General features: G+C 50.1%; 55 protein-coding genes, 2 tRNA genes and 1 other RNA gene (2 of these 58 cut by a window edge). 30 read left to right on the top strand and 28 right to left on the bottom strand.

Features of this window, described 5'->3' with window-relative positions:
- On the bottom strand, positions 1–467 hold the 5' portion of the coding sequence (gene anmK, locus ATB02_RS04110; protein ID WP_105271118.1) for an anhydro-N-acetylmuramic acid kinase. It extends 643 nt beyond the left edge of the window; 467 of the gene's 1,110 nt are visible here — the first part of the coding sequence; the start codon lies at positions 465–467; the stop codon falls past the left edge of the window.
- Between the two features lie 273 nt (positions 468–740).
- On the opposite strand from anmK, the gene slyB reads away from it, so the two are divergent.
- Positions 741–1,208, top strand: coding sequence for an outer membrane lipoprotein SlyB (gene slyB, locus ATB02_RS04105; RefSeq protein WP_000597196.1), 468 nt, complete (start codon positions 741–743; stop codon positions 1,206–1,208).
- Positions 1,209–1,254: 46 nt separating this feature from the next.
- Here the strand turns inward: slyB and slyA are convergent, their stop codons facing one another.
- Complete coding sequence (gene slyA, locus ATB02_RS04100; RefSeq protein ID WP_000445640.1) at positions 1,255–1,689, bottom strand: transcriptional regulator SlyA; 435 nt, start codon at positions 1,687–1,689, stop codon at positions 1,255–1,257.
- Positions 1,690–1,889: 200 nt separating this feature from the next.
- Between slyA and ATB02_RS04095 the strand changes: the two genes are divergently transcribed.
- The 3 genes from ATB02_RS04095 to ATB02_RS04085 are packed head-to-tail and all read left to right on the top strand — an operon-like array spanning position 1,890 to position 4,998.
- Positions 1,890–2,126 (top strand): DUF1656 domain-containing protein, encoded by a 237-nt coding sequence (locus ATB02_RS04095; protein ID WP_000670998.1) that lies wholly within the window; start codon positions 1,890–1,892, stop codon positions 2,124–2,126.
- Positions 2,127–2,128: 2 nt separating this feature from the next.
- Entirely contained in the window at positions 2,129–2,986 is an 858-nt protein-coding gene (locus ATB02_RS04090; protein ID WP_024212231.1) for an efflux RND transporter periplasmic adaptor subunit, read from the top strand.
- Positions 2,986–4,998 carry an FUSC family protein gene (locus tag ATB02_RS04085; RefSeq protein WP_105271117.1) on the top strand — a complete coding sequence of 671 codons (2,013 nt, stop codon included), beginning with the start codon at positions 2,986–2,988 and terminating at the stop codon, positions 4,996–4,998. Before ATB02_RS04090 ends, ATB02_RS04085 begins: the two co-directional genes overlap by 1 nt.
- On the opposite strand, the gene sodC is transcribed toward ATB02_RS04085, so the two are convergent.
- The 3 genes from sodC to ATB02_RS04070 all read right to left on the bottom strand — a co-directional run bounded on the left by sodC (position 4,999) and on the right by ATB02_RS04070 (position 6,785).
- Positions 4,999–5,520 (bottom strand): superoxide dismutase [Cu-Zn] SodC, encoded by a 522-nt coding sequence (gene sodC, locus ATB02_RS04080; RefSeq protein ID WP_001353183.1) that lies wholly within the window; start codon positions 5,518–5,520, stop codon positions 4,999–5,001.
- Positions 5,521–5,600: 80 nt separating this feature from the next.
- A complete protein-coding gene (locus ATB02_RS04075) occupies positions 5,601–6,497 on the bottom strand; it encodes an aldo/keto reductase (protein ID WP_000250656.1) in 897 nt (298 codons plus the stop codon).
- A 48-nt stretch (positions 6,498–6,545) separates the two neighbouring features.
- A complete protein-coding gene (locus ATB02_RS04070; RefSeq protein ID WP_000840481.1) occupies positions 6,546–6,785 on the bottom strand; it encodes a DUF1289 domain-containing protein in 240 nt (79 codons plus the stop codon).
- A gap of 102 nt (positions 6,786–6,887) precedes the next feature.
- Between ATB02_RS04070 and nemR the strand changes: the two genes are divergently transcribed.
- The 5 genes from nemR (at position 6,888) to ATB02_RS04045 (ending at position 14,568) form a co-directional block, all read left to right on the top strand.
- Positions 6,888–7,487, top strand: a complete 600-nt coding sequence (nemR, locus tag ATB02_RS04065) for a DNA-binding transcriptional regulator NemR (RefSeq protein ID WP_105271116.1) — start codon at positions 6,888–6,890, stop codon at positions 7,485–7,487.
- 36 nt (positions 7,488–7,523) lie between these two features.
- Complete coding sequence (gene nemA / locus ATB02_RS04060; RefSeq protein ID WP_105271115.1) at positions 7,524–8,621, top strand: N-ethylmaleimide reductase; 1,098 nt, start codon at positions 7,524–7,526, stop codon at positions 8,619–8,621.
- An 80-nt stretch (positions 8,622–8,701) separates the two neighbouring features.
- Positions 8,702–9,109, top strand: coding sequence for a lactoylglutathione lyase (gene gloA, locus ATB02_RS04055; protein WP_001237796.1), 408 nt, complete (start codon positions 8,702–8,704; stop codon positions 9,107–9,109).
- 102 nt (positions 9,110–9,211) lie between these two features.
- Positions 9,212–9,859 (top strand): ribonuclease T, encoded by a 648-nt coding sequence (rnt, locus tag ATB02_RS04050; protein ID WP_001282281.1) that lies wholly within the window; start codon positions 9,212–9,214, stop codon positions 9,857–9,859.
- Positions 9,860–9,951: 92 nt separating this feature from the next.
- A complete protein-coding gene (locus tag ATB02_RS04045; protein ID WP_105271114.1) occupies positions 9,952–14,568 on the top strand; it encodes an ATP-dependent helicase in 4,617 nt (1,538 codons plus the stop codon).
- A 50-nt stretch (positions 14,569–14,618) separates the two neighbouring features.
- Here the strand turns inward: ATB02_RS04045 and grxD are convergent, their stop codons facing one another.
- The gene (grxD, locus tag ATB02_RS04040; protein WP_000108172.1) at positions 14,619–14,966 is read right to left on the bottom strand and encodes a monothiol glutaredoxin 4; all 348 of its coding nucleotides are present in this window, start codon (positions 14,964–14,966) and stop codon (positions 14,619–14,621) included.
- A gap of 334 nt (positions 14,967–15,300) precedes the next feature.
- On the opposite strand from grxD, the gene mepH reads away from it, so the two are divergent.
- Positions 15,301–16,128, top strand: a complete 828-nt coding sequence (gene mepH, locus ATB02_RS04035) for a peptidoglycan DD-endopeptidase MepH (RefSeq protein ID WP_105271113.1) — start codon at positions 15,301–15,303, stop codon at positions 16,126–16,128.
- A gap of 127 nt (positions 16,129–16,255) precedes the next feature.
- On the top strand, positions 16,256–16,837 hold the full coding sequence (gene sodB / locus ATB02_RS04030) for a superoxide dismutase [Fe] (protein ID WP_000007283.1): 582 nt from the start codon (positions 16,256–16,258) through the stop codon (positions 16,835–16,837).
- A 145-nt stretch (positions 16,838–16,982) separates the two neighbouring features.
- Here the strand turns inward: sodB and ATB02_RS04025 are convergent, their stop codons facing one another.
- Together ATB02_RS04025 and cydH are read right to left on the bottom strand one after the other, a co-directional pair.
- Positions 16,983–18,152, bottom strand: a complete 1,170-nt coding sequence (locus ATB02_RS04025; RefSeq protein ID WP_000701039.1) for an MFS transporter — start codon at positions 18,150–18,152, stop codon at positions 16,983–16,985.
- Between the two features lie 165 nt (positions 18,153–18,317).
- Entirely contained in the window at positions 18,318–18,407 is a 90-nt protein-coding gene (gene cydH, locus ATB02_RS04020; protein ID WP_000102278.1) for a cytochrome bd-I accessory subunit CydH, read from the bottom strand.
- 298 nt (positions 18,408–18,705) lie between these two features.
- On the opposite strand from cydH, the gene purR reads away from it, so the two are divergent.
- Entirely contained in the window at positions 18,706–19,731 is a 1,026-nt protein-coding gene (purR, locus tag ATB02_RS04010) for an HTH-type transcriptional repressor PurR (RefSeq protein WP_000190982.1), read from the top strand.
- On the opposite strand, the gene punR is transcribed toward purR, so the two are convergent.
- Entirely contained in the window at positions 19,728–20,660 is a 933-nt protein-coding gene (gene punR / locus ATB02_RS04005) for a DNA-binding transcriptional activator PunR (RefSeq protein ID WP_105271112.1), read from the bottom strand. The genes purR and punR overlap by 4 nt on opposite strands.
- A gap of 112 nt (positions 20,661–20,772) precedes the next feature.
- Between punR and punC the strand changes: the two genes are divergently transcribed.
- A complete protein-coding gene (gene punC / locus ATB02_RS04000) occupies positions 20,773–21,984 on the top strand; it encodes a purine nucleoside transporter PunC (protein ID WP_032303133.1) in 1,212 nt (403 codons plus the stop codon).
- 290 nt (positions 21,985–22,274) lie between these two features.
- Positions 22,275–23,423: a cyclopropane fatty acyl phospholipid synthase gene (cfa, locus tag ATB02_RS03995; protein ID WP_000098911.1), complete on the top strand. Its 1,149-nt coding sequence runs from the start codon at positions 22,275–22,277 to the stop codon at positions 23,421–23,423.
- A gap of 39 nt (positions 23,424–23,462) precedes the next feature.
- Here the strand turns inward: cfa and ATB02_RS03990 are convergent, their stop codons facing one another.
- Positions 23,463–24,104: a riboflavin synthase subunit alpha gene (locus ATB02_RS03990; protein ID WP_105271111.1), complete on the bottom strand. Its 642-nt coding sequence runs from the start codon at positions 24,102–24,104 to the stop codon at positions 23,463–23,465.
- Between the two features lie 214 nt (positions 24,105–24,318).
- On the opposite strand from ATB02_RS03990, the gene mdtK reads away from it, so the two are divergent.
- A complete protein-coding gene (mdtK, locus tag ATB02_RS03985) occupies positions 24,319–25,692 on the top strand; it encodes a multidrug efflux MATE transporter MdtK (protein WP_001174941.1) in 1,374 nt (457 codons plus the stop codon).
- A 40-nt stretch (positions 25,693–25,732) separates the two neighbouring features.
- Here mdtK and ATB02_RS03980 read toward each other — a convergent pair whose 3' ends face one another.
- Positions 25,733–26,989: an AIDA repeat-containing protein gene (locus ATB02_RS03980; protein ID WP_105271110.1), complete on the bottom strand. Its 1,257-nt coding sequence runs from the start codon at positions 26,987–26,989 to the stop codon at positions 25,733–25,735.
- 308 nt (positions 26,990–27,297) lie between these two features.
- Between ATB02_RS03980 and ATB02_RS03975 the strand changes: the two genes are divergently transcribed.
- From ATB02_RS03975 to ATB02_RS03960, 4 genes are all read left to right on the top strand, one after another.
- Positions 27,298–27,374 (top strand) — tRNA-Val (locus ATB02_RS03975).
- Between the two features lie 4 nt (positions 27,375–27,378).
- Positions 27,379–27,455: transfer RNA gene (locus ATB02_RS03970), tRNA-Val, on the top strand.
- A gap of 107 nt (positions 27,456–27,562) precedes the next feature.
- Positions 27,563–27,868, top strand: a complete 306-nt coding sequence (locus tag ATB02_RS03965) for a monooxygenase (RefSeq protein ID WP_000212657.1) — start codon at positions 27,563–27,565, stop codon at positions 27,866–27,868.
- Between the two features lie 125 nt (positions 27,869–27,993).
- The gene (locus tag ATB02_RS03960; protein ID WP_105271109.1) at positions 27,994–29,604 is read left to right on the top strand and encodes an FAD-NAD(P)-binding protein; all 1,611 of its coding nucleotides are present in this window, start codon (positions 27,994–27,996) and stop codon (positions 29,602–29,604) included.
- Between the two features lie 5 nt (positions 29,605–29,609).
- Here ATB02_RS03960 and ydhT read toward each other — a convergent pair whose 3' ends face one another.
- The 7 genes from ydhT to fumD all read right to left on the bottom strand — a co-directional run bounded on the left by ydhT (position 29,610) and on the right by fumD (position 36,017).
- The gene (gene ydhT, locus ATB02_RS03955; RefSeq protein WP_000587571.1) at positions 29,610–30,422 is read right to left on the bottom strand and encodes a protein YdhT; all 813 of its coding nucleotides are present in this window, start codon (positions 30,420–30,422) and stop codon (positions 29,610–29,612) included.
- 3 nt (positions 30,423–30,425) lie between these two features.
- Positions 30,426–31,211, bottom strand: coding sequence for a thiosulfate reductase cytochrome B subunit (gene phsC, locus ATB02_RS03950; protein ID WP_105271108.1), 786 nt, complete (start codon positions 31,209–31,211; stop codon positions 30,426–30,428).
- Complete coding sequence (locus ATB02_RS03945; protein WP_050486602.1) at positions 31,208–31,876, bottom strand: 4Fe-4S dicluster domain-containing protein; 669 nt, start codon at positions 31,874–31,876, stop codon at positions 31,208–31,210. The genes phsC and ATB02_RS03945 overlap by 4 nt, the downstream gene beginning before the upstream one ends.
- A gap of 63 nt (positions 31,877–31,939) precedes the next feature.
- Positions 31,940–32,590 carry a YdhW family putative oxidoreductase system protein gene (locus ATB02_RS03940; protein ID WP_198600574.1) on the bottom strand — a complete coding sequence of 217 codons (651 nt, stop codon included), beginning with the start codon at positions 32,588–32,590 and terminating at the stop codon, positions 31,940–31,942.
- Between the two features lie 12 nt (positions 32,591–32,602).
- Positions 32,603–34,705 carry an aldehyde ferredoxin oxidoreductase gene (locus ATB02_RS03935; RefSeq protein ID WP_105271106.1) on the bottom strand — a complete coding sequence of 701 codons (2,103 nt, stop codon included), beginning with the start codon at positions 34,703–34,705 and terminating at the stop codon, positions 32,603–32,605.
- 20 nt (positions 34,706–34,725) lie between these two features.
- Entirely contained in the window at positions 34,726–35,352 is a 627-nt protein-coding gene (locus tag ATB02_RS03930; RefSeq protein ID WP_001070227.1) for a ferredoxin-like protein, read from the bottom strand.
- A 455-nt stretch (positions 35,353–35,807) separates the two neighbouring features.
- Positions 35,808–36,017: a fumarate hydratase FumD gene (gene fumD, locus ATB02_RS03925; RefSeq protein WP_000528342.1), complete on the bottom strand. Its 210-nt coding sequence runs from the start codon at positions 36,015–36,017 to the stop codon at positions 35,808–35,810.
- A gap of 354 nt (positions 36,018–36,371) precedes the next feature.
- Here fumD and ynhH point away from each other — a divergent pair, with 354 nt between their 5' ends.
- From ynhH to lpp, 3 genes are all read left to right on the top strand, one after another.
- Positions 36,372–36,566 carry a protein YnhH gene (gene ynhH, locus ATB02_RS26870; RefSeq protein WP_240806354.1) on the top strand — a complete coding sequence of 65 codons (195 nt, stop codon included), beginning with the start codon at positions 36,372–36,374 and terminating at the stop codon, positions 36,564–36,566.
- A 7-nt stretch (positions 36,567–36,573) separates the two neighbouring features.
- Positions 36,574–37,986 (top strand): pyruvate kinase PykF, encoded by a 1,413-nt coding sequence (gene pykF / locus ATB02_RS03920; RefSeq protein WP_000751442.1) that lies wholly within the window; start codon positions 36,574–36,576, stop codon positions 37,984–37,986.
- Between the two features lie 310 nt (positions 37,987–38,296).
- Positions 38,297–38,533 (top strand): murein lipoprotein Lpp, encoded by a 237-nt coding sequence (gene lpp, locus ATB02_RS03915; RefSeq protein ID WP_000648420.1) that lies wholly within the window; start codon positions 38,297–38,299, stop codon positions 38,531–38,533.
- Positions 38,534–38,596: 63 nt separating this feature from the next.
- Here lpp and ldtE read toward each other — a convergent pair whose 3' ends face one another.
- The 10 genes from ldtE to ydiJ all read right to left on the bottom strand — a co-directional run bounded on the left by ldtE (position 38,597) and on the right by ydiJ (position 49,562).
- On the bottom strand, positions 38,597–39,601 hold the full coding sequence (gene ldtE / locus ATB02_RS03910) for a L,D-transpeptidase LdtE (RefSeq protein ID WP_032184332.1): 1,005 nt from the start codon (positions 39,599–39,601) through the stop codon (positions 38,597–38,599).
- Positions 39,602–39,749: 148 nt separating this feature from the next.
- Entirely contained in the window at positions 39,750–40,166 is a 417-nt protein-coding gene (gene sufE, locus ATB02_RS03905) for a cysteine desulfuration protein SufE (protein WP_001196530.1), read from the bottom strand.
- 12 nt (positions 40,167–40,178) lie between these two features.
- Entirely contained in the window at positions 40,179–41,399 is a 1,221-nt protein-coding gene (gene sufS / locus ATB02_RS03900; protein ID WP_105271105.1) for a cysteine desulfurase SufS, read from the bottom strand.
- On the bottom strand, positions 41,396–42,667 hold the full coding sequence (gene sufD, locus ATB02_RS03895) for a Fe-S cluster assembly protein SufD (protein ID WP_105271104.1): 1,272 nt from the start codon (positions 42,665–42,667) through the stop codon (positions 41,396–41,398). Before sufD ends, sufS begins: the two co-directional genes overlap by 4 nt.
- Positions 42,642–43,388, bottom strand: a complete 747-nt coding sequence (sufC, locus tag ATB02_RS03890) for a Fe-S cluster assembly ATPase SufC (RefSeq protein WP_000948872.1) — start codon at positions 43,386–43,388, stop codon at positions 42,642–42,644. Before sufC ends, sufD begins: the two co-directional genes overlap by 26 nt.
- Positions 43,389–43,397: 9 nt before the next feature.
- Positions 43,398–44,885, bottom strand: coding sequence for a Fe-S cluster assembly protein SufB (gene sufB, locus ATB02_RS03885; RefSeq protein ID WP_105271103.1), 1,488 nt, complete (start codon positions 44,883–44,885; stop codon positions 43,398–43,400).
- An 8-nt stretch (positions 44,886–44,893) separates the two neighbouring features.
- Entirely contained in the window at positions 44,894–45,262 is a 369-nt protein-coding gene (gene sufA, locus ATB02_RS03880; RefSeq protein ID WP_000367171.1) for a Fe-S cluster assembly scaffold SufA, read from the bottom strand.
- 548 nt (positions 45,263–45,810) lie between these two features.
- Positions 45,811–45,999, bottom strand: a complete 189-nt coding sequence (locus ATB02_RS03875) for a YdiH family protein (protein WP_001296104.1) — start codon at positions 45,997–45,999, stop codon at positions 45,811–45,813.
- Between the two features lie 99 nt (positions 46,000–46,098).
- Positions 46,099–46,509 (bottom strand): 1,4-dihydroxy-2-naphthoyl-CoA hydrolase, encoded by a 411-nt coding sequence (gene menI / locus ATB02_RS03870; RefSeq protein ID WP_032184335.1) that lies wholly within the window; start codon positions 46,507–46,509, stop codon positions 46,099–46,101.
- Positions 46,506–49,562, bottom strand: a complete 3,057-nt coding sequence (ydiJ, locus tag ATB02_RS03865) for a D-2-hydroxyglutarate dehydrogenase YdiJ (protein WP_105271102.1) — start codon at positions 49,560–49,562, stop codon at positions 46,506–46,508. Before ydiJ ends, menI begins: the two co-directional genes overlap by 4 nt.
- Before the next feature lie 387 nt (positions 49,563–49,949).
- Between ydiJ and ydiK the strand changes: the two genes are divergently transcribed.
- The 8 genes from ydiK to ATB02_RS03825 form a co-directional block, all read left to right on the top strand.
- The gene (ydiK, locus tag ATB02_RS03860) at positions 49,950–51,062 is read left to right on the top strand and encodes an AI-2E family transporter YdiK (protein ID WP_000248647.1); all 1,113 of its coding nucleotides are present in this window, start codon (positions 49,950–49,952) and stop codon (positions 51,060–51,062) included.
- 185 nt (positions 51,063–51,247) lie between these two features.
- Positions 51,248–51,355, top strand: an RNA gene (gene rprA, locus ATB02_RS03855) — antisense sRNA RprA.
- Between the two features lie 136 nt (positions 51,356–51,491).
- Positions 51,492–51,848: a YdiL family protein gene (locus ATB02_RS03850; protein WP_088541852.1), complete on the top strand. Its 357-nt coding sequence runs from the start codon at positions 51,492–51,494 to the stop codon at positions 51,846–51,848.
- Positions 51,849–51,947: 99 nt separating this feature from the next.
- Positions 51,948–53,162: an MFS transporter gene (locus ATB02_RS03845; RefSeq protein ID WP_105271101.1), complete on the top strand. Its 1,215-nt coding sequence runs from the start codon at positions 51,948–51,950 to the stop codon at positions 53,160–53,162.
- 226 nt (positions 53,163–53,388) lie between these two features.
- Complete coding sequence (locus ATB02_RS03840; RefSeq protein ID WP_032184339.1) at positions 53,389–54,654, top strand: MFS transporter; 1,266 nt, start codon at positions 53,389–53,391, stop codon at positions 54,652–54,654.
- A gap of 11 nt (positions 54,655–54,665) precedes the next feature.
- Entirely contained in the window at positions 54,666–55,532 is an 867-nt protein-coding gene (ydiB, locus tag ATB02_RS03835; RefSeq protein WP_000383469.1) for a quinate/shikimate dehydrogenase, read from the top strand.
- A 30-nt stretch (positions 55,533–55,562) separates the two neighbouring features.
- On the top strand, positions 55,563–56,321 hold the full coding sequence (gene aroD / locus ATB02_RS03830) for a type I 3-dehydroquinate dehydratase (protein ID WP_000860201.1): 759 nt from the start codon (positions 55,563–55,565) through the stop codon (positions 56,319–56,321).
- Between the two features lie 144 nt (positions 56,322–56,465).
- A protein-coding gene (locus ATB02_RS03825) for an acyl CoA:acetate/3-ketoacid CoA transferase (protein ID WP_105271100.1) crosses the window boundary here: on the top strand, positions 56,466–57,671 show its 5' portion. The gene runs 390 nt beyond the window's last position; only the first 1,206 of its 1,596 coding nucleotides appear in the window; the start codon lies at positions 56,466–56,468; its stop codon lies off the right edge, out of view.

Raw genomic sequence — 57,671 nt, 5'->3', positions numbered from 1 at the left:
AGCAGCGCATGATGGAACGCAGGTACCAGCGGTGCGCCTTGTCCTCCCAAGGCAATATCGCGACGGCGAAAATCACCGACAACCGTAATTCCGGTGCGTGCCACAATTTGATTGTTATCGCCAATCTGTAAAGTGTGTGGTGCCACGCCCGTCGGTTCATGCCAGACGGTTTGGCCGTGACAGCCGATCGCAACGATATCTTTCGCCTGCAGGTTTTGTTCCTTAAGCAAGGCATTGACCGCATCAGCAAAAAGTCGCCCGAGTTGAGTATCAAGCTGTCCAAACTGCGAAAGTGTAAGCTGCTGGCCCTGGCAAATATCCAGTACAGCCTGTTTCAGAGACACCGGGATCGGCCAGCTCAAACTTGCCAGCTGTGCGACCCGATGTTCATCAATTGTCGCCAACACAACATCAACACCATCAAGGCTGGTGCCTGACATAACGCCAATAAAGCGGCCCGATTTCATAGTTCATCCTTTTTCAATCTGACGTTTGCGCACCACTCAAACATAAACTTTTCGTGAATACTATGCGGAATGACCGATTTTTACCGTTGGTAGTAAAACATTATCTTCAAATCAATAATCATCATGAATGTTTTGTTTATAATTGGTTGATCCTACTTTCATTATGATTTGCTCATATTTGGTAGAACATGTAACCATGGATTCACATATGCCATATACTTTGACCATGAGGGATGCTTGCGTGGCGTTTCATGGTGAACAGGAGATTTTTCAATGATTAAACGCGTATTGGTTGTTTCAATGGTAGGTCTGTCTCTTGTCGGTTGTGTTAATAACGACACCCTGTCAGGGGATGTTTATACCGCTTCTGAAGCGAAACAAGTACAGAATGTCAGCTATGGCACCATCGTTAACGTACGTCCGGTACAGATTCAGGGCGGTGATGATTCCAACGTTATCGGCGCAATTGGCGGTGCTGTTCTTGGTGGTTTCCTGGGGAATACTGTTGGTGGCGGAACCGGGCGTTCTCTGGCTACTGCTGCAGGCGCTGTTGCAGGTGGCGTAGCCGGTCAGGGCGTACAGAGTGCAATGAACAAAACGCAGGGTGTCGAGCTGGAAATTCGTAAAGACGATGGTAATACCATCATGGTGGTACAGAAACAAGGCAACACTCGTTTCTCTCCGGGCCAACGTGTCGTACTGGCCAGCAATGGCAGTCAGGTGACCGTTTCCCCGCGCTAAATAAGTTTGCGTGTGGTCAGGTTACTGACCACACGCCCCCTTTATTTCACCCTTTGGCCTGTAACTCAATGATATTATGCTCAAGTTTTGCGATGAGCTTAATCAGTTGTTCCAGTTCCTCTGCGGAGATGCCATGTAAAATTTCCGCGCGGGTTTTGTTAATAACAGCTTCCATTTCGCTGATCAGCGGCTCTGCCTTTTCCGTCAGTTTAATACGTTTAGCCCGACGATCGCTGGCACAAGTTTGACGCGAAATTAACCCTTTTTCTTCCAGTTGGTCCAGAGTACGGACCAGTGATGGCTGCTCGATGCCAATCGCTTTTGCCAGTTGAATTTGCGACTGGTCTGGAGGTAACTGATGGATATTGTGTAACGTAACCCAATGGGTTTGTGTTAACTCCAGCGGTTTCAGGCGATGGTCTATCAGAGCACGCCATATGCGCACCAACCGTGCCAGATCAGAACCTAGTGGCGATTCCAATTTCATCTCCTTATAATTAGCTTGCTAAGATATTATGCGGCTTTTAGAATAGTGTGCAGCAATTGTATTGCTAAAACAAATGTATTGCTGCATTTGGTTACCGTCAGACATATTTTTCAGAAATTGCGCGTAAATTTTTCGCACTTAAAGAATATTTATTAATCTAACGCAATATATTCGGTCGTAAAGGAATCTACTTTGTGAAGTTTATGCTCAATGCAACAGGATTGCCCTTACAAGATCTGGTGTTCGGTGCGTCCGTCTACTTTCCTCCGTTTTTCAAAGCCTTCGCGTTTGGATTCGTCATCTGGCTTGTCGTACACCGCCTGCTTCGTGGCTGGATCTACGCCGGTGACATCTGGCATCCCTTGTTAATGGATTTATCGCTGTTTGCGATTTGCGTTTGCCTTGCCCTGGCAATACTGATTGCGTGGTAACTATGTCAATTAAAACAATTAAGTATTTCTCAACAATCATTGTAGCGGTAGTTGCGGTTCTTGCCGGATGGTGGCTGTGGAATTATTACATGCAATCTCCGTGGACACGCGACGGGAAAATACGCGCAGAACAGGTTTCTATCACCCCTCAGGTGTCGGGACGTATTGTTGAGCTGAATATAAAAGACAACCAGCTGGTTAACGCGGGGGATCTTCTGCTCACGATCGATAAAACGCCCTTTCAGATCGCCGAGCTGAACGCACAGGCTCAGCTGGCGAAAGCGCAATCTGACCTCGCAAAAGCCAATAACGAAGCGAATCGTCGTCGTCATCTCTCACAAAATTTTATTTCTGCCGAAGAACTCGATACCGCTAACCTCAATGTTAAAGCGATGCAGGCCAGTGTTGATGCCGCACAGGCGACGTTGAAACAGGCACAATGGCAACTGGCGCAAACGGAAATTCGCGCCCCGGTGAGCGGATGGGTGACTAATCTTACTACCCGCATCGGCGATTACGCTGACACCGGGAAACCGCTGTTTGCTCTTGTCGATAGCCACTCGTTTTACGTCATTGGTTATTTTGAAGAAACCAAGTTGCGCCATATCCGCGAAGGTGCACCAGCACAAATTACCCTCTATAGTGATAACAAAACGTTACAGGGTCACGTTTCCAGTATCGGTCGGGCGATTTATGATCAGAGCGTTGAAAGTGACTCAAGCCTTATTCCGGATGTGAAACCTAACGTCCCCTGGGTTCGCCTCGCCCAACGTGTTCCGGTCCGCTTTGCGCTGGATAAAGTCCCAGGCGATGTCACGCTGGTGTCGGGCACCACCTGTAGCATTGCCGTAGGTGAATAATGAACGCATCGTCATGGTCCTTGCGCAATTTGCCCTGGTTCAGGGCAACGCTGGCGCAATGGCGTTATGCGTTACGTAATACCCTTGCCATGTGTCTGGCGCTGACAGTTGCCTATTATTTAAATCTCGATGAGCCCTATTGGGCGATGACCTCGGCAGCGGTGGTTAGCTTCCCCACCGTTGGCGGTGTGATCAGCAAAAGCCTCGGACGCATCGCGGGTAGTTTGCTGGGAGCCATCGCAGCACTGATTCTTGCCGGACATACGCTCAACGAACCTTGGTTTTTTCTATTGAGTATGTCGGCGTGGCTTGGCTTTTGTACCTGGGCCTGTGCGCACTTCACGAATAACGTCGCCTATGCATTTCAACTGGCGGGCTATACGGCTGCCATCATCGCCTTTCCGATGGTTAATATTACTGAGGCCAGCCAGCTGTGGGATATCGCTCAGGCGCGCGTTTGCGAGGTGATAGTCGGTATTTTGTGCGGCGGCATGATGATGATGATCCTGCCGAGCAGTTCCGATGCTACGGCCCTTTTAACCGCATTGAAAAACATGCATGCCCGATTACTGGAACATGCCAGTTTGCTCTGGCAACCTGAAACAACCGATGCCATTCGTGCAGCACATGAAGGGGTGATTGGGCAGATACTGACCATGAATTTGCTCCGTATCCAGGCTTTCTGGAGCCACTATCGTTTTCGCCAGCAAAACGCGCGCCTTAATGCGCTGCTCCACCAGCAATTACGTATGACCAGCGTCATTTCCAGCCTGCGACGTATGTTGCTCAACTGGCCCTCACCGCCAGGTGCCACACGAGAAATTCTCGACCAGTTGCTGACCGCGCTCGCCAGTTCGCAAACAGATTTTTACACCGTCGCACGTATTATTGCCCCGCTACGCCCGACCAACGTCGCCGACTACCGGCACGTCGCCTTCTGGCAGCGACTACGCTATTTTTGCCATCTTTATCTGCAAAGCAGTCAGGAATTACATCGTCTGCAAAGCGGCGTAGATGATCATGCCAAACTCCCACGGACATCCGGCCTGGCACGTCATACCGATAACGCCGAAGCTATGTGGAGCGGACTACGAACATTTTGTACATTGATGATAATTGGCGCATGGAGTATCGCTTCACAATGGGATGCCGGTGCCAATGCATTAACGCTGGCCGCAATTAGCTGCGTACTCTACTCCGCCGTCGCGGCACCGTTTAAGTCCTTGTCACTGCTAATGCGCACGCTAGTGTTACTTTCGCTATTTAGCTTTGTGGTCAAATTTGGCCTGATGGTTCAGATTAGCGATCTGTGGCAATTTTTACTGTTTCTCTTCCCACTACTGGCGACAATGCAGCTTCTTAAATTGCAGATGCCCAAATTTGCCGCGCTTTGGGGACAACTGATTGTATTTATGGGGTCGTTTATCGCTGTCACTAATCCTCCGGTGTATGATTTCGCTGATTTTCTTAATGATAATCTGGCAAAAATTGTTGGCGTAGCGCTGGCGTGGCTAGCGTTCGCCATTCTGCGACCTGGGTCTGACGCTCGTAAAAGCCGTCGTCATATTCGCGCACTGCGCCGGGATTTTGTCGATCAGCTAAGCCGCCATCCAACACTGAGTGAAAGCGATTTTGAATCACTCACTTATCATCACGTCAGTCAGTTAAGTAACAGCCAGGATGCGCTGGCTCGCCGTTGGTTATTACGCTGGGGGGTGGTGTTGTTGAACTGTTCTCATGTTGTCTGGCAATTGCGCGAATGGGAATCGCGTTCCGATCCGTTATCGCGAGTACGGGATAACTGTATTTCATTGTTACGTGGAGTGATGAGTGAGCGTGGCGTTCAGCAAAAATCACTGGCGGCCACACTTGCAGAATTACAGCGGATTTGCGACAGCCTTGCCCGTCATCATCAACCTGCCGCCCAGGAGCTGGCGGCAATTGTCTGGCGGCTGTACTGCTCGCTTTCGCAACTTGAGCAAGCTCCGCCGCAAGGTACGCTGGCCTCTTAATTACTTAATTACACCGCAGGCATAGCGTTCACCGCCACCGCCCAGCGGTTTAGGTTGATCGGACATATTATCGCCACCAACGTGGATCATCAGCGCTTTATCTTTGACTTGATCCAGTGATTTCAGACGAGGCGCGATGACGGCATCGGTTGCTTTGCCGTCATTATTGACAACCAGCGCAGGCAGATCGCCTAAGTGCCCAGCACCTTCTGGCCCTTCATGTTTACCGGTATTTTGTGGATCAAGATGCCCGCCTGCGGATTCCGCCGCTGTGGCTTTGCCATCTTTGGTAGCTGGCTGGCAGCTTCCTTTGGCATGAATATGGAAGCCATGTTCACCGGGGGGTAATGCTTTCAGATCGGGCGAAAACTCCAGACCTTTATCGGTTTCAGTAATGGTGACGCTACCAATTGACTGCCCAACCCCTTGCGACGTGACGAGGTTCATCTCGACTTTTTCACTGGCAGCTTGCGCGCCGGTAGCAACAACCAGCGCCAGAATAGCCAGACTAAAACGTTTCATAGGACCTCCGTTCATTGTGCATTCCTGAATAAGTGTAAACCAGTGACACATTTTTGAACGGCGGCTATTCCTAAAAGTGCTTACGGTACGTCGTAACCCAGTGCCGCTTTACGGATACGGAACCATTGTTGGCGAGTCATTTTCAGGGTTTCTGCTTCAACAGCTGCTCGCACGCGCTCAATTTTACCGGAGCCGATTATCGGCAGCGGCTGCGACGGTAAACGTAAAACCCAGGCGTAAACCACCTGTTCAATAGAGCCCGCGTTTAACTCCTCCGCCACCACAGCCAGTTCATCACGCAGAGGCTGGAAATAATCATCATTAAACAGACGACCACCACCAAGGCAAGACCACGCCATCGGACGAACACGCAGTTGTTGCAGTTGGTCGAGCGTGCCATCCAGCAGTAACGGCTGATGCACCGGGGATATTTCCACCTGATTAGTGGCAAGGGTAAACGGCAGGCGTGATTGCAACAGCGCAAATTGCGCAGGCGTAAAGTTCGATACGCCAAAATGGCGAACTTTGCCGCTCTGATGCAGGTGTTTAAACGCGTCCGCCACTTCATCGGCATCCATTAACGGGTCCGGGCGGTGGATCAACAGCAGATCCAGATGATCGGTCGCGAGATTAATCAGCGACTGTTCGGCGCTCTTAATGATGTGATCGCGGTCAGTAATATAATGACCAATGACGTTTTCTTCACGCGCGGTCGTCGCGATACCGCATTTGCTGACAATTTCCATCCGTTCACGCAGATGAGGTGCCAGTTTCAGCGCCTCGCCAAACGCCGCTTCGCACTGATAGCCGCCATAAATATCAGCGTGGTCCACGGTAGTTACGCCGAGATCCAGATGCTCTTCAATAAAGCTGACCAGCTGGCGGGCGGACATATTCCAGTCCATCAATCGCCAGTAGCCCATCACAAAACGGGAAAACTCCGGGCCTTGCGGCGCAATAGTAATACGCTGAACCATAATCGCTTCCTCTTATCAGATATGAGAGGAGTATACGCAAGATTAGGCTCAAAAGAGTGATGGTTGCTCCGGTTCGTCTGATGACGCTGGCTTATTTGCACGTAATTTGCGCATTAACCGCTGCCGACAAAGACGCAGCACCTCTTGTTTTTCGCCATCGCTCATTTTATTCCAGTTAAAACGCTCATCACGGCTACGAAAACAGCCGCGACAAAATCCGCGTTCGTCAGACTGGCAAATTCCCCGGCACGGGCTCTGGACGGGAAAGAACTCTAATTGCTCCGCCACTTCGCCCTCCTCAGATAAGATTATTACCACTATTGAAGCTGTTAATGCCCAAAGTAGCAACTTTGCTTGCACTAGACCGACTGGTCTACTACACTCCAACGCATGAACAAACACACCGAACATGATACTCGCGAACATCTCCTGGCGACGGGCGAGCAACTTTGCTTGCAACGTGGATTCACCGGGATGGGGCTAAGCGAATTACTAAAAACGGCTGAAGTGCCGAAAGGGTCCTTCTATCACTACTTTCACTCTAAAGAAGCGTTTGGCGTTGCCATGCTTGAGCGCCATTACGCCGCATATCACCAGCGACTGACGGAGTTGCTGCAATCCGGCGAAGGTAACTACCGCGACCGCATACTGGCTTATTACCAGCAAACACTGAACCAGTTTTGCCAACATGGAACCATCAGTGGTTGCCTGACAGTAAAACTCTCTGCCGAAGTGTGCGATCTGTCAGAAGATATGCGCAGCGCGATGGATAAAGGGGCTCGCGGCGTAATCGCCCTGCTCTCTCAGGCGCTGGAAAATGGCCGTGAGAACCATTGTTTAACCTTTTGTGGCGAACCGCTGCAACAGGCACAAGTGCTTTACGCACTGTGGCTTGGCGCGAATTTGCAGGCCAAAATTTCGCGCAGTTTCGAGCCACTGGAAAACGCGCTGGCCCATGTAAAAACCATTATTGCGACGCCTGCCGTTTAGCAGGCATTTTTTATCACCAGACCACCGGGAGCCTTTATGTCATCTGAAAAACTGTATTCCCCACTGAAAGTGGGCGCGATCACGGCGGCAAACCGTATTTTTATGGCACCGCTGACGCGTCTGCGCAGTATTGAACCGGGTGACATCCCTACCCCGTTGATGGCGGAATACTATCGCCAACGAGCCAGTGCCGGTTTGATTATTAGCGAAGCCACGCAAATTTCTGCCCAGGCAAAAGGATATGCCGGTGCGCCTGGCATCCATAGCCCGGAGCAAATTCCCGCATGGAAAAAAATCACCGCGGGAGTCCATGCTGAAAATGGTCACATGGCCGTGCAGCTTTGGCACACGGGGCGAATTTCTCACGCCAGCCTGCAGCCTGGCGGTCAGGCACCGGTAGCGCCTTCTGCACTTAGCGCGGGAACGCGTACTTCTCTGCGCGATGAAAAAGGTCAGGCGATCCGCGTTGAAACATCCATGCCACGTGCACTGGAACGGGAAGAGATTCCGGGCATCGTCAATGATTTCCGCCAGGCCATCGCTAACGCCCGTGAAGCTGGGTTTGATCTGGTGGAGCTACACTCTGCTCACGGTTATTTACTGCATCAGTTCCTTTCTCCTTCTTCAAACCATCGTACCGATCAGTACGGCGGCAGCGTGGAAAATCGCGCACGTCTGGTGCTGGAAGTGGTCGATGCCGGGATTGAAGAATGGGGAGCCGACCGCATTGGCATTCGTGTTTCGCCAATCGGTACTTTCCAGAACACGGATAATGGCCCAAATGAAGAAGCCGATGCACTGTATCTGATTGAACAACTGGGCAAACGTGGCATAGCTTACCTGCATATGTCCGAACCGGACTGGGCGGGAGGCCAACCGTATACTGACGCGTTCCGCGAAAAAGTACGCGCCCGTTTCCACGGTCCGATTATCGGCGCAGGTGCCTACACGGTAGAAAAAGCCGAAACGTTGATCGGCAAAGGATTGATTGATGCGGTGGCATTTGGTCGTGACTGGATTGCGAACCCGGATTTGGTTGCCCGCTTGCAGCGCAAAGCTGAGCTTAACCCACAGCGTGCCGAAAGTTTCTACGGTGGCGGCGCGGAAGGCTATACCGATTACCCGACGCTGTAATCCAACATTGCGAGCGGCGCAAAGCCGCCGCTATACTAAAACAACATTTTGAATCTGTTAGCCATTTTGAGGATATAAAGATGCGTCTTCTTCATACCATGCTGCGCGTTGGCGATCTGCAACGCTCCATCGATTTTTATACCAAAGTACTGGGCATGAAACTGCTGCGTACCAGCGAAAACCCGGAATACAAATACTCACTGGCGTTTGTTGGCTATGGCCCGGAAACCGAAGAAGCGGTGATTGAACTGACCTACAACTGGGGCGTGGATAAATACGAACTCGGCACTGCTTATGGTCACATCGCGCTTAGCGTAGATAACGCCGCTGAAGCGTGCGAAAAAATCCGTCAGAACGGCGGTAACGTCACCCGTGAAGCGGGTCCGGTAAAAGGCGGCACTACGGTTATCGCGTTTGTGGAAGATCCGGACGGCTACAAAATTGAATTAATCGAAGAAAAAGACGCCGGTCGCGGTCTGGGCAACTAATCTCCTGCCGGGCGTGAATTCATCGCGCCCGCATCTTTACTGCATCGACAAGTAATATTTGTCATAATGCGCGCTGCAATTTATCCGTATTAAGAGAATCAGATGTCCGATAACGCTCAACTTACCGGTCTGTGCGACCGTTTTCGTGGTTTTTATCCTGTTGTGATCGATGTTGAAACAGCTGGATTTAACGCCAAAACCGATGCGCTGCTTGAGATTGCCGCCATCACCCTGAAAATGGATGAACAAGGCTGGCTGATGCCGGACACCACGTTACATTTCCACGTCGAACCATTTGTCGGCGCAAATTTGCAGCCAGAGGCCCTCGCCTTCAACGGCATTGACCCGAACGATCCCGATCGCGGCGCGGTCAGCGAATACGAGGCGCTGCACGAAATTTTTAAAGTTGTACGTAAAGGCATTAAAGCGAGCGGCTGTAACCGTGCCATTATGGTGGCGCACAACGCCAATTTCGATCACAGCTTTATGATGGCCGCCGCAGAACGCGCCTCACTGAAACGTAACCCGTTCCACCCTTTCGCCACTTTTGACACTGCTGCACTGGCCGGGCTGGCACTCGGACAAACCGTATTGTCAAAGGCTTGCCAGACCGCTGGCATGGACTTCGACAGCACCCAGGCGCACTCCGCGCTGTACGACACCGAACGCACTGCTGTGCTGTTTTGTGAAATCGTCAACCGCTGGAAACGTCTGGGAGGCTGGCCGCTACCTGCCGCCGAAGAGGTGTAATCGAGTCGATGCCTGATGACATGCAATGATTCAGGCATCTATAGTGAGGCTATTCCACGCATCATGCATGATATTCACGGGGAATAGCGTTAATGGCAGATAATCTAAACCCTTCATCGCCCCTGCCGGACGTGTTTTCACCGGCGACCCGCGACTGGTTTCTTCGCGCCTTTAAACAGCCGACCGCTGTCCAGTCGCAAACCTGGCATGTGGCGGCGCGAGGCGAGCATGCGCTGGTGATTGCACCGACTGGCTCCGGGAAAACCCTGGCAGCATTTCTCTACGCCCTCGATCAGCTCTTCCGCGAAGGCGGCGAAGATACCCGCGAGGCGCATAAGCGTAAAACCTCACGCATTCTCTATATTTCACCGATCAAAGCTCTGGGCACCGACGTTCAGCGCAACTTGCAGATCCCGTTACAGGGTATTGCCGATGAACGGCGGCGGCGCGGCGAAACGGAAGTCAATCTTCGCGTGGGGATCCGTACTGGCGATACGCCTGCACAGGAACGCAGCAAACTCACCCGTAATCCGCCGGATATTCTGATCACCACACCCGAATCACTCTATCTGATGCTGACCTCCCGCGCGCGCGAAACGCTACGCGGCGTCGAAACGGTAATTATTGATGAAGTCCACGCGGTAGCGGGCAGTAAACGTGGTGCGCATCTGGCGTTAAGTCTGGAGCGGCTCGATGCGCTGCTCCACACCTCAGCACAGCGAATTGGCCTTTCTGCCACTGTACGCTCAGCCAGCGATGTGGCAGCATTTCTTGGTGGCGATCGCCCGGTTACGGTAGTCAACCCGCCCGCAATGCGCCATCCGCAGATACGGATTGTCGTACCGGTCGCCAATATGGATGATGTCTCATCGGTTGCCAGCGGCACCGGCGAAGACAGCCATGCCGGCCGAGAAGGCTCCATCTGGCCATATATTGAAACGGGTATCCTTGATGAAGTTTTGCGCCATCGCTCGACCATTGTCTTTACTAATTCACGCGGGCTGGCGGAAAAACTGACGGCACGATTGAATGAGCTTTACGCCGCACGCTTACAGCGTTCCCCGTCTATCGCCGTTGATGCGGCCCATTTCGAGTCGACCTCCGGCGCAACCTCTAACCGTGTACAAAGTAGCGACATTTTTATTGCCCGCTCACACCACGGCTCCGTGTCTAAAGAACAACGAGCAATCACCGAACAGGCGCTGAAATCGGGTGAATTACGCTGCGTGGTCGCAACCTCCAGTCTCGAACTGGGGATTGATATGGGCGCGGTGGATCTGGTAATTCAGGTGGCAACGCCGCTTTCTGTTGCCAGTGGGTTACAACGCATTGGACGTGCCGGACACCAGGTAGGTGGTATCTCCAAAGGGCTTTTTTTCCCCCAAACCCGACGTGACTTAGTCGATTCCGCAGTCATTGTTGAGTGTATGTTCGCAGGCAGGCTGGAAAACCTGACACCACCGCATAATCCACTCGACGTCCTTGCGCAGCAGACCGTTGCCGCCGCGGCGATGGATGCATTACAGGCAGACGAATGGTACTCCCGCGTACGCCGTGCCGCACCGTGGAAAGATCTGCCAAGACGTGTTTTTGACGCCACGCTGGATATGCTTTCCGGGCGCTATCCCTCTGGCGATTTTTCTGCTTTTCGACCAAAACTGGTCTGGAACAGGGAGACCGGGATATTGACCGCCCGACCTGGCGCTCAATTGTTGGCGGTGACCAGCGGAGGCACCATTCCGGATCGTGGCATGTATAGCGTGTTATTACCCGAGGGTGAAGAACAAGCCGGATCGCGGCGGGTGGGTGAACTGGATGAGGAGATGGTGTATGAGTCGCGGGTGAACGATATTATCACCCTTGGCGCTACCTCATGGCGGATCCAGCAAATCACCCGCGATCAGGTAATTGTGGCTCCTGCACCTGGTCGTTCTGCCCGGCTCCCTTTCTGGCGTGGTGAAGGTAACGGCCGTCCGGCTGAATTAGGTGAGATGATCGGCGATTTTCTCCATTTACTGGCAGATGGCGCTTTCTTTTCCGGGAATATTCCCCCGTGGCTGGCAGAAGAAAATACGATCGCCAATATTCAGGGGCTGATTGACGAGCAGCGCAACGCGACGGGTATTGTTCCGGGTAGTCGTCATCTGGTCCTCGAACGGTGCCGTGATGAAATTGGCGATTGGCGTATTATTTTGCATTCTCCCTATGGAAGACGGGTGCATGAACCCTGGGCGCTGGCGATTGCCGGGCGAATACATGCACTATGGGGCGCTGACGCGTCTGTGGTTGCCAGTGATGACGGCATTGTTGCGCGCATTCCTGACACCGATGGTAAATTGCCTGATGCCGCGATTTTTTTGTTTGAACCAGAAAAGTTGCTGCAAATTGTCCGCGAGGCGGTAGGCAGCTCGGCACTTTTCGCCGCCCGTTTTCGCGAATGCGCCGCGCGGGCATTATTAATGCCGGGCCGCACGCCGGGCCATCGCACCCCGCTCTGGCAACAACGGCTGCGCGCCAGTCAGTTGCTGGAAATCGCTCAGGGATATCCGGATTTTCCGGTCATTCTCGAAACCCTACGCGAATGTCTGCAAGATGTTTATGATCTTCCCGCGCTGGAACGTTTGATGCGTCGCCTGAACGGTGGCGAAATTCAAATATCCGATGTAACGACCACTACGCCCTCGCCTTTCGCCGCCAGTTTATTGTTCGGCTATGTCGCGGAATTTATGTACCAGAGCGACGCCCCGCTGGCAGAGCGCCGAGCATCCGTACTGTCGCTGGACAGCGAATTGCTGCGCAATCTACTCGGTCAGGTTGATCCTGATGAGTTACTCGACCCGCAGGTCATTCGCCTGGTGGAAGAAGAGTTGCAACGACTGGCTCCTGGCAGAAGAGCGAAAGGTGAAGAAGGATTGTTCGACCTGCTGCGCGAACTGGGGCCAATGACCGTTGAAGACCTGGCGCAACGGCATACAGGCAGCAGTGAAGAGATTGCGTCGTATCTGGAAAATCTTCTTGCAGTAAAACGAATCTTCCCGACGATGATTAGCGGGCAGGAGCGTCTTGCCTGTATGGATGATGCCGCCAGGCTGCGCGATGCCCTCGGCGTACGACTACCAGAGTCACTGCCAGAGATTTATTTGCACCGAGTCAGTTACCCGCTTCGCGACCTCTTTCTGCGCTATCTCCGGGCTCATGCTCTGGTCACGTCTGAACAACTGGCTCATGAGTTTAGCCTCGGTATTGCCATTGTCGAAGAGCAACTTCAGCAACTGCGCGAACAGGGGCTGGTGATGAATCTGCAACAAGGCATCTGGGTGAGCGATGAAGTATTTCGTCGTCTGCGTTTGCGCTCGCTGCAAGCCGCCAGAGAAGCGACACGTCCCGTTGCGGCCACGACCTATGCGCGATTGCTGCTGGAACGTCAGGGCGTATTACCCGCCACCGATGGTAGCCCGGCACTCTTTGCCTCAACATCGCCAGGCGTTTATGAGGGTGTGGATGGCGTCATGCGGGTGATCGAACAGCTTGCCGGAGTCGGTTTACCCGCCTCACTCTGGGAAAGCCAGATCCTGCCTGCCCGCGTACGCGACTATTCGCCAGAAATGCTCGATGAATTACTGGCAACCGGTGCGGTTATCTGGTCGGGGCAAAAAAAGCTGGGTGAAGATGACGGTCTGGTGGCACTGCATCTACAGGAATATGCCGCAGAATCGTTCACTCCCGCCGAAGCGAATCAGGCGAATCGTTCGGCGCTGCAGCAAGCGATAGTCACGGTTCTGGCTGACGGAGGAGCCTGGTTTGCACAACAAATCAGCCAACGGATACGCGATAAAATCGACGAATCGGTTGATCCCTCAGCCCTGCAAGAGGCGTTATGGGCGCTGGTCTGGCAAGGCGTCATCACCAGCGACATTTGGGCACCGTTACGCGCCCTCACCCGCAGCAGTACCAACACACGCACCTCAACTCGTCGCAGCCACCGGGCTCGTCGTGGACGTCCTGTCTATGCGCAACCCGTCTCGCCGCTGCTATCTTACAACACACCAAATCTGGCTGGACGCTGGTCGTTATTGCAGGTGGAGCCACTAAACGATACCGAAAGGATGCTGGCGCTGGCGGAAAATATGCTCGACCGCTACGGCATCATCAGTCGTCAGGCGGTGATAGCCGAAAATATCCCTGGCGGGTTTCCATCGATGCAAGCGCTTTGTCGAAGTATGGAAGACTCCGGGCGAATTATGCGAGGTCGTTTTGTAGAAGGTCTGGGTGGCGCGCAATTCGCTGAACGTCTGACTATTGACCGATTGCGCGATCTGGCGACACAAGCCACGCAAACGTGCCACTATACACCAGTGGCGCTCTCTGCCAACGATCCGGCTAATGCATGGGGAAATCTTCTGCCCTGGCCTGCACATCCGGCAACGCTGATACCAACGCGTCGGGCGGGTGCGCTGGTGGTAGTTTCTGGCGGCAAATTGTTACTCTATCTGGCGCAAGGTGGCAAAAAAATGCTGGTCTGGCAGGAAAAAGAGGAATTACTCGCCCCAGAGATTTTCCACGCGCTGACTACCGCACTGCGTCGCGAACCACGGCTGCGCTTTACGCTAACAGAAGTGAATGACCTACCGGTCCGGCAAACGCCGATGTTTACGCTGCTGCGTGAGGCGGGATTTTCAAGTTCGCCACAAGGACTGGATTGGGGATAGAGAAAGGACTGACGGATGCCCGTTCGCATCCGTCAGTATTGCAGGACGGATTATTCAGCGTCCGGCTCTTCAGACTTGTATTTAGCGGCAGTTTCTTTGATCAGCTGCTGCAGTTCGCCACGCTGATACATTTCGATCACGATATCACAACCGCCGACCAGCTCGCCGTCAACCCACAGTTGCGGGAAGGTCGGCCAGTTAGCATATTTCGGCAGTTCCGCACGAATGTCCGGATTCTGCAGGATATCAACATAGGCAAAACGTTCGCCACATGCGGCAAGCGCCTGGACTGCCTGGGCAGAGAAACCGCAGCTCGGCAGTTTCGGTGAACCTTTCATGTACAGCAGGATCGGGTTTTCAGCAATCTGGCGTTGGATTTTTTCGATAGTGGTGCTCATTGTCTTGCTTCCTCAAACTTCTTTACGGCAGTAATCTGACATTGTAGCGGGTCAGTGCGGCATCGGAAAATAACATTTTCATCACGCTTTTGCTATTTTATCCCTTTGTTCTATTTGTTGCATTTCAAATATTCGTTTCTTCCCTTATGCACGGCAAACTGGCGTATTTATAACCATTTTTAGCTTCCACTGCTGCATTTTTTTGCGCTCTCCGACGAAACGTATTTTTTAACAATAAAAGCTATTAACTTTCTCTTCTTCTATGCATTAGAATCATCAAGTTTTGTAAATCAGACGCAGGCATGATAGACCTGCCTTAACAGAGGGACGCTCAGTGGCGCGGATAAACCGTATTTCGATCACGCTCTGTGCTTTACTTTTTACCACCCTGCCTTTAACGCCTATGGCCCATGCTTCAAAGCAAGCCAGGGAGAGTTCTGCTACCACTCATATCACCAAAAAAGCAGATAAAAAGAAAAGCACGGCAACCACCAAAAAGACCCAGAAAGCCAGCCAGAAAACAGCGAAAAAAGCCGCCAGTAAAAGTACGACCAAAAGCAAAACCGCTTCTTCCGTTAAAAAATCTTCCATTACCGCTTCTAAAAACGCCAAAACTCGCAGCAAACACGTCGTCAATAAAACGGCCTCAGCCAGCTTTACCGAAAAGTGTACCAAACGTAAGGGCTATAAATCGCATGGTGTGAAAGTCAAAAATGCCGCGTCAGGAACCCTTGCCGACGCACACAAAGCGAAGGTGCAAAAAGCCACAAAAGTGGCAATGAATAAACTGATGCAGCAAATTGGTAAGCCATATCGTTGGGGTGGCAGCTCACCGCGTACCGGTTTTGATTGCAGCGGCCTGGTTTATTACGCTTATAAAGATTTGGTGAAAATTCGTATTCCGCGTACGGCGAATGAAATGTATCACCTGCGTGATGCAGCACCTATCGAACGTAGTGAACTGAAAAACGGCGACCTGGTCTTCTTCCGTACTCAGGGACGCGGTACAGCCGATCATGTCGGCGTGTATGTCGGCAACGGCAAATTTATTCAGTCACCGCGTACGGGTCAGGAAATTCAAATCACTTCTCTCAGTGAAGACTACTGGCAGCGCCACTATGTTGGCGCTCGCCGGGTAATGACCCCAAAAACACTTCGCTAAAACTTTACCCTGTTGTTACGGCAACAGGGTAAGTTCATCTTTTGTCTCACCTTTTAATTTGCTACCCTATCCATACGCACAATAAGGCTATTGTACGTATGCAAATTAATAATAAAGGAGAGTAGCAATGTCATTCGAATTACCTGCACTACCATATGCTAAAGATGCTCTGGCACCGCACATTTCTGCGGAAACCATCGAGTATCACTACGGCAAGCATCATCAGACTTATGTCACTAACCTGAACAACCTGATTAAAGGTACCGCGTTTGAAGGTAAATCACTGGAAGAGATTATTCGCAGCTCTGAAGGTGGCGTATTCAACAACGCAGCTCAGGTCTGGAACCATACTTTCTACTGGAACTGCCTGGCACCGAACGCGGGTGGCGAACCAACTGGAAAAGTCGCTGAAGCTATCGCCGCATCTTTTGGCAGCTTTGCCGATTTCAAAGCACAGTTTACTGATGCAGCAATCAAAAACTTTGGTTCTGGCTGGACCTGGCTGGTGAAAAACAGCGATGGCAAACTGGCTATCGTTTCAACCTCTAACGCGGGTACTCCGCTGACCACCGATGCGACTCCACTGCTGACCGTTGATGTCTGGGAACACGCTTATTACATCGACTATCGCAATGCACGTCCTGGCTATCTGGAGCACTTCTGGGCGCTGGTGAACTGGGAATTCGTAGCAAAAAATCTCGCTGCATAATAACTGATGGCAAATGCAACATTGCCTGATGCGCTTCGCTTACCATGCCAACTCGGATGAAGCGTTAACACCGCATCCGGCAAGATAAATCGCACGTTGCCAGCAACTGTAACGCAGAAGGTTATCCTTCTGCGTTTTTGTTTAATTAGCTGTTGGCAACGCAAACTGCCTCAGGTTGTTTTCTGGCTGACATAAACACCAGCAATAATGCCAGTCCCGCGACAATCGCCCCCATCACCGGCACAAAACTGTATCCCAGCCCAGCGGAAATTACCGCACCACCAGCAGCTGCTCCCAGCGCATTTCCAAGATTAAAGGCACCAATATTGACTGATGAAGACAGACCAGGCGCTTCACTGGCGACACGCATCACGCGCATCTGTAACGGCGGTACGACCGCAAAGGTTGCAGCTCCCCACACCACCATGCTAATAGCTGCGCCGAACTCATTGCGGGCCAGGAACGGGATTGCCAGCATAATCACCATCAGCAGCAACAAAAAGCCTTTCAACGTGCCGTTAACTGAACGATCTGCCAGTTTGCCGCCGAGATAGTTACCGATAGAGAATCCGACACCAATCAGCACCAGCATTGCCGTGACGAACACCGGCGTTGCGTGGGTAATGCTTTGCAGTACCGGAGAGATATAGGTGTAGAGGGTAAACATTGCACCAGCTCCCAGTACCGTCGTCAGCAATGCAGACAGCACCTGCGGACGCATTAATACCGCCAGCTCTTTTTTCACTTCAGGTCGCGCCCCTGCTCCACCTTTAGGTAATGAGAAGAACAGACTTACCATTGAAATCACGCCCAGCCCCGCCGTTGCCAGAAATGACATCCGCCAGCCGATGGTTTCGCCCAACCAGGTCGCTGCCGGAACGCCACCGATATTTGCCAGGGTTAACCCCATAAACATAGTGGCAACTGCGCTGGCCTGTTTATGTTTTGGCACCACGCTTGCGGCCACAACTGAACCCAAACCAAAAAATGCTCCGTGATTCAGGCTGGTCAAAATGCGTGAAAGCATCAGGGTCATATAATCCGGCGCGATGGCGGAAAGTACGTTGCCAAGCGTGAAAATCGCCATCAGGAAAATCAACGCACTGCGGCGGGCACGATGAGAAAGTAGAAGCGTCATCAGCGGCGCGCCCACCATTACGCCAACTGCATAGGCGCTGATTAACATTCCGGCAGCGGGAATCGAGACATCCACGCCACGCGCAATGACGGGCAACAAGCCCATTGGCGAGAACTCTGTGGTCCCGATACCAAACGCGCCAATCGCCAGCGCCAGTAACGGATAGTTAATTTTCATGCCTTATCTCCACCTCTTCGCGTCATTACGCGATATTCATTAAAGTGGCGAAAGCATGACAGCAATCACAAAAAAATGAAAATAACAAAAAGAGAAAACACTTTTGCCATTTTGCTAACAAACTGGAAGGAGATGCGAGGGAGAACGCGCTCCCTCGAGAGGAAATCAGTGCAGCGCGGCAGTCAAACCCACGGCTACGATCAAACCGAGGACGATAATCGTTGTTACCAGTGAAAATTTAAGGTCGGTGCTCATCAAGTTTTCTCCTTTTTTATTACCACACAAAAAGTGATATTACGCATTTTTACACACTGTGATGAAAAAATCTCCCGTCATTTATAATGATAAGTGTTTTTACCACTTCCCCTTTTCGTCAAGATCGGCCAAAATTCCACGCTTACACTATTTGCGTACTGGCCATTGACCCCTTCCTGACGCTCCGTGTCGTTTTTCCGGCGTACCGCAACACTTTTGTTGTGCGTAAGGTGTGTAAAGGCAAACGTTTACCTTGCGATTTTGCAGGAGCTGAAGTTAGGGTCTGGAGTGAAATGGAATGGCAACAATAAAAGATGTAGCGAAACGAGCAAACGTTTCCACTACAACTGTGTCACACGTAATCAACAAAACACGTTTCGTCGCTGAAGAAACGCGCAACGCCGTGTGGGCAGCGATTAAAGAATTACACTACTCCCCTAGCGCGGTGGCGCGTAGCCTGAAGGTTAACCACACCAAGTCTATCGGTTTGCTGGCGACCAGCAGCGAAGCGGCCTATTTTGCCGAGATCATTGAAGCGGTTGAAAAAAATTGCTTCCAGAAAGGTTACACCCTGATTCTGGGTAATGCGTGGAACAATCTTGAGAAACAGCGGGCTTATCTGTCGATGATGGCGCAAAAACGCGTCGATGGTCTGCTGGTGATGTGTTCTGAGTACCCAGAGCCGTTGCTGGCGATGCTGGAAGAGTATCGCCATATCCCAATGGTGGTAATGGACTGGGGTGAAGCAAAAGCTGACTTCACCGATGCGGTCATTGATAACGCGTTCGAAGGCGGCTACATGGCCGGGCGTTATCTGATTGAACGCGGTCACCGCGAAATCGGCGTTATCCCCGGCCCGCTGGAACGTAACACTGGCGCAGGCCGCCTTGCCGGTTTTATGAAGGCGATGGAAGAAGCGATGATCAAGGTGCCGGAAAGCTGGATTGTACAGGGTGACTTTGAACCTGAATCCGGTTATCGCGCCATGCAGCAAATACTGTCGCAGCCGCATCGCCCTACTGCCGTCTTCTGTGGTGGCGATATCATGGCAATGGGCGCACTTTGTGCTGCTGATGAAATGGGTCTGCGCGTCCCGCAGGATGTTTCGCTGATCGGTTATGATAACGTGCGCAACGCCCGCTATTTTACGCCGGCGCTGACCACGATCCATCAGCCAAAAGATTCGCTGGGTGAAACAGCGTTCAACATGCTGTTGGATCGTATCGTCAACAAACGTGAAGAACCGCAGTCCATTGAAGTGCATCCGCGCTTGATTGAACGCCGCTCCGTGGCTGACGGCCCGTTCCGAGACTATCGTCGTTAATCACCCGTTGCGGGAGTCTCTTCCGGCTCCCGCAGCCACTCCTTATTCAGCGTCTCACTATCGCCGAGATACTCAAGCAACCAGGTTAACGCAGGCGACATATCATTTTGCTGCCATGTCAGACAACATGCCGAATCCGGAAAGGGGTTTTCCAGTTCTAATGCTACCCACTTCCCCTCATTAAGCCACGGTTTGGCGAAATGTGTTGGCACCATCCCTATGCATAATCCTGCCGAGATACAGGTTGCCGATGATTCCCAGTCAGGCACGACAAGTCTTTTTTGGTTATCCAGCAACCAGGTAATACGTTTAGGTAGCGTTCGCGAGGTGTCTTCGCGCACCAATGACGGCCAGTTGCGCAACGTATCATCGCTGAACGGGCCATCCATCAACGCCAGCGGGTGGTGGCTGGCAACAACGCAACTCCAGCTTAGCATCCCCATATCCCGGAAGGCATAACGACCGCCTACCGGAATCGCGCGTGTTGCGCCAATCGCCAGTTCCACGCGCCCGTCGGAAAGCGCATCCCAGACACCGTTGAACACTTCCTGAAAGACAAGAAGTTCGACATCATCAAAATGGCGATAAAAATCAACGAGCATCTGCCGTGTACGTTCTGGCCTGACAATATTATCCACTGCGATAGCTAACTGACCGCGCCAGCCGTTCGCTATCTGCTGACATTGCTGCCGAGTGATCTGCATTTTTTTGACAACAGAGCGCCCTTCTTTGAGAAACCACGCCCCGGCAGCGGTCAGTTCCACATCACGGTGACGTCGTTCAAACAGAGGCACCGCCAGCCACTCTTCCAGCTGACGCACGGTATAGCTGACCGCAGAAGGAACGCGATGCAACTCCTGGGCTGCAGCGCTAAAACTACCATTACGCGCTACCGCATCAACAACTTCGAGTGAATATTCTGACCACATAGTCTGCCTGCAAAATTTTTGAAACCAGTCATCAAATATTACCGTTTCACAACACTAATTTCACTCCCTACACTTTGCGGCGGTGTTTAATTGAGAGATTTAGAGAATATACATGCAACCTGGGAAAAGATTTTTAGTCTGGCTGGCAGGTTTGAGCGTACTCGGTTTTCTGGCAACCGATATGTATCTGCCTGCTTTCGCCGCCATACAGGCCGACCTGCAAACGCCTGCGTCTGCTGTCAGTGCCAGCCTTAGTCTGTTCCTTGCCGGTTTTGCCGCAGCCCAGCTTCTGTGGGGGCCGCTCTCCGACCGTTATGGTCGTAAACCGGTGTTATTAATCGGCCTGACAATTTTTGCGTTAGGTAGTCTGGGGATGCTGTGGGTTGAAAACGCCGCCACGCTGCTGGTATTGCGTTTTGTACAGGCTGTGGGTGTCTGCGCCGCGGCGGTTATCTGGCAAGCGTTAGTGACGGATTATTATCCTTCACAGAAAGTTAACCGTATTTTTGCGACCATCATGCCGCTGGTGGGTCTATCTCCGGCACTGGCTCCTCTGTTAGGCAGCTGGCTGCTGGTCCATTTTTCCTGGCAGGCGATTTTCGCCACACTGTTTGCCATTACCGTGGTACTGATTTTGCCTATTTTCTGGCTTAAACCCACGACGAAGGCCCGTAACAATAGTCAGGATGCGTTGACCTTTACCGACTTACTACGTTCAAAAACCTATCGTGGCAATGTGCTGATTTACGCGGCCTGTTCAGCCAGTTTTTTTGCATGGCTGACCGGTTCACCGTTCATCCTTAGCGAAATGGGTTACAGCCCGGCAGTGATTGGTTTAAGTTATGTCCCGCAAACTATCGCGTTTCTGATTGGTGGCTATGGCTGTCGCGCCGCACTACAAAAATGGCAAGGCAAGCAGTTATTACCGTGGTTGCTGGTGCTGTTTGCTGTCAGCGTCATTGCGACCTGGGCTGCGGGCTTCATTAGCCATGTGTCGCTGGCCGAAATCCTGATCCCATTCTGTGTGATGGCGATTGCCAACGGCGCGATCTACCCGATTGTTGTCGCCCAGGCACTGCGTCCTTTCCCACATGCAACTGGTCGCGCCGCAGCGTTGCAGAACACTCTACAACTGGGTCTGTGCTTCCTCGCAAGTCTGGTAGTTTCCTGGCTTATCAGTATCAGCACGCCATTGCTCACCACCACCAGCGTGATGTTATCAACAGTAGTGCTGGTCGCTCTGGGTTACATGATGCAACGTTGTGAAGAAGTAGACTGCCAGAATCATGGCAATGCCGAAGTCGCTCATAGCGAATCACACTGATCTATATCGATATGCTTATACTTAGGCTGCTAACAAAATTTTGTTGTATGATTGAAATTAGCGGCCTATACTAATTTCGAGTTGTTAAAGCTACGATAAATATTATGTTTTTACGGGGACAGGATCGTTCCCGACTCACTATGGATGGTCATTTCGGCAAGGGTTCCTCCTTTCCCTCTGTTCTACGTCGGATTATAGACTCGCGGTTTTTTCTGCGAGATTTCTCACAAAGCCCAAAAAGCGTCTACGCTGTTTTAAGGTTCTGATCACCGACCAGTGATGGAGAAACTATGAGTTCATCGTGTATAGAAGAAGTCAGTGTACCGGATGACAACTGGTACCGTATCGCCAACGAATTACTTAGCCGTGCCGGTATAGCCATTAACGGTTCTGCCCCGGCGGATATTCGTGTCAAAAACCCCGATTTTTTTAAACGCGTTCTGCAGGAAGGCTCTTTGGGGTTAGGCGAAAGTTATATGGATGGCTGGTGGGAATGTGACCGACTGGATATGTTTTTTAGCAAAGTCTTACGCGCAGGTCTCGAGAACCAACTCCCCCATCATTTCAAAGACACGCTGCGTATTGCCAGCGCTCGTCTCTTCAATCTGCAGAGTAAAAAACGGGCCTGGATAGTCGGTAAAGAGCATTACGATTTGGGTAATGACTTGTTCAGCCGCATGCTTGATCCCTTCATGCAATATTCCTGCGCTTACTGGAAAGATGCCGATAATCTGGAATCTGCCCAGCAGGCGAAGCTCAAAATGATTTGTGAAAAATTGCAGTTAAAACCAGGGATGCGCGTACTGGATATTGGCTGTGGTTGGGGCGGACTGGCGCATTACATGGCGTCTAACTATGACGTAAGCGTGGTGGGCGTCACCATTTCTGCTGAACAGCAAAAAATGGCTCAGGAACGCTGTGAAGGCCTGGATGTCACCATTTTGCTGCAAGATTATCGTGACCTGAACGACCAGTTTGATCGTATTGTTTCTGTGGGGATGTTCGAGCACGTCGGACCGAAAAATTACGATACCTATTTTGCGGTGGTGGATCGTAATTTGAAACCGGAAGGTATATTCCTGCTCCATACTATCGGTTCGAAAAAAACCGATCTGAATGTTGATCCCTGGATTAATAAATATATTTTCCCGAACGGTTGCCTGCCCTCTGTACGCCAGATTGCTCAGTCCAGCGAACCCCACTTTGTGATGGAAGACTGGCATAACTTCGGTGCTGATTACGATACTACGTTGATGGCGTGGTATGAACGATTCCTCGCCGCATGGCCAGAAATTGCGGATAACTACAGTGAACGCTTTAAACGGATGTTTACCTATTATCTGAATGCCTGTGCAGGAGCTTTCCGCGCCCGTGATATTCAGCTCTGGCAGGTGGTGTTCTCTCGCGGAGTCGAAAACGGCCTTCGAGTCGCTCGCTAGAGGCTATTCTATCGCCCCCGCTCCGGGGGCGATTTCAGATCAGGCTTCTGTACTTGGTTGATTCATGGCATTTTCTCGTGCCGCCAGCACACGTTCTACCGTATCTACCACTGCCTGAGTTTGTGGATCGATCTCAATATTGACGCGTGCGCCGAGTTTTTTCTTCCCAAGGGTAGTGCGTTCCAGTGTTTCCGGAATTAAATGGACGCAAAAACGCGTTGGCGTTACTTCGCCGACTGTCAGGCTAATACCATCGATGCCAATAAATCCTTTGTACAGGATATATTTCATCAGCTGACTATCCTGGACTTTAAACCAGATCTGGCGATTATTTTCCGAGGTTAATATTTTAGCCACTTCAGCGGTGGTCATAATATGACCTGACATTAAGTGTCCGCCAATTTCATCGCTAAATTTCGCCGCCCGCTCAACATTTACCCAATCCCCCACGTTTAAATCGCCAAGATTGGTAATACGTAACGTTTCTTTCATCAGGTCAAAACTGACATGGTTGCCGTTAATCTCCGTCACGGTCAGGCAGCAACCGTTATGCGCCACGGACGCACCGGTTTCCAGACCGTCCAGCATGTAGTCAGGTAACTCAACCACATGTGTGCGAAAATTTGGTTTCTCGTCAATCGACACCAGTTTTGCGGTGCCCTGTACAATCCCCGTAAACATACTCACAACTCCTGAAATCAGTTAAGACATTCTGTTCAGCACAATAGCAGGTGGAAAACGCCCTTACCAGTGAAGGGGTAAGAATGGCTATTTTTTCACTGGAGAATTAATAAATCCTCGCTACAATAGACTGAATTTCCCCTGCTTCTTCTTTTTGCTGCCCATTCAGGCGGCTTTTTAGTCTCTCATATAACTACAAATAAAAGGTGTTCACGTGCAGAAGTATATCAGTGAAGCGCGTCTGTTATTAGCATTAGCAATCCCGGTGATTCTCGCGCAAATCGCCCAAACTGCGATGGGTTTTGTCGATACCGTGATGGCGGGCGGCTATAGTGCCACCGACATGGCGGCGGTCGCTATCGGTACTTCTATCTGGCTTCCGGCGATCCTCTTTGGTCACGGGCTGCTGCTGGCATTAACGCCGGTTATCGCGCAATTAAATGGTTCCGGTCGACGTGAGCGCATTGCGCATCAGGTGCGACAAGGGTTCTGGCTGGCAGGTTTTGTTTCCGTTCTTATTATGCTGGTGCTGTGGAATGCGGGTTACATTATCCGATCTATGGAAAATATCGACCCGGCTCTGGCGGACAAAGCCGTGGGTTATTTGCGTGCATTGCTGTGGGGCGCACCGGGCTATCTGTTCTTCCAGGTTGCCCGTAACCAGTGTGAAGGTCTGGCAAAAACCAAGCCGGGTATGGTGATGGGCTTTATCGGCCTGCTGGTGAACATTCCGGTGAACTATATCTTTATTTATGGTCATTTCGGTATGCCAGAGCTCGGTGGCGTTGGTTGTGGCGTAGCTACAGCGGCGGTGTATTGGGTCATGTTCCTTGCCATGGTTTCTTACATTAAACGCGCCCGCTCGATGCGCGATATCCGTAACGAAAAAGGCACCGCGAAACCCGATCCTGCGGTTATGAAACGACTGATTCAACTCGGTTTGCCGATTGCACTGGCACTGTTCTTTGAAGTAACGCTGTTTGCCGTCGTGGCTCTGTTAGTGTCTCCGCTCGGTATTGTTGATGTCGCAGGACATCAGATTGCCCTGAACTTTAGTTCACTGATGTTCGTGCTTCCCATGTCGCTGGCGGCAGCGGTAACTATCCGCGTAGGTTATCGTCTGGGTCAGGGTTCAACGCTGGATGCACAAACAGCAGCGCGGACCGGCCTTATGGTGGGTGTCTGTATGGCGACTCTGACGGCCATATTCACAGTTTCACTGCGGGAGCAAATCGCCCTCTTGTATAACGACAATCCCGAGGTTGTAACGCTGGCTGCGCATTTGATGTTGCTGGCGGCGGTATATCAGATTTCTGACTCAATCCAGGTGATTGGCAGTGGGATTTTGCGTGGTTATAAAGATACGCGTTCCATTTTCTATATCACCTTTACGGCTTACTGGGTGCTGGGCTTGCCAAGCGGCTATATTCTGGCACTGACCGATCTGGTTGTTGAGCCTATGGGGCCAGCAGGCTTCTGGATAGGGTTTATTATCGGCCTGACATCGGCAGCTATTATGATGATGCTGCGAATGCGTTTCCTGCAACGTCTGCCATCAACCATCATTCTGCAACGAGCAGCTCGCTAGTAAAGATAAGGCGCAACCTTCACGGGTTGCGCCTGTGTTTTTACGCAGGCTGGAGCGTTGCGCCAATCCCGTCTTCGTCTGGCTGTAATTTCAGTGCGTTACACAAAGTTTGCCGACTGGCATCTGTTATCTCAACGTGTATATCACCGTTAACATCCCCTTTAACATTGATGAAGTCAGGTGAAATCTCTTTCGCACTGGTTTGCAGGCAAATCGCTCCCTCTCCGCGCAGGTGTTTCACTTTCAGTTGCACATGCGTTGCCGCATCAGTGATCAGCCACAGTTTTCCACCATTCAGATTGATGTTACCAATATTGAAAGTGACACTGTCATCTTTTACCGTACTGCCATCGAAAATCAACACACCGCCCTGCTGTACAGTAATCGATGATTGTTGCAGATCTGCGCCATAGCCAATAATCATTGAAGCGCCGTCCAGTAATGCAACACTCCCGGTCAGTTCAACCGGTGCGCGATCTTCCTCTACGACAAAATTTTCGTCCGCGCTGGTGGGTGACAACAAGATCACTGTCCCACCTTGTATTACCGCGTTTTCCAGCGTACCAGCATGCACTTCAGCCCGGCCACCCACATTAACGGACAGGTTTTGCGTCTTACCGGAACTATAGAGCTGAAGGCCATCCGTCCCCAGACGATAAATGGCTCCATTCTCAACAATAGTGTTAGAGTCTTCACCACCGAGATTATTCATTGTGCCACCAGCAAGCAACGTATCACTGGCTTTCCCCGCCAGCATAAAAACGCCGCCCTGATTGATCTCACAATTACTGGCTTCTCCACCTGGATACACCAACAATTCACCACCTTCATCTACCACAACCTCAGAGGTCGTCCCGTTGACCAACAGGCCGCCCTCTTGATCGAGAATGATTTTTTCCGCGCGATGGCCTTCCAGTACACGCAGGTTACCGCCATTTTCCAGCAACAAACCGCAGGCATAACCTTGATCAACGATAAATTTACCTTCTGGATGGCGGCCATTAACCGTAGCGAGCGTAGAGAGACTAATTGCGCCTCCCTCGGACTGAACAATGTCTGTGGCAATGGCACCGTCACTGACCGATAGCGTGCCATTGTTGCCGTACTGTGTGCATTTGGCGATCCCACCGGTTGCCACTTTCAACCAACCGGCCCCCGTGACCACGGTATTTTCGGCTCTTGCGCCAGCTTCAACAATTAACTCACCTTCAGTAAGTTGCGTCGCGCCAATGACCTCGCCGGTCTTAACAATTTGCACGTTCCCGTCGCTCATCAAGTTTTTCGCATCAGATCCCATGATTTATTCCTTTACTGCATCTGTGTGCCTTTATTGCTACCTAAGTGTAAAGGCTACGGAGGATTTATCCACGACAGATTTTGAGATAGTGGCAAACAACTCTGTTTAAACTCTGATACACAGATTATTGGGTTGTGTCAGATGTAAATGCGATCCTGAATAAAAATCGCCCTTGCAAATCAACAAAATATAGCCAATTTGCTTAAAAGCTCTGCAAACGGTCGAAATACCGCAGAAAAATACGTTTTGCCTCTTGCCACCTTCCCACTCTGCCGCTAATATTCGTCCCCGTTGTCACCTACAACGTTGCGTTCATAGCTCAGTTGGTTAGAGCACCACCTTGACATGGTGGGGGTCGTTGGTTCGAGTCCAATTGAACGCACCATCCTGCGTCCGTAGCTCAGTTGGTTAGAGCACCACCTTGACATGGTGGGGGTCGGTGGTTCGAGTCCACTCGGACGCACCAGATTTTCTTAATCTGGTCTTCTCCTTTTTCCCTCTGTTTCTTCTCTGTATCCAATACGTTAAAAGATTTACACTGTCTTCGTATGCGTTATCAGAAGGAGAATCGCTATGGCAACTTTGTTACAACTTCATTTTGCTTTTAATGGCCCATTTGGCGACGCAATGGCTGAGCAGCTTAAACCGCTTGCTGAGTCAATTAATCAGGAACCTGGTTTTCTGTGGAAGGTATGGACAGAAAGTGAAAAGAACCACGAAGCCGGTGGGATCTACCTTTTCACTGATGAAAAAAGCGCCCTTGCCTATCTGGAAAAACATACTGCCCGACTGAAAAATCTCGGCGTTGAGGAAGTTGTCGCCAAAGTTTTCGATGTCAATGAGCCACTGAGTCAAATCAATCAGGCAAAACTCGCCTGACAGATTTTAACCAAGGGCGGTTAGCGCCCTTTTCATCCCTGTCTGAAATTTCTCAAATTCTAAAAATTTCAACCAAACTTATCTGATAACACTAAATTCGAAAGAATGCGTACAGGTAAGTAACAATGAAAAAAATTGCTATTGTGGGTGCCGGGCCTACGGGGATCTACACCTTATTCTCGCTTCTACAGCAACAAACTCCACTTTCTATTTCTGTCTTCGAGCAGGCTGACGAAGCCGGTGTCGGGATGCCATACAGTGATGAGGAAAACTCAAAACTGATGCTGGCAAATATTGCCAGTATTGAAATACCGCCGATTTATTGTACATATCTCGAATGGCTACAAAAGCAAGAAGCCAGCCATCTCCAGCGTTATGGCGTTAAAAAAGAAACCTTGCACGATCGCCAGTTTTTACCGCGAATTCTGCTGGGCGAATATTTCCGCGATCAATTTTTACGATTAGTAGACCAGGCACGACAGCAAAAATTTGCAGTGGCTGTTTATGAATCATGCCAGGTTACCGATCTGCAAATTATAAATGCTGGCGTCATGCTCGCTACAAATCAGGATTTACCCAGCGAGACGTTTGATTTAGCAGTGATCGCGACGGGTCACGTCTGGCCTGATGAAGAAGAAGCAACCAGAACGTATTTTCCCAGCCCGTGGTCAGGCCTGATGGAAGCAAAGGTCGATGCGTGTAACGTGGGTATTATGGGAACATCCTTGAGCGGACTGGATGCGGCAATGGCAGTTGCTATTCAGCATGGTTCGTTCATTGAAGATGATAAACAACACGTCGTTTTTCACCGCGATAACGCAAGTGAAAAGCTAAATATTACGTTGATGTCGCGCACGGGTATTTTACCCGAAGCCGATTTCTATTGCCCTATTCCCTACGAGCCCTTACACATCGTCACTGATCAGGCATTGAATGCTGAGATTCAAAAAGGCGAAGAGGGCCTTTTGGATCGGGTATTTAGATTGATAGTAGAGGAAATCAAATTTGCTGATCCAGACTGGAGCCAACGCATAGCCTTAGAGAGCCTGAATGTCGATTCCTTTGCTCAAGCCTGGTTTGCCGAGCGCAAACAACGCGACCCATTCGACTGGGCAGAAAAAAATCTCCAGGAAGTCGAACGCAATAAACGAGAAAAACATACTGTTCCCTGGCGTTATGTCATTCTGCGCCTGCATGAAGCCGTACAGGAAATTGTTCCTCATCTGAATGAACACGACCATAAACGGTTCAGTAAAGGCCTTGCCCGGGTTTTCATCGATAATTATGCGGCAATCCCTTCAGAGTCTATTCGTCGACTACTGGCCTTACGTGAAGCGGGAATCATTCATATTCTCGCCCTCGGTGAAGACTACGAAATGGAAATTAATGAGTCGCGCACCGTCCTGAAAACGGAAGACGATAGCTACTCGTTTGACGTTTTTATTGATGCCCGCGGGCAGCGTCCGCTTAAAGTGAAAGATATTCCTTTCCCTGGACTACGCGAACAATTACAGAAAACAGGGGATGAAATCCCTGATGTTGGCGAAGATTATACGCTACAGCAACCCGAAGAAATTCGTGGGCGCGTAGCGTTCGGCGCGTTGCCCTGGTTGATGCACGACCGGCCATTCGTACAGGGACTTACGGCATGTGCAGAAATTGGTGAGGCGATGGCTCAGGCGGTCGTAAAGCCTGCATCCCGTGCTCGTCGGCGTCTTTCGTTTGATCAAATGTAAAGCTATCAGCACTCAACAAACTGATGCTGTTCATTAAGGCGATAGCGGACTCCGGCTCGAATATTGTTTTCACCTTCAATGGCGACGGCGAAGCGAACTCTTTCGCCGTCATGATATGCCAGTGCGGCGCTTCCCCCTGGCCCGAGAATAATTGAGTCGACCACGCCCGTGCTCACTATTGTTGAATCTTCACCGCTGGCAATGATGTGTACATTGTCGCCGCTGTTGGCAATTCTGGCGTTTGCGCCAAAGCTGGCGATTTGCACCAGGTCACCATTACTGGCGACATGACACCGTTCACCCAATGTGCAAACGCGTACTCGCATTCCGGTATTCGCAATCCGACTACTATCTCCAGCGCTGCTTATCCGCGAAGAATTACCGGTTACAGCAACCCGTGCGCGTTCACCGGAGCTGCCAATGTGACTGTTAAAGCCGACACTTCCAATCCGCACGCTATAACCCATACTGGCAATTTGTGCAGCATACCCAGCGGTTGCGATTCTGGCATTATCCTCACAACAGCCGATGCGAGCATGATCGTCGCTGCGGGCAAACTGACTGCAAAATGCTCTCTCTCCGGGATCTGTGGCCAATTTTTGCATAGAGGAAACTTCCTGATGCGCGAAGTTTTCATCCGCCAGCCATTTTTTCCACGCATACTCAACCAGACTCTCCGCCCAGTCCGTATATCCTTCCTCAATCAGTGCATGATGAATATCGGCATAACTACCGCCGCGTGGGAAATGGCGCAGGAACCAGCGATACATCACCGCTCCGATACGCCATTCTCGCAGGTCTGCTCGTGTAATGATCATTCGTTAGTGCCGGTGATAGCCATCGACCATGCTTTTAAAGGTTTCGTGTGGCGTACGCCCCGTGGTGCAAAGATAAAGATGACCGAAGATAAAAAAGAGGCTTATAAATGCCAGAGCAAAATGCGCCTGCAATAACCAGTATCTTACGCCAGGAAACACATCTCCCACGGCTTGCGGATAGAGACACAGCAGCCCCGTCAATAGTAACAACGGCAGCAATCCATACATGACACCAACATAGGCGACCTGCTGTAAGAGATTAAATTTAGACTGTGTTGTTGCCGGGAAAGGATGTTCTTCTCCCTGCATAATGCCAAACAAATAAAATCGCGTTTGTTTTGCCGCTCGCTCCAGCCAACCCTGACGACGAATGCGATAGTGGTGACCATTACCCCCAACGGCATTGATCAGAACAAAGCCGAGCCAGCATGCCAGTAACAAAAATCCGCAAACTTCATGCACCGCAACCAGACTTTTAACCGCAGTTGCTCCCACCAGCGCAAAGTGATTTATCAGCCCACTTGCCAGCAACAATACAAAGAGTAACGCATTCGACCAGTGCCATAATCTGACCGCTTTGCTGTAAAGATAAATCTTCTCACCATGATCGGTGGCTGATTTCTTCACGCCACGAGCACGAAGCAAGGCATGCAGCCCCAGCACCAACCACATCCCAACCAGCAATAGTCCGGCAATGATCAACCACACCGGCCAAAATTCGGGAGTGAACTGTGGCACATAGTTCGCCAACTGGCTCTGAAACTGTTCAGCATGTTGCGACGGGTTCATACATTTTCCTTTTTAATCAAATGTTGACCGAATCGGCGATACAGATGCGGTTTCCCGGCACCAGGTAGCTGATATTGATAATATTTATTTTCTTGCAACCACGCTTGAATTTCTGGGCTATCTTCGCGACCAAAGATCAATGCATGTTCCGGGCAGGCGCTAACGCAAATGGGCGGAAAGCCTTTTGCTAGTCGGGACTCAGCGCAGAAATCACATTTATCTGCCACTTTAGTGACAGGGTTAAGGTAGCGAACCTGATACGGGCAAGCGCCAATGCAATAACTGCAGCCGATGCACTGCGATTTTTCTACCCGCACGATCCCCTGCATATCACGCCATGACGCTCCTGTTGGGCAAACGTCAATGCAAGGAGCATCTTCGCAGTGCTGGCATGACTGGCGAAAAAAGTGATACTGTGTTTCGTTGTCGTTATCGGTGACTGGAATGTGTGCTATCGATAAACGGCTTCCCTGAGCGGGGACGTGGTTAGTTTTACGGCATGCGCGGGCGCAAATATTACAGCCATTGCACCGTGACTCGTCATGAATCATGGCATACCGAACTTCCTTTTCTTGCCTCGTGTTCGCTAACAGAGAAGACGCAGAACCAGTAAAAAAGATTACTGTTCCCATCCCCAGAACAAATTTGCGTCGAGTGAAGGACATCTGATTATCCCCTAATGCAGTGGCTGCTACTGTCCACCCTATCCATGACATCTCCCTGAAATTTCAGGGGTTCTGAAACTGCTCTACCTCGAACCATTCGCATAAGCCATACGCCTTGCCATAGGTCATAAATCGCTCGCTAAACAAGTACAACACCGCCGTCGATGACTCCACCTGCCGTATATCGGCATATTCAGGTGCAACATCCATCGCGGCGATCGCGGCTTCAATCTGCGCTTCCTGGAAGTAATATGGAGCTTGCATCAGCATGGCGACTTTGTAAGGACGAGGATACGTCTGGCACTCAAAACGAACGGCGTGTGCAATAGCGCGACAAATGTCCTGCTCCACAACTTGCAAAGACATCGCCGCGTAGTTTTCACTCATGGCCTGCGTTGAGTAATAGTAATCATCCTGGCTTCCCGTCATACACGCGATATCCGCGTAGTCTCCGTTCTGCTTAATGTTTTCGAGCAAAACTGACAGTTCCTCTTCTGCAACCGAATAGGGTGGCGAGAGAAACACGGCGCGCGCCACCAGCTGCCCAGCCGCAGAATGCTGGCGAATGAACTCTGCCAGGATTTCAGCAGCTTCTGGTTCTGTGATGTCTTCAATTACCGTATCAACGGGGTGCCGCATCCCCTGCAACCATTGCCGCTTCGCCTCGTCAATTTCGCTGATTTCCGCTAACGGCAAGACATCCTGATGGTTCATCTCACCCATTCCTTACGCAGGCAGTAGATTGTGTGCTGCCAGATCGGCGGCAATATCTTCCAGCCCCAGACGCTGCAATGTTTCGCGGGTCGGACAACCAAGCTGTGGGTCCCAGCCCATTTCTTTGTAGAACATCGTGAGCGAAGCATGCATATCGTCACGATCCATTTTGTCAGTACCTTCAGTAAAGACCGGGATCTGCGGATCCTTGTCGAATACCCAGGAACAGATAAGATCGTGTTCATTACGCATATCTTTGGTTTGCATCAGTTTTACCGTGTAGGCGCGATGCAACGTAAAGATACGCTCTGCAGCTAAATCTAATTTTTCCTGAGTCATATCTTCGCCAGTGATCGCTTTGAAGAATTTGGCTTCAAGCGCCAGATCGCCCCGATAATTACGGCTTTTCAGCGGCGAAACGGTCATTGGCCAGACCCAGTTGCACAGGGTGACGGCGTTATGCAAACAGACCCGCAACAGCGACCACTTAGCATATTTAATTTTTGCGTCATTGATTGGCGTGTAGTTTTTGGTTTCATCGTAAGCATCTTCAGAACCAAAAAGCTCTTTCGCCACTTCACGTTGCAGTTTCAATGGCAAACCGGAACCAATGAAGTTGATATGGGTATGCGTCATGCAGTCACGGTTGAACATACAGTTAACAATGGAGCCGACCTGCGCTGACGCTTCATTGGCGTGGTGAACTGGATAGCCAAACGGCGACCAGAGTTTATTTTTCGCGTAGCCCCAGTACTCTTCACCCAAATTCCAGCGTTCTGCGATAGCATATGAACCATCAGCCAGGTGACTCAGCTCACCCACACGATGCGCCAGACGGTAGTAAAAATCTTTAATGAAGTTAACGTCACCCGCTTCCAGTTGATCCCAGCGAATTTCCGCATACTCTTCAGCAGGCAGAACACGCTTGAACACCCCTTTGCTGTAACAATAGGTAAAGTCGCGATGCAGCTGACCGTAGTTACACCATAGGCCGTAGTCATCGAACAGATTCAAACCAACAAGGTTACCAATCACACGACCATCGTCTTTATCTTCAAAATCTTTCGGACCGTTCGGGAAGATGGTGGTATGGACAAAGTTTGCAACACAAGTGTTACCACCTGTGCTGGGCACGCCAAACTCTTTCACCCGAGGAATATTCATTTGGGTCATACAACGGATCGGGCAAGAGTGGCAGCCGCTCATTTTTACTGTGTATTTCTCTGCCGCCGGACCTAAGTCAAAAACGGATTTATAGGTACGAAAGCCGACCGTGTTCTGATTGCCTGGCGGAATTTCCCCCGTTTCAATCGGACCACCTTCAGCCGCGCCCCAAAACAGCCCTTTACGTGCTGTCCAACGTGATTTGGGATCTGAATACTCTGCCCACGATTGCGGCGTACTTGGCACGACATGGTTGTTATTCGCACCGATAAGTTCAGTCATCATGTAATCGTTGAGACGCTTCATCTCCTGACGATTGGCAATGTTGACCCCTTTCGTCCCTTCAACCGCAATCGCTTTCAGGTTTTTCGAACCCATTATTGCGCCAGTTCCCGCACCACCGCTGTGGTTACGGCTATTCAACATGCCAGAGAGAGGAACAAGGTTTTCCCCAGCCTGACCAATAGCCGCCACACAGGTTTCAGGGCTGGTCAATCGACAAATCTCTTCCGTAGTTGCGCGCGTCCCTTTTCCCCATAAGAAATCGGCTTTTTCCAGGCTAACTTTGTCATCTTTAATATTCAGCCATACCGGTGCTTTCGCTTTCCCTTCGATAATAATGACGTCGTATCCAGCGAATTTCATTTGCGCTGCAAAAAAGCCCCCCATATGGGCATCGACGACTAAATTTCCTTTGGTAAAAGTAGAAAGTGAGGTGATATTTACGCGAGAACTGCAGGGGGCACCAGATCCAGTTAATGGGCCGGTAGCAAAGACTAATTTATTCGCTTCATCGAAAGGTTTCGTGCCTGGCGGTACTTCGTCATACATAATTTTGTAGCCGAAGCCCATACCACCGACAAAACTTTTAAACTTACTGGAATCTTCGAGGGCAATATTTCCTGTCGTGAGATTGACTCTTAATATATTACCTGTCCAACCGTTAGCCATGATTTTTTCCTTTGCAAGATTCACACAGTAATATCTTTCCACTCGATAATTTTTAACGCCCCTGTTGGGCAGGCGTTTGCGCATTCACCGCATAACACACATTTCGAGGATTTTTTACTTTCGGTATTTACGGTGGCCATCATCCACGGGCATGCCGTAGTACAGGCGCTACAGCCAATACAACGTTTATGATCGACGGTAATACAGCCTTCTTCCTGCTGCCAGGTAATCGCACCAATCGGGCAGACATTCATGCATTGCGGTTCTTTACATTGACGGCAGGTGTCCGCGGTATAGTTGAGATCGCCATACAGGCCGCCACCAGAGCCAACCCCGTTATCGCCAAAGAAATAATTGCGATGGATTTTGATACGGGAGAAGAATGTCCCTACTGAGCCATCGTTGAAGTTGGTACAAGAGATTTCACAGCGGTGGCAACCCGTGCATCGCGCACGTTGGGTCACCAGCACCCCTTTGGGTGTATTTATCAACCCTACTGTGCCGCTATCAATATCTTCCTGTTTGCAACCCAAAAGTGACAGTAACGCAGGGGCAATTGTCAGACCAGCAAGGCCTTTTCCTGATATACGCAAGAATTCTAATCGCGTTAAGCCAATATCTAATAGTGGACGATCAACCGGGTTCATTTATTTCGCATCCTCTTCGCAAACACAGTGCTGACAATTCAGCAGCCTGATATTAAGCATTCAACTAATACGCTGCTGACTCTGTCCCCAACACCAGATATTTTCCCTAACCTGATAGTGTATGAGAAAAGATTTAACGCTGATAAACTAATCCTTTATGGTTAGGAGGAAAAATAATGTGATTATTCTGAGCTCTTAACATTGATCGTTATCAATTAAAATCACAAAGCAAGAAATTATAAGTGAACTGATATTTATTATCATTTGAAATAAATTTAACTTAAGCGACAATTATTTGTGACTTTCATTACAGATAATAAAAATAACATTAGCGCTATAAATTAAAATACATACCGAAATTTGTATAATTTCAGCAGTTGTTATTTAGAATGATTAACTGGACTGCAACTGAACTAAAAATATCAGGATGAAGCTTACCGCCTCATCCTGAATGGTCATTTAACCAGTGCGTTAATGACGGTTTCCATCGCCTGCTTTTCCAGCTCACTGCGCTGAATGCGTTTATTGGCTAATGCTGTACGTAATACGCCTGCGATAACAATATGCTTTGGTTCCTGCCCCAGATCGCGCATTTCCAGCACAACTTTACCGACAACTCTGCACATCTCTCGGTACAGTTCATCCTCTTTTGTCCGATTTCCCATTATTTATACCTATTTATCATGCCAGCTATCAGCATATATCAATCTAATCAATTAAACAAAAACCAAAGAAAATCAGACAAATAACGCGATAAATTATTTTCACTGTAGCAATTGAGCGATGATGTATTTATGCACCGGATGAACTCTCACTTATCCTCACACTGACAACCCAGGCACCAGACGTTGCGCAAACAACGAGGTTTTTGCGTAACCCTTTCCCTGTAACGTTAAATCTTTGATAACAATTTATTGTCTTACAAGTTGTATATTTTTTGAAACGCTGTTTTTGTTTTCCTTTTGGATTAATTTCAGCGTATAATGCGCGCCAATTGACTCTTGAATGGTTTCAGCACTTTGGACTGTAGAACTCAACGACTCAAAAACAGGCACTCACGTTGGGCTGAGACACAAGCACACATTCCTCTGCACGCTTTTTCGATGTCACCTATCCTTAGAGCGAGGCACCACCACTTTCGTAATACCGGATTCGCTTTCCGGCAGTGCGCCCAGAAAGCAAGTTTCTCCCATCCTTCTCAACTTAAAGACTAAGACTGTCATGAAAAAGACCAAAATTGTTTGCACCATCGGACCGAAAACCGAATCTGAAGAGATGTTAGCTAAAATGCTGGACGCTGGCATGAACGTTATGCGTCTGAACTTCTCTCATGGTGACTATGCAGAACACGGTCAGCGCATTCAGAATCTGCGCAACGTGATGAGCAAAACCGGTAAAACTGCCGCTATCCTGCTTGATACCAAAGGTCCAGAAATCCGCACTATGAAACTGGAAGGCGGTAACGACGTTTCTCTGAAAGCGGGTCAGACCTTTACTTTCACCACTGATAAATCTGTTATCGGCAACAGCGAAATGGTTGCGGTAACGTATGAAGGTTTCACTACTGACCTGTCTGTTGGCAACACCGTACTGGTTGACGATGGTCTGATCGGTATGGAAGTTACCGCCATTGAAGGTAACAAAGTTATCTGTAAAGTGCTGAACAACGGCGACCTGGGCGAAAACAAAGGTGTGAACCTGCCAGGCGTTTCCATTGCCCTGCCAGCACTGGCTGAAAAAGACAAACAGGACCTGATCTTTGGTTGCGAACAAGGCGTAGACTTTGTTGCTGCTTCCTTTATTCGTAAGCGTTCTGACGTTATCGAAATCCGTGAGCACCTGAAAGCGCACGGCGGCGAAAACATCCAAATCATCTCCAAAATCGAAAACCAGGAAGGCCTCAACAACTTCGACGAAATCCTCGAAGCCTCTGACGGCATCATGGTTGCGCGTGGCGACCTGGGTGTAGAAATCCCGGTAGAAGAAGTTATCTTCGCCCAGAAGATGATGATCGAAAAATGTATCCGTGCACGTAAAGTCGTTATCACTGCGACCCAGATGCTGGATTCCATGATCAAAAACCCACGCCCGACTCGCGCAGAAGCCGGTGACGTTGCAAACGCCATCCTCGACGGTACTGACGCAGTGATGCTGTCTGGTGAATCCGCAAAAGGTAAATACCCGCTGGAAGCGGTTTCTATCATGGCGACCATCTGCGAACGTACCGACCGCGTGATGAACAGCCGTCTCGAGTTCAACAATGACAACCGTAAACTGCGCATTACCGAAGCAGTATGCCGTGGCGCGGTTGAAACTGCTGAAAAACTGGATGCTCCGCTGATCGTGGTTGCTACCCAGGGCGGTAAATCTGCTCGTGCAGTACGTAAATACTTCCCGGATGCCACCATCCTGGCACTGACCACCAACGAAAAAACGGCTCATCAGTTGGTACTGAGCAAAGGCGTTGTGCCGCAGCTGGTTAAAGAAATCACTTCTACTGATGATTTCTACCGTCTGGGTAAAGAACTGGCTCTGCAGAGCGGTCTGGCACACAAAGGTGACGTCGTAGTTATGGTTTCTGGTGCACTGGTACCGAGCGGCACTACTAACACCGCATCTGTTCACGTCCTGTAATATTGCTTTTGTGAATTAATTTGTATATCGAAGCGCCCTGATGGGCGCTTTTTTTATTTAATCGATAACCAGAAGCAATAAAAAATCAAATCGGATTTCACTATATAATCCCACTTTATCTAAGATGAATCCGATGGAAGCATCCTGTTTTCTCTCAATTTTTTTATCTAAAACCCAGCGTTCGATGCTTCTTTGAGCGAACGATCAAAAATAAGTGCCTTCCCATCAAAAAAATATTCTCAACATAAAAAACTTTGTGTAATACTTGTAACGCTACATGGAGATTAACTCAATCTAGAGGGTATTAATAATGAAAGCTACTAAACTGGTACTGGGCGCGGTAATCCTGGGTTCTACTCTGCTGGCAGGTTGCTCCAGCAACGCTAAAATCGATCAGCTGTCTTCTGACGTTCAGACTCTGAACGCTAAAGTTGACCAGCTGAGCAACGACGTGAACGCAATGCGTTCCGACGTTCAGGCTGCTAAAGATGACGCAGCTCGTGCTAACCAGCGTCTGGACAACATGGCTACTAAATACCGCAAGTAATAGTACCTGTGAAGTGAAAAATGGCGCACATTGTGCGCCATTTTTTTTGCCTGCCATTTACCGCTACTGCGTCGCGCGTAACATATTCCCTTGTTCTGGTTCACCATTCTGCGCTGACTCTACTGAAGGCGCATTGCTGGCTACAGGCGTTGTGCCAGTGCTCACGGCAACTGGATACCCTGCCCGACGATACAACGCTTTATCGACTAACTTCTGGTCTACAGCCTTATTATCTTTAAATTGCGTGAAGCCTGCTGGCAGTGTGTAAGGCATTGTCTGAACGTTCTGCTGTTCTTCTGCTGATAGTGGTCGATGCACTTCCACATAACGCATCCCGTTAGGCTCCACAGAATATTTCACCGGTTCGTTGATCACTTTCACCGGCGTTCCCGTCCGCACGCTGGAGAACAAGGCTTTAATATCCGGTGCATTCATGCGAATACACCCTGAACTGACGCGCAAACCGACGCTGTCCGGCGCACTGGTGCCATGAATGAGGTATTCGCCATTACCATGCGCGAGGCGCAGTGCGTAACGTCCTAGCGGGTTATTTGGCCCGGCAGGAACGACGGGCGGTAATTTAATGCCACGCTCCAGCGAACGCTGACGAATGCCCGCCGTAGGCGTCCAGGTTGGGTTAGGGATTTTCTGCCCCACACGCGTTTCCATCACTGGCGTTTCCAGCCCCTGCAAACCAATACCTATCGGATAGACCTGCACGATATTTTCTCCCGGCGGATAATAATAAAGGCGCAGCTCTGCAAGGTTAACGATAATCCCCTGACGCGGCGCATCAGGCAATAACAGTTGCGAAGGAATCGTTATCGTCGTACCGGGTTTTGGCACCGGAGCGATAGTGTTATTGGCTTCAAGTATCAACATTGCCGCAGTATCAAAACGTCGGGCGATGGCCTGAAGGTTTTTATCCCCTTCTTGCACCGTATACGTTTGATTTTGCCCAACCAGTCGGCTTCCGGTTGGTGGTAGCGGATAATCAACCGCCCAGGCAGCCTGAATGGCGCTAAAAGCGCCGATAAGCGTGAGTGTAAGCAAAGACGCGCGTTTCATTGTAAACCTCCTGTATTTGCCGGAGACTCACGCTGAAACGTCGGATGGTGCTTATGTTCACCTGAAACCAAAACACTCCTGTGCAGGTCAGTGTAAACATTGACCATCCGGCAATGTGAGCCAACCGGATGAAAGCTGTCCCTTTAGTTTAGCTAAGTGCAGCGGCTTTGGCGCGAATTGCGCGAATCATCGCTTCCAGACCTTGTGAACGAGATGGGGTGAGATGTTGGGTGAGCGCCATTTTTTCAAACCACGGACGCACATCGAAATTGACAATATCCTGCGGCGTCATCTGATCGTAGAGTATAAAGACGACCGCAATAAGCCCTTTCACAATCGCCGCATCGCTGTCGCCCTGCAATTCAATAATTCCCTGCGCATTCTGGCGCATGACAATCCACACCTGACTCTGGCAGCCCTGAATGCTATTTTGTGGGCTTCGGTCTTCGTCGCGTAATTCTGGCAGACGCTGGCCCAGCTCAATAATGTAGAGATATTTCTCTTCCCAGTTGGCGCAGCGTAAAAAATTACGCAGCAATTTTTCTTTATCCGGCAATAAAGCCATAGTGCCTCCCTGTTATCCCAGCAGACGGTGAATACGTTGCAGGCCGGTCACCAGACGATCCACTTCTTCATGGGTGTTATACATAGCCAGCGACGCCCGACACATGGCAGGAACGTTGTAATAGGCCATTAATGGCATAGCGCAGTGATGTCCGGTACGCACAGCAATGCCGTAATTATCGAGAAAACTGCCAACATCATAGGCGTGGTGTTTACCAAGATTAAAGGCAATAACGCCAAGCCTGTTCTGTGGACCATAGAGAGTGAGATCCGGTACAGACTCCAGCTGTGATAGCGCGTAGTGCATCAGATTCTGTTCATACTCGGCTATATTATTAAGCCCCAGCGCCGACACATACTCCAGCGCCGCGCCAAGACCAATGATGCCTCCGGTATTGGGTGTGCCGGCTTCAAACCGCCATGGTGCTTTGGTCCAGGTAGTCCCTTCACTCAGGCTGACGGTGGCGATCATAGAACCGCCCCCTTCCCACGGCGGCATCTCCTGCAACAAGGCTTCTTTGACATAAAGAATGCCAATTCCAGTGGGGCCATACAGTTTATGCCCGGAGAACACGTAAAAATCGCAATCCAGCGCCTGAACGTCCACCGGATGATGCATCACCGCCTGAGCGCCATCCACCAGCACTTTTGCACCATACTGATGCGCAAGCGTGATCATCTCTGCCAGCGGATTTTCCGTTCCCAGCACGTTGGAAACATGGGTAATTGCCAGCAGGCGAGTTTTCTCATCGAACAGATTAGGCAGTGTCTCCCGCTGCAACGTACCGTCGGGGTTGAGAGGAATCACACGCAGCTCTGCACCCACTCGCGCGCAAAGCATTTGCCAGGGAACAATGTTGGCGTGGTGCTCCATCTGGCTGATGATGATGTTATCGCCCGCTCGCACGTTGCTGTTGCCCCAGCTATTGGCGACCAGATTGATCCCTTCCGTCGTGCCGCGGACGAACACCAGCTCTTCCGCCGAACGGGCGTTGATAAACAACGATGCCCGCTTGCGCACGTTCTCCATTTTCTCGGTCGCCTGGGCGCTTAAGGTATGAATACCGCGATGCACCGCCGCGTAGCCATGACGATAAAACTCGGCCTCGGCGTCAATCACCTGGCTTGGTTTCTGCGCACTGGCGGCGCTGTCGAGATAAGCCAGCGGCAAACCGTTTACCTCACGAGAAAGCACCGGAAAGTCGGCCCGCACTTTGTCGACGGAAAAAGTCATCTTGCACCTCCTGGCAGCCGTTGACCGATTCGGGCCAGCAACTGCTGTTTAAGCCCCTCATCACGCAGTGCTTCCGTCAGTTCGGCAGCAAAGGCGTAAATGATCATCTGCTGGGCATCTTGCCGATTGATCCCGCGCGAGCGCAGATAGAACATCTGTTCATCATCAATACGCCCCACCGTCGCACCGTGGCTGCATTTCACATCATCTGCATAGATTTCCAGCTGCGGTTTCGTATCCACTTCCGCCAGTTTTCCCATCAGCAAATTATTGTTGGTCATCTGACCATCCGTTTTGATGGCGTGCTGCGCGACGTTGATCAAACCGTTAAATACCGCGCGGCCTTTGTCGCTGACGATAGTTTTGTGCAACTGTCGGCTGTTACAAAAACCTTTATTGTGTTCCAGCCAGGTACGGGTATCACACACCTCGTTTTTCACCGGCATCACCAGACTATTGATCCGCAGCGTGCTGTTTTCGCCATTGAGTTGCGTACTGGTGTTGTGTCGTAATACTGCGCCACCCAGCAGGAAACTGTGGCTAAATGCGGTAGCATCGTCAGCCAGCAACAAATCGTTATGGGCAAAGTGGTGACTGACCGGGTTTTCAAACGCCAGCTTGATATGCTGCAAGTGGGCGTTCGCTGCGACATTGATGGTAAAGCGCGCTCCGGTGAAATGACGAGCATCATTAAGGCTGACAAAATGTTCGATCACCGTCGCTTCGGCACCTTCCGCCAGATCCAGATGATGTCGGTAATGGGCAGTGTTCACCTCTTCACCTGCCACGCCCTGGGTAATATGCATTAACAGCAATGGCTTTGCCGGTCGTTGACCGCGCTTCACGGCGATATGCGTCACGCTTTGCGCCAGGCTTTCCGTCAAATGCAGAAACACCTCCGCCTGAATAGCGTCGGGTAACCCCTGACGGTCGTCGTTAATGCTCACTTCATATCCGCTGCCTTCAGTTGCATCGCTCAGCGCGGGCACGTAACGTCCATCGACAAACACCAGCCGCACAGCGTCTAACGTTAACGCTAAGGCATCTCGCTGCTGTGGGGATATCTCTCCCGCAATGCTGACAAACTGGCTATTGGTCAGCCCTTCCAGCGGCGTATATTTCCAGTGCTCATGTTTGCGTGTCGGCAGTCCGGTACGCAGCAATTGCTGTAAATGCTGCTGTGCTTGCGGGGAGCGTTTTGCACCCTCAGCTTCAAACAAGTGATGCCACTGTTGCAGCGCGTTACTGCTGTTCGGTAAGCCAGCCATAACCCTGCTCCTCCAGTTGTTTGACCAATGTGAAATCGCCGGATTTCACAATTCGTCCCTGATACAGCACATGGACATAATCAGGCTTGATGTAGTCGAGAATGCGTTGGTAGTGCGTAACAATGATGAATGAACGCTTGCCGTCACGCAGCGAGTTCACGCCATCGGCAACCACTTTTAATGCGTCAATATCCAGCCCGGAGTCCGACTCATCAAGAATGCATAACTCCGGTTCCAGCACCGCCATTTGCAAAATATCGTTGCGCTTTTTCTCGCCGCCGGAAAAACCAACATTTACCGAACGGGTTAATAAATCCTCCGGCATCTTCAGGAGAGCGATTTTCTCTTCCATCAAATCCTGAAAATCAAAGCGGTCGAGCGTTTCCTGGCCGCGATAGCTGCGCACCGCATTAAGTGCCGTTTGCAGGAAAAACTGGTTACTGACGCCGGGAATTTCCACCGGATACTGGAAGGCCATAAAGATGCCTTCACCTGCACGATCTTCCGGCGACAGCGCAAGCAAATCTTTGCCTTTGAACTCAACCGTGCCGCCCGTCACCTCATAATCTTCTCGCCCAGCAAGCGTTGCCGATAAGGTACTTTTGCCAGAACCGTTTGGCCCCATAATGGCGTGAACTTCGCCGGGACGAACGTCGAGGCTTAACCCACGCAGGATAGCTTTATCTTCCACGCTGACGTGTAAATCTTTAATACTTAACATGTTTATTCCTTATCCGACGCTGTGTTCAAGACTGATGGCGAGGAGTTTTTGTGCTTCAACGGCAAATTCCAGCGGCAGTTCTGAGAACACGTCTTTGCAGAAACCGTTAACAATCATCGAGATGGCGTCTTCTTCGCTGATCCCGCGTTGCAGGCAGTAAAACAGTTGATCTTCACCAATACGTGATGTCGTTGCCTCGTGCTCCAGTTGCGCGCTGTTATTGCGACATTCGACATACGGGAAAGTATGCGCCCCACAATTAGCGCCTATCAGCATTGAGTCGCACTGGGTGAAGTTACGTGCATTGGTTGCCGTCGGCATGATTTTCACTAAGCCGCGATAACTGTTCTGGCTGTGTCCGGCTGAGATCCCTTTAGAGATGATGGTCGATTTGGTGTTTTTACCAATATGGATCATCTTGGTGCCGGTATCCGCCTGCTGATGACCGCTGGTCAGTGCCACTGAGTAAAACTCACCGATGGAGTTATCGCCGCGCAAAATGCAACTGGGATATTTCCACGTAATCGCTGACCCGGTTTCTGATTGCGTCCATGACATTTTGCTGTTTTCGCCTTCGCACAAAGCACGCTTGGTGACGAAGTTGAGAATACCGCCGGTGTTGTTATCGCCAGGGAACCAGTTTTGTACCGTGGAATATTTCACCTCGGCGTTTTTATGGATGATGACTTCCACCACCGCCGCGTGTAACTGATAGCTGTCACGCACCGGAGCGGAACAGCCTTCAATGTAGCTGACGTAGCTGTCTTCGTCGGCCACCAGAATGGTGCGCTCAAACTGCCCGGTTTTTTCCGCGTTAATACGAAAATAGGTGGAAAGTTCCATCGGGCAGCACACGCCTTTAGGCACATAAATAAACGTACCGTCAGAGGCCACCGCCGCATTAAGCGCGGCAAAGAAGTTGTCATTCCCCGGCACCACGGTGCCGAGATATTTACGCACCAGTTCCGGGTGATCGTGGATCGCCTCGCCAAAGGAACAGAAAATAATTCCCTGCTCCGCCAGTTTTTCGCGATAAGTGGTGGCAACCGAAACAGAGTCGAAAATGGCATCCACTGCCACTTCTTTGCCTTCCCGCACGGGAACGCCCAACTGCTCAAACGCCGCCTCCACCTCTTTACTTAAAAAGGCGTTCGCGCCAGTTTGCTGCACCGCGCCGGGTTCAGACGCGCAGTTGTCGTCACAATTACCGCACGATGGTGCTGAGTAGTAGCTGTAATCCTGATAATTCAGCTTGTCGTAGTGCGCTTTCAACCAGTGCGGTTCTTCCATCTCCAGCCATGCGCGATAGGCGTTGAGACGAAACTCCAGCATCCACTCCGGCTCATTACGCTTCGCCGAAATTGCGCGCACCACCTCTTCGTTTATCCCCTTTGCCAGCTCATCGGTGACTAACTGGGTGAAGAATCCTTCTTTATAATTCAGCGGGCCGCCGGTCCAGGTTTTGACATCGTCAGTTGCTTCAGTATTACGAGACATAGTACCGCCTATACCCCAAAGCTTTCGCCACAGCCACATTCATTCTGAGCTTTCGGGTTGTGAAATTTGAATATCTGATTAAGTCCTTCACGAACGAAATCGACTTCCGTGCCATCAATAAACGGCATCGCTTGCAGCGGGACAAACAGCTTCGCGCCGTCATGTTCAAACAGCAGATCGTCTTTGTCTGGCTCGCTAACACTGTCGAGCACATAGCCAAAGCCCGCGCAGCCCGTTTGCTTCACGCCTAAGCGCACGCCGACCATACCCGGCTGCTTTGCCACCAGCTCACGGATGTGGACCGCGGCAGCAGGTGTCAGCGTTAAGCCCTGCCAGGCGAAATCCTGTGGATTAAAGGTTCCTGAATGCATGTCCATCGATTTACCTCACTTCATCGCTTTCAGCGTATAACAGCATGTTAGTGATAATGATTATCAGTTCAACCCGGCAAACGCAGGGGCTTTACCGTAAAACATGCTTTTTTCCTGCTTTTAATAAGCATAGACCCTGATGTGTGGGTTAACAGGCACGCTAAGAATTAGGTATCTCATTGTTAGATAATGATTATTATCTAAGGAGCATTAAGGCTGTGATGAAAAAGAAAAAGTTGTATTGAAAATGACTATTTAAGAGATAGGTAAAAAAGTGCAGCGTTCAGAAATAAGAAAACCCTTAAGTCTGTGCATCACAGGCTTAAGGGTTTCTACCCCATCCGGCGCTTATCTCCGGCACTCACAGTGGCTTAGCTCTTGAAGGGGCGATAAGAATAGTCTCATAAAGCTAAGCCGCTGTTTTAGCACAAACTGCGATTTGTATTATTTTTGAACGTTATCAGGCGGGTAGATAAGCAGTATTAAGAAGTCCCTCGAACCTGGACGAAGATTAATCCAGGCCGATTTGGCGAACTCGCGGCATTACGTCAGGATCAATGCACGCCCAAACGCCAGGCAAAGTAGATTTCTTCTTTTAATTCAGCAGAAGAGAGAGTAAGCAGGTCAGCAAATTCAAGTTCTAGTTGTTTCAGACGTTTGAGATATTGGGCAGGTGAAAGATTGCTCTGGTCACGGCGTAAAAATTCAATGGCCAGCTGGGTGGGATCAAGTTGAGTAGACATAGCATCCTCGCTTTTAGACAAGACCTGCACAGTATACCACCGTTTACTGTGCAGATAATGACCAAAAGCAATATGCGTCACATTTTTCTGGTGACAACGTCACAAAATGGCTGTCGTCAATCGTGACGAACAGCACAAACGCCCTTTCTCATCGAGGATTTCTATCTGCCAAACCTGATGACGTGAACCGAGATGCAACGGTTTACATACGCCGCGTACCCGCCCTTCTCGTGCCGAGCGAACATGATTAGCATTGATTTCCAGACCAACCACCTTTTGCTCACCTTCGGTACATAAATAACCGGCAACGGAACCGATACTTTCGGCCAATACCACGGATGCCCCACCATGCAGCAACCCGAAAGGCTGCTTTGTCCGCGAGTCTACTGGCATTGTCGCTTCAAGGGTGTCATCACCAATATGTTCAAAGCGAATATCCAGCAACCCCACCATGTTTCCTTCACCCATTGCATTCAGTGCTTCCAGGGTGATTTTTCGTTTCCATATCATTTAATAATCTCCAGTAAAGCCTGCACAGGATGGCGTACCCCCGTGCCTTCAACCCGTTTTACCTGGCTGCGACAGGAATATCCGGTCGCCAGACAGCGGTTACGCGGCAGTCGCTGCATCGCCTGATGCCAGGATAACTCATAGATCCCGAGCGAGTTTTTATGATTTTTCGCTTCATGTCCGTAAGTCCCTGCCATGCCGCAGCAACCCACGCTGACATTTTCCAGTTTCGCGCCAAAACGGGCAAATATTGCCGCCCATTGTGCTGGAGCGCCCGGCAAGGCGGTAACTTCGGTACAGTGACCAAAGAAATACCATGATTCACCGCTGACTGTAGCCACTGGCTGTGACTCAAGTATGCTTGCCAGCCATTCATTCGCCAGTAAGACGTTAAACTCGCCACGTTCCTCGCCCAGCGCCAGTTTATATTCATCGCGATAACAAAGTACCAGCGCTGGATCGACGCCCACCATTGGCATCCCCAGCTTCGCCATACGGTTGAGGAAATCCGCCGTCTTTTTCGCCGTCTTCGCAAAGCGATTAAGAAAGCCTTTGATATGCTGGGCTTTGCCATTTGGCGAAAATGGCAGTAACACGGGCTGGAAACCTAATTTTTCGACCAGACGGACAAAATCCGCCACCACTTGCGCATCGTAATAGCTGGTAAAGGGGTCCTGCACCACCAACACCGTGCGCGCTTTCTGCTCTGCATTGAGAGCTTCAAGCTGTTCCAGCGTCATGTTTGCCGAGCGATGACCCACCATTTGTTGTTGCAACGAGGGCACTGAAAGCAGTGGCAAGTCGACCATACCGATGTGTTTTTCCGAGAGTTTGCGCACCAGCGGCTGGTTAATGAAGAAGTTAAAAGTCTTTGGCGCACGCGCCATTAGCGGTGCGTAGCTTTCGACCGTTGCCACCAGATGGTCGCGCAATGGGCGTAGATAACGCGTATGATAGAGTTGCAGGAAACGAGAGCGAAACTCCGGGACGTCAATTTTGATCGGACACTGAGTCGAACACGCTTTACAGGCCAGGCAGCCCGACATCGCCTCTTTCACTTCGTGCGAGAAATCATATTCGCCTTTATTCGCATGCCAGCTATTGCGCGTGCGGGCAATTAACGTGCGTAAGCTGACGCCAGACGCTGGTAGCTCTTGCTCCAGTTTTAGTGGGTCAACACCACGATCCGCCAGCAAACGTAACCATTCACGCACCAGCGTTGCGCGCCCTTTCGGTGAATGAATTCGGTTCTGGGTGATCTTCATCGACGGACACATCGGACTACGGGCATCAAAGTTGAAGCATAAACCGTTGCCGTTACACTCCATCGCACCGCGCCACTGCTGGCGTACCGCAATGGGGATCTGCCGGTCGAATGTACCGCGCTTCACCGCGTCCACTTTCATCATCGGCGCATCGAGACCTTCTGGCGGGCAAATCTTCCCTGGGTTGAGTCGATTATGCGGGTCAAATGCCGCTTTCACTTTGCGCAGTTCTGCAAAAAGTTCCTCACCGAAAAACGCCGGGCTGTATTCAGCGCGAAAACCTTTGCCGTGCTCGCCCCACAACAAACCACCGTATTTCGCAGTCAGCGCCACCACGTCATCAGAGATTTGCTTCATCAAAATCTCTTGTTGTGGATCGCACATATCCAGTGCCGGACGGACGTGTAAGACGCCTGCGTCGACATGACCGAACATACCGTAGCTTAAGCCGTGGCTGTCGAGCAGTGCGCGGAATTCAGCAATATAATCCGCCAGATGTTCCGGCGGTACGCAGGTATCTTCAGCAAATGGAATTGGCTTGGCGGCACCTTTAGCATTGCCAAGCAGGCCAACGGCTTTTTTGCGCATTGCATAGATACGTTCAACGCCAGCCAGCTCACGGCACACCTGCCAGCCGATCACACCTGCTTGCTGGCTGGCGATAAGTTCATCCAGCCGCGCACAGAGCGCATTCACCTGCTGATCGATAAGTGCTTCATCGTCTCCGGCAAATTCAACAATGTTTAGCCCGAGCATCTGTTTGTCAGGTACATCGGTAATCAGCTCACTGACGGAATGCCAGACGATATCTTCCCGCGCCAAATTCAGCACTTTTGAGTCCACCGTCTCTACCGAAAGCGCCCGCGCCTCAACCATAAACGGCGCGTTACGCAGCGCGGAGTCAAAAGAGTCATATTTGACGTTCACCAGACGGCGCACTTTAGGCAAGGGCGTAATATCCAGCCGCGCTTCGGTAATAAAGGCCAGCGTCCCTTCTGAACCCGTCAGAATGCGCGTCAGGTCGAACTCGGTCATCTCATCGTTAAAGACATGACGCAGATCGTAACCGGTAAGAAAGCGGTTAAGTTTGGGGAAGTTGTCGATGATTAACTGGCGTTGCTGACGGCAACGTTGATAAACAGTGTTGTAGATACGCCCGATTGCGGTATTGGTTTTACCCAGCGTTTCTGCCAGTTCGACGGGTAAAGGTTGCGTATCGAGAATATCGCCCCCCAACAACACCGCGCGTACGCCAAGTACGTGATCTGACGTTTTGCCATAGACCAGCGATCCCTGACCGGATGCATCGGTATTGATCATCCCACCGAGCGTTGCCCGGTTGCTGGTCGAAAGTTCCGGCGCAAAAAAGTAGCCGAACGGTTTCAGGTACTGATTGAGTTGATCTTTTATCACCCCGGCCTCAACGCGCACCCAGCCCTCTTCAGGGTTAATTTCGATGATGCGGTTCATATGGCGGGACATATCAACAATAATCCCCTGGTTGAGCGCCTGACCGTTAGTGCCGGTGCCGCCGCCGCGGGGGGTAAAGATCAGCGATGAATAGCGTTCCTGCGCGGCAAGACGGGCGATCAGCGCCACATCTGCGGTTGAACGCGGAAATACCACCGCATCGGGGAGAAGTTGGTAAATACTGTTGTCGGTCGACATTGTCAGACGATCGGCATAACTTGTCGCCGTATCGCCGGTAAAACCCTGTTGCTCCAGCTCTTGCAAAAAATTAAGCACCAGTTGAACGACGCCGGGTGCCTGGGAAATCTGTGGAATCATTATATTGACCCTTTCCTGCGGTCTGTGATGTAGGTCGATACACTATTCTTTCAGGCGGCTGCAATAGCGCACTGAAAGGTGATGTTTGTTTACTCTATGGATTTCGAGTTGCAGGAAGGCGGCAAGCGAGTGAACTCCAGGAGCTTACAAAGTAAGTGACTGGGGTGAACGAACGTAGCCGCAGCACATGCAATTTGAAATACGACGAGTAAATCGTTTGCGTGTTGCCTGAGTTGTTGTACCACATTTTTTTCTAACACGCCCATCAGAATTAAGGGCAGAATCGGCCTGTTAAAAACCGCTGAAATTGCTCATCATTATGCAGGTGAGTTTCGCGTGTTCACGTCGCGTCGACGATTTGACGCACAAAAAAGGTGAAAAGTAGTTATGGTAAATGTTCGTCAGCCCAGGGATGTCGCACAAATTCTGCTTTCGGTGCTGTTTTTAGCCATCATGATTGTGGCATGTCTGTGGATTGTTCAACCCTTTATTCTCGGCTTCGCATGGGCCGGTACGGTGGTTATCGCTACCTGGCCGGTATTGTTACGTTTGCAAAAGATCATGTTTGGCCGCCGCTCTCTCGCCGTTCTGGTGATGACGCTGTTATTAGTGATGGTGTTTATCATCCCTATTGCCTTGTTGGTTAACAGTATTGTCGATGGCAGCGGTCCACTGATTAAAGCCATTTCCAGCGGTGACATGACGTTACCCGATCTGGCATGGCTTAATACCATACCGGTGATTGGCACGAAGCTGTATGCAGGCTGGCACAACTTGCTGGATATGGGAGGCACGGCGATCATGGCCAAAGTCCGTCCTTATATTGGCACCACCACCACCTGGTTCGTTGGGCAGGCGGCGCATATCGGGCGCTTTATGGTGCATTGTGCGCTGATGCTTCTCTTCAGCGCCCTGCTGTACTGGCGCGGTGAACAAGTGGCGCAAGGCATTCGCCATTTTGCTACCCGTCTGGCAGGCGTTCGTGGAGATGCCGCCGTGCTGCTAGCGGCACAAGCTATCCGCGCAGTGGCGCTGGGTGTTGTGGTGACAGCGTTAGTACAGGCAGTGCTTGGCGGTATCGGCCTCGCGGTATCCGGCGTACCTTATGCAACGTTGCTCACGGTGTTAATGATCCTCTCCTGCCTTGTCCAACTTGGCCCGCTGCCGGTGCTGATTCCGGCGATCATCTGGCTTTACTGGACCGGCGATACCACCTGGGGCACGGTATTACTGGTATGGAGTGGTGTGGTTGGCACGCTGGATAACGTCATCCGCCCAATGTTAATTCGCATGGGTGCCGATTTACCGCTGATCCTGATCCTCTCTGGCGTTATTGGTGGTTTGATTGCTTTCGGGATGATCGGCCTGTTTATTGGTCCGGTTCTGTTAGCCGTTTCCTGGCGTCTGTTTGCCGCGTGGGTGGAAGAAGTCCCACCGCCGACTGACCAACCGGAAGAAGTTCTCGAAGAACTTGGCGAAATCGAGAAACCGAATAAGTAATTTCTCATCAGGCGGTTCTGCCGCCTGATTGTTAACCACCGCTAATTGATATTTGCTTGCTCTTCCCCATATTTTCCTGCTTACCGCCATTCAGCTGGTAGTACCTGTCGCAAATTCTTTACAGTTTTTAAACTAATGAGACGAATCTGATCGACGCAAAAAGTCCGTATGCCTACTATTAGCTCACGGTTATAAATCAACATATTGATTTATAAGCATGGAAATCCCCTGAGTGAAACAACGAATTGCTGTGTGTAGTCTTTGCCCATCTCCCACGATGGGCTTTTTTTTAACATTTTTCTTCTTCGCTACCTCGCCCCCTCACTCTTTCCAATAATGTTGCACAAGATACTGTGACTCTCTTCAAGCCGTCGGCAGGCTGATAATGTTATTTATATTTTATTGTTTATTTCATGCAGCCATTACACGATGAACGCTTATGAACTCCAGGCTCTTCGCCATATTTTTGCCATGACTATTGATGAATGCGCGACCTGGATTGCCCAGACCGCTGACAGTGAAAGCTGGCATCAGTGGGAAAATGGCAAATGCGCCATTCCTGATCGTGTGGTCGAGCAACTGTTGGCTATGCGACAGCAACGAAAAAAACATCTTCATGCCATCATAGAGAAAATAAATAACCGCATCGGCAACAACACCATGCGTTTTTTCCCTGACTTAACCGCGTTTCAACGTGTCTACCCTGATGGCAATTTTATTGACTGGAAGATCTATCAATCGGTAGCCGCTGAATTATATGCACACGATCTGGAGCGGCTTTGTTAATTTCTCCACAAAAAGGAATTGTCGTTGTTACAACAATAATGAACGGATACTGACACAACATCGCTACACTTTTTAAAGCACCTTTGCTAAGTAGAACCTATGAAAAATCCCTATTACCCTACCGCACTTGGGTTGTATTTTAATTACCTGGTGCATGGTATGGGCGTCATTTTGATGAGCCTGAATATGGCCTCGCTGGAGACGCTTTGGCAGACTAATGCCGCGGGCGTCTCGATAGTTATCTCATCGCTGGGCATTGGTCGATTAAGTGTCTTGCTTTTTGCAGGATTATTATCCGATCGCTTTGGTCGCCGCCCTTTTATCATGCTCGGGATGTGCTGCTATATGGCCTTCTTTTTTGGCATCCTGCACACCAATAACATCATTATCGCTTATGGTTTGGGCTTTCTGGCGGGAATGGCAAACAGTTTTCTCGATGCAGGCACCTATCCCAGTTTGATGGAAGCTTTTCCACGTTCACCGGGTACAGCTAATATTTTAATTAAAGCATTTGTTTCCAGCGGGCAATTTTTATTACCGCTAATCATCAGCCTGTTAGTGTGGGCTGAACTGTGGTTCGGCTGGTCCTTTATGATTGCCGCAGGCATTATGTTTATTAATGCTCTGTTTTTATACCGTTGTACGTTCCCACCCCATCCGGGTCGTCGCTTACCTGTCATAGAGAAAGCCACCAACTCTACGGAACATCGCTGTTCAATTATCGATTTAGCCAGTTATACCTTATATGGCTATATCTCAATGGCAACCTTTTATCTGGTTAGCCAGTGGCTGGCACAGTACGGACAATTTGTTGCAGGCATGTCATACACTATGTCGATCAAACTACTCAGTATCTACACCGTGGGTTCGCTGCTTTGTGTATTTATTACCGCTCCACTCATTCGTAATACCGTTCGCCCAACAACATTACTGATGCTGTACACCTTTATCTCATTTATTGCTCTGTTTACCGTCTGTCTGCATCCCACATTTTATGTGGTGATAATATTTGCTTTTGTCATTGGTTTTACCTCTGCTGGAGGTGTTGTGCAAATTGGCCTGACATTAATGGCTGAACGTTTCCCCTACGCTAAAGGTAAAGCTACAGGGATCTATTACAGTGCGGGCAGTATTGCGACCTTTACTATTCCGTTGATTACGGCTCATCTGTCCCAAAGAAGTATTGCCGATATTATGTGGTTCGATACCGCCATCGCTGCCATCGGCTTTTTACTGGCACTGTTTATCGGCTTACGCAGCCGCAAAGAAACGTGGCATCACTCGCTAAAGGAAAATGTCGCTCCGGGTGGGTAATGCAATATTCTTTTCAGGTCATGCAAGATCTTACGGATAAATAACTCTTTCTGCGCCAACTAAGGAAAATCGCGATCAAAAACAAACTATGACATGCAATATTCCTGGAAACATAAACTTTATGCCATGTACCCAGGGAAAATCATCTTCAGTATAGTAATTATGTAAACCGTCGGAGAACAATACGTACGGTAACGAAATTATCTTTCAGCAAGGAGCTGTGAAAATGTCTCAAAATAAGGCTTTCAGCACGCCATTTATCCTGGCTGTTCTTTGTATTTACTTCAGCTATTTCCTGCACGGCATTAGTGTTATTACGCTTGCCCAAAATATGTCATCTCTGGCAGAAAAGTTTTCCACTGACAACGCGGGCATTGCCTATTTAATTTCCGGTATCGGTTTGGGCCGATTGATCAGTATTTTATTCTTCGGTGTGATCTCCGATAAGTTTGGTCGTCGGGCGGTGATATTAATGGCAGTAATAATGTATCTGCTATTCTTCTTTGGTATTCCCGCTTGCCCGAATTTAACTCTCGCCTACTGTCTGGCAGTGTGCGTAGGTATCGCTAACTCAGCGCTGGATACGGGGGGCTATCCTGCGCTCATGGAATGCTTTCCGAAAGCCTCTGGTTCGGCGGTCATACTGGTTAAAGCGATGGTGTCATTCGGGCAAATGTTCTACCCAATGCTGGTGAGCTATATGTTGCTCAATAATATCTGGTACGGCTATGGGCTGATTATTCCGGGTATTCTGTTTGTACTGATCACGCTGATGCTGTTAAAAAGCAAATTCCCCAGCCAGTTGGTGGACGCCAGCGTAGCTAATGAATTACCGCAAATGAACAGCAAACCGTTAGTCTGGCTGGAAGGTGTGTCATCGGTACTGTTCGGTGTAGCCGCATTCTCGACCTTTTATGTGATTGTGGTGTGGATGCCCAAATATGCGATGGCTTTTGCTGGTATGTCAGAAGCTGAGGCATTAAAAACCATCTCTTATTACAGTATGGGTTCGCTGGTCTGTGTCTTTATTTTTGCCGCACTGCTGAAAAAAATGGTCCGGCCCATCTGGGCTAATGTATTTAACTCTGCACTGGCAACAATAACAGCTGCCATTATCTACCTGTACCCTTCTCCACTGGTGTGTAATGCCGGAGCCTTTGTTATCGGTTTCTCAGCGGCTGGCGGCATTTTACAGCTCGGCGTTTCGGTCATGTCAGAGTTTTTTCCCAAAAGCAAAGCCAAAGTCACCAGTATTTATATGATGATGGGTGGACTGGCTAACTTTGTTATTCCGCTGATTACCGGTTATCTGTCGAACATCGGCCTGCAATATATCATTGTTCTCGATTTTACTTTCGCGCTGCTGGCCCTGATTACCGCAATTATTGTCTTTATCCGCTATTACCGCGTTTTCATTATTCCTGAAAATGATGTGCGGTTTGGCGAGCGTAAATTTAGCACCCGGTTAAACACAATTAAGCATAGAGGTTAAAGGAGTTAATTATGGATGTTACCGCAAAATACGAATTGATTGGGCTGATGGCCTATCCCATCCGCCACAGTTTATCGCCTGAAATGCAGAATAAAGCCTTAGAAAAAGCGGGATTGCCATTTACCTATATGGCCTTTGAAGTGGATAACGATAGCTTTCCCGGAGCAATTGAAGGATTAAAAGCTCTAAAAATGCGCGGAACTGGTGTATCAATGCCGAACAAACAACTGGCGTGTGAATATGTTGATGAATTAACACCAGCTGCCAAACTGGTGGGGGCCATCAACACCATCGTTAATGATGATGGCTATCTGCGTGGCTATAACACCGACGGCACGGGGCATATTCGCGCCATTAAAGAGAGCGGTTTTGATATCAAAGGCAAAACGATGGTGCTGTTAGGGGCCGGTGGTGCCTCAACGGCGATTGGCGCGCAGGGGGCAATTGAAGGTTTAAAAGAAATTAAACTCTTTAACCGTCGGGATGAGTTCTTCGATAAAGCCCTCGCCTTCGCGCAGCGGGTTAACGAAAACACCGATTGTGTCGTCACGGTTACCGATCTCGCCGATCAGCAAGCCTTTGCTGAAGCCCTGGCTTCCGCCGACATTTTAACCAATGGCACAAAAGTGGGTATGAAACCCCTTGAGAATGAATCATTGGTTAATGATATCAGTCTGTTACATCCGGGACTTCTGGTCACTGAATGCGTGTATAACCCGCATATGACGAAGTTATTGCAGCAGGCGCAACAAGCTGGTTGCAAAACGATTGATGGATACGGCATGTTGTTGTGGCAAGGGGCTGAACAGTTCACGTTATGGACTGGCAAAGATTTCCCTCTGGAATATGTTAAACAGGTCATGGGGTTCGGTGCCTGACAGGCTGACCGCGTGCAGAAAGGGTAAAAAATGAAAACCGTAACTGTAAAAGATCTCGTCATTGGTACGGGCGCACCTAAAATCATCGTCTCGCTGATGGCGAAAGATATCGCCAGCGTGAAATCCGAAGCTCTCGCCTATCGTGAAGCGGACTTTGATATTCTGGAATGGCGTGTTGACCACTATGCCGACCTCTCCAATGTGGAGTCTGTCATGGCAGCGGCAAAAATTCTCCGTGAAACCATGCCAGAAAAACCGCTGCTGTTTACCTTCCGCAGTGCCAAAGAAGGCGGCGAGCAGGCGATTTCCACCGAGGCTTATATTGCACTCAATCGTGCAGCCATCGACAGCGGCCTGGTTGATATGATCGATCTGGAGTTATTTACCGGTGATGATCAAGTTAAAGAAACCGTCGCCTACGCCCACGCGCATGATGTGAAAGTTGTCATGTCCAACCATGACTTCCATAAAACGCCGGAAGCCGAAGAAATCATTGCCCGTCTGCGTAAAATGCAGTCCTTCGACGCCGATATTCCTAAGATTGCGCTGATGCCGCAAAGTACCAGCGATGTGCTGACGTTGCTTGCCGCGACCCTGGAGATGCAGGAGCAGTATGCCGATCGTCCAATCATCACGATGTCGATGGCAAAAACTGGCGTAATTTCTCGTCTGGCTGGTGAAGTATTTGGGTCGGCGGCAACTTTTGGTGCGGTAAAAAAAGCCTCTGCGCCAGGGCAAATCTCGGTAAATGATTTGCGCACGGTATTAACTATTTTACATCAGGCATAAGCAATAATATTTCGGCGGGAATACCCTCCCCCGCCGAACTAAAAAAATATATTCAACCGTATTTAATAAAAATATTTCGTGAGTCTCTGCGCTCTAATTCTCCATCTGGCGTAGGGAAAATCACACCTGAATCAGGAATTAACAATGAAACCTGTAAAACCACCTCGTATTAATGGACGAGTGCCGGTCCTGTCGGCACAGGAAGCGGTGAATTATATTCCCGACGAAGCAACACTTTGTGTGTTAGGCGCTGGCGGCGGTATTCTGGAAGCCACCACGTTAATTACTGCTCTTGCTGATAAATATAAACAGACTCAAACACCACGTAATTTATCGATTATTAGTCCAACAGGGCTTGGCGATCGCGCCGACCGTGGTATTAGTCCGCTGGCACAAGAAGGTCTGGTGAAATGGGCATTATGCGGTCACTGGGGACAATCGCCGCGTATTTCTGATCTCGCAGAACAAAATAAAATTATTGCTTATAACTATCCACAAGGTGTACTTACACAAACCTTACGCGCCGCCGCAGCCCACCAGCCTGGTATTATTAGTGATATTGGCATCGGAACATTTGTCGATCCACGCCAGCAAGGCGGCAAACTGAATGAAGTCACTAAAGAAGACCTGATTAAACTGGTCGAGTTTGATAACAAAGAATATCTCTATTACAAAGCGATAGCGCCAGATATCGCCTTCATTCGCGCTACCACCTGCGACAGTGAAGGCTACGCCACTTTTGAAGATGAGGTGATGTATCTCGACGCATTGGTTATTGCTCAGGCGGTGCACAATAACGGCGGTATTGTGATGATGCAGGTGCAGAAAATGGTTAAGAAAGCCACGCTGCATCCTAAATCTGTCCGTATTCCGGGTTATCTGGTGGATATTGTGGTAGTCGATCCGGATCAAACCCAACTGTATGGCGGTGCGCCGGTTAACCGCTTTATTTCTGGTGACTTCACCCTTGATGACAGCACCAAACTTAGCCTGCCCCTAAACCAACGTAAATTAGTTGCGCGGCGCGCATTATTCGAAATGCGCAAAGGCGCGGTGGGGAATGTCGGCGTCGGTATTGCTGACGGCATTGGCCTGGTCGCCCGGGAAGAAGGTTGTGCTGATGACTTTATTCTGACGGTAGAAACAGGCCCAATTGGCGGTATTACTTCACAGGGGATCGCCTTTGGCGCGAACGTGAATACCCGTGCCATTCTGGATATGACGTCCCAGTTTGATTTTTATCACGGTGGCGGTCTGGATGTTTGTTATTTGAGTTTTGCTGAAGTCGACCAGCACGGTAACGTCGGCGTGCATAAATTCAATGGTAAAATCATGGGCACCGGTGGATTT

The organism is Escherichia sp. MOD1-EC5189, assembly GCF_002966045.1.
Lineage (GTDB): Bacteria > Pseudomonadota > Gammaproteobacteria > Enterobacterales > Enterobacteriaceae > Escherichia > Escherichia coli_F.
Note: the sequence above shows the minus strand (reverse complement) of the source record. Positions and strands in the feature narration are given on the sequence as shown.

Bases quoted from the DNA above. Each gene is read 5' to 3' on its own strand.
- slyB (WP_000597196.1), top strand. From the start codon at position 741: ATGATTAAACGCGTATTGGTTGTTTCAATGGTAGGTCTGTCTCTTGTC.
- ATB02_RS04090 (WP_024212231.1), top strand. From the start codon at position 2,129: ATGTCAATTAAAACAATTAAGTATTTCTCAACAATCATTGTAGCGGTA.
- ATB02_RS04085 (WP_105271117.1), top strand. From the start codon at position 2,986: ATGAACGCATCGTCATGGTCCTTGCGCAATTTGCCCTGGTTCAGGGCA.
- sodC (WP_001353183.1), bottom strand. From the start codon at position 5,520: ATGAAACGTTTTAGTCTGGCTATTCTGGCGCTGGTTGTTGCTACCGGC.
- ATB02_RS04075 (WP_000250656.1), bottom strand. From the start codon at position 6,497: ATGGTTCAGCGTATTACTATTGCGCCGCAAGGCCCGGAGTTTTCCCGT.
- nemR (WP_105271116.1), top strand. From the start codon at position 6,888: ATGAACAAACACACCGAACATGATACTCGCGAACATCTCCTGGCGACG.
- nemA (WP_105271115.1), top strand. From the start codon at position 7,524: ATGTCATCTGAAAAACTGTATTCCCCACTGAAAGTGGGCGCGATCACG.
- gloA (WP_001237796.1), top strand. From the start codon at position 8,702: ATGCGTCTTCTTCATACCATGCTGCGCGTTGGCGATCTGCAACGCTCC.
- rnt (WP_001282281.1), top strand. From the start codon at position 9,212: ATGTCCGATAACGCTCAACTTACCGGTCTGTGCGACCGTTTTCGTGGT.
- ATB02_RS04045 (WP_105271114.1), top strand. From the start codon at position 9,952: ATGGCAGATAATCTAAACCCTTCATCGCCCCTGCCGGACGTGTTTTCA.
- grxD (WP_000108172.1), bottom strand. From the start codon at position 14,966: ATGAGCACCACTATCGAAAAAATCCAACGCCAGATTGCTGAAAACCCG.
- sodB (WP_000007283.1), top strand. From the start codon at position 16,256: ATGTCATTCGAATTACCTGCACTACCATATGCTAAAGATGCTCTGGCA.
- ATB02_RS04025 (WP_000701039.1), bottom strand. From the start codon at position 18,152: ATGAAAATTAACTATCCGTTACTGGCGCTGGCGATTGGCGCGTTTGGT.
- cydH (WP_000102278.1), bottom strand. From the start codon at position 18,407: ATGAGCACCGACCTTAAATTTTCACTGGTAACAACGATTATCGTCCTC.
- purR (WP_000190982.1), top strand. From the start codon at position 18,706: ATGGCAACAATAAAAGATGTAGCGAAACGAGCAAACGTTTCCACTACA.
- punR (WP_105271112.1), bottom strand. From the start codon at position 20,660: ATGTGGTCAGAATATTCACTCGAAGTTGTTGATGCGGTAGCGCGTAAT.
- punC (WP_032303133.1), top strand. From the start codon at position 20,773: ATGCAACCTGGGAAAAGATTTTTAGTCTGGCTGGCAGGTTTGAGCGTA.
- cfa (WP_000098911.1), top strand. From the start codon at position 22,275: ATGAGTTCATCGTGTATAGAAGAAGTCAGTGTACCGGATGACAACTGG.
- ATB02_RS03990 (WP_105271111.1), bottom strand. From the start codon at position 24,104: ATGTTTACGGGGATTGTACAGGGCACCGCAAAACTGGTGTCGATTGAC.
- ATB02_RS03980 (WP_105271110.1), bottom strand. From the start codon at position 26,989: ATGGGATCTGATGCGAAAAACTTGATGAGCGACGGGAACGTGCAAATT.
- ATB02_RS03965 (WP_000212657.1), top strand. From the start codon at position 27,563: ATGGCAACTTTGTTACAACTTCATTTTGCTTTTAATGGCCCATTTGGC.
- ATB02_RS03960 (WP_105271109.1), top strand. From the start codon at position 27,994: ATGAAAAAAATTGCTATTGTGGGTGCCGGGCCTACGGGGATCTACACC.
- ydhT (WP_000587571.1), bottom strand. From the start codon at position 30,422: ATGATCATTACACGAGCAGACCTGCGAGAATGGCGTATCGGAGCGGTG.
- phsC (WP_105271108.1), bottom strand. From the start codon at position 31,211: ATGAACCCGTCGCAACATGCTGAACAGTTTCAGAGCCAGTTGGCGAAC.
- ATB02_RS03945 (WP_050486602.1), bottom strand. From the start codon at position 31,876: ATGTCCTTCACTCGACGCAAATTTGTTCTGGGGATGGGAACAGTAATC.
- ATB02_RS03940 (WP_198600574.1), bottom strand. From the start codon at position 32,590: ATGAACCATCAGGATGTCTTGCCGTTAGCGGAAATCAGCGAAATTGAC.
- ATB02_RS03935 (WP_105271106.1), bottom strand. From the start codon at position 34,705: ATGGCTAACGGTTGGACAGGTAATATATTAAGAGTCAATCTCACGACA.
- ATB02_RS03930 (WP_001070227.1), bottom strand. From the start codon at position 35,352: ATGAACCCGGTTGATCGTCCACTATTAGATATTGGCTTAACGCGATTA.
- fumD (WP_000528342.1), bottom strand. From the start codon at position 36,017: ATGGGAAATCGGACAAAAGAGGATGAACTGTACCGAGAGATGTGCAGA.
- pykF (WP_000751442.1), top strand. From the start codon at position 36,574: ATGAAAAAGACCAAAATTGTTTGCACCATCGGACCGAAAACCGAATCT.
- lpp (WP_000648420.1), top strand. From the start codon at position 38,297: ATGAAAGCTACTAAACTGGTACTGGGCGCGGTAATCCTGGGTTCTACT.
- ldtE (WP_032184332.1), bottom strand. From the start codon at position 39,601: ATGAAACGCGCGTCTTTGCTTACACTCACGCTTATCGGCGCTTTTAGC.
- sufE (WP_001196530.1), bottom strand. From the start codon at position 40,166: ATGGCTTTATTGCCGGATAAAGAAAAATTGCTGCGTAATTTTTTACGC.
- sufS (WP_105271105.1), bottom strand. From the start codon at position 41,399: ATGACTTTTTCCGTCGACAAAGTGCGGGCCGACTTTCCGGTGCTTTCT.
- sufD (WP_105271104.1), bottom strand. From the start codon at position 42,667: ATGGCTGGCTTACCGAACAGCAGTAACGCGCTGCAACAGTGGCATCAC.
- sufC (WP_000948872.1), bottom strand. From the start codon at position 43,388: ATGTTAAGTATTAAAGATTTACACGTCAGCGTGGAAGATAAAGCTATC.
- sufB (WP_105271103.1), bottom strand. From the start codon at position 44,885: ATGTCTCGTAATACTGAAGCAACTGACGATGTCAAAACCTGGACCGGC.
- sufA (WP_000367171.1), bottom strand. From the start codon at position 45,262: ATGGACATGCATTCAGGAACCTTTAATCCACAGGATTTCGCCTGGCAG.
- ATB02_RS03875 (WP_001296104.1), bottom strand. From the start codon at position 45,999: ATGTCTACTCAACTTGATCCCACCCAGCTGGCCATTGAATTTTTACGC.
- menI (WP_032184335.1), bottom strand. From the start codon at position 46,509: ATGATATGGAAACGAAAAATCACCCTGGAAGCACTGAATGCAATGGGT.
- ydiJ (WP_105271102.1), bottom strand. From the start codon at position 49,562: ATGATTCCACAGATTTCCCAGGCACCCGGCGTCGTTCAACTGGTGCTT.
- ydiK (WP_000248647.1), top strand. From the start codon at position 49,950: ATGGTAAATGTTCGTCAGCCCAGGGATGTCGCACAAATTCTGCTTTCG.
- ATB02_RS03850 (WP_088541852.1), top strand. From the start codon at position 51,492: ATGAACGCTTATGAACTCCAGGCTCTTCGCCATATTTTTGCCATGACT.
- ATB02_RS03845 (WP_105271101.1), top strand. From the start codon at position 51,948: ATGAAAAATCCCTATTACCCTACCGCACTTGGGTTGTATTTTAATTAC.
- ATB02_RS03840 (WP_032184339.1), top strand. From the start codon at position 53,389: ATGTCTCAAAATAAGGCTTTCAGCACGCCATTTATCCTGGCTGTTCTT.
- ydiB (WP_000383469.1), top strand. From the start codon at position 54,666: ATGGATGTTACCGCAAAATACGAATTGATTGGGCTGATGGCCTATCCC.
- aroD (WP_000860201.1), top strand. From the start codon at position 55,563: ATGAAAACCGTAACTGTAAAAGATCTCGTCATTGGTACGGGCGCACCT.